The 57,671-nt window shown below is 70.5% G+C and carries 41 protein-coding genes (1 of these 41 running past the window's edge); 24 read left to right on the top strand and 17 right to left on the bottom strand.

What is annotated here, in order from left to right; genetic code table 11:
- Positions 1-850 carry the 3' portion of an ABC transporter ATP-binding protein gene (locus Amac_RS39315; protein ID WP_155359506.1) on the top strand. 371 nt of this gene lie to the left of the window's left edge, so only the last 850 of its 1,221 coding nucleotides appear in the window; the start codon falls outside the window, past its left edge; its stop codon occupies positions 848-850.
- Between the two features lie 393 nt (positions 851-1,243).
- Entirely contained in the window at positions 1,244-1,819 is a 576-nt protein-coding gene (locus Amac_RS39310) for an arsenate reductase/protein-tyrosine-phosphatase family protein (protein ID WP_155359505.1), read from the top strand.
- Positions 1,820-1,904: 85 nt separating this feature from the next.
- Here the strand turns inward: Amac_RS39310 and Amac_RS39305 are convergent, their stop codons facing one another.
- The 7 genes from Amac_RS39305 to Amac_RS39275 form a co-directional block, all read right to left on the bottom strand.
- Positions 1,905-3,290 carry a tyrosine-protein kinase domain-containing protein gene (locus Amac_RS39305; protein WP_155359504.1) on the bottom strand — a complete coding sequence of 462 codons (1,386 nt, stop codon included), beginning with the start codon at positions 3,288-3,290 and terminating at the stop codon, positions 1,905-1,907.
- Positions 3,291-3,294: 4 nt separating this feature from the next.
- Complete coding sequence (locus Amac_RS39300) at positions 3,295-4,308, bottom strand: glycosyltransferase family 4 protein (RefSeq protein ID WP_170322889.1); 1,014 nt, start codon at positions 4,306-4,308, stop codon at positions 3,295-3,297.
- A complete protein-coding gene (locus Amac_RS39295) occupies positions 4,305-5,309 on the bottom strand; it encodes an NAD-dependent epimerase/dehydratase family protein (RefSeq protein WP_155359531.1) in 1,005 nt (334 codons plus the stop codon). Before Amac_RS39295 ends, Amac_RS39300 begins: the two co-directional genes overlap by 4 nt.
- Positions 5,310-5,466: 157 nt before the next feature.
- A complete protein-coding gene (locus Amac_RS39290; protein WP_170322888.1) occupies positions 5,467-6,714 on the bottom strand; it encodes a lipopolysaccharide biosynthesis protein in 1,248 nt (415 codons plus the stop codon).
- Positions 6,715-6,725: 11 nt separating this feature from the next.
- Positions 6,726-8,594 carry an asparagine synthase (glutamine-hydrolyzing) gene (gene asnB / locus Amac_RS39285; protein ID WP_155359501.1) on the bottom strand — a complete coding sequence of 623 codons (1,869 nt, stop codon included), beginning with the start codon at positions 8,592-8,594 and terminating at the stop codon, positions 6,726-6,728.
- Complete coding sequence (locus Amac_RS39280) at positions 8,582-9,709, bottom strand: glycosyltransferase (RefSeq protein WP_170322887.1); 1,128 nt, start codon at positions 9,707-9,709, stop codon at positions 8,582-8,584. The genes asnB and Amac_RS39280 overlap by 13 nt, the downstream gene beginning before the upstream one ends.
- 47 nt (positions 9,710-9,756) lie before the next feature.
- A complete protein-coding gene (locus Amac_RS39275) occupies positions 9,757-10,890 on the bottom strand; it encodes a glycosyltransferase (protein WP_170322886.1) in 1,134 nt (377 codons plus the stop codon).
- 45 nt (positions 10,891-10,935) lie between these two features.
- On the opposite strand from Amac_RS39275, the gene Amac_RS39270 reads away from it, so the two are divergent.
- The 5 genes from Amac_RS39270 to Amac_RS39250 all read left to right on the top strand — a co-directional run bounded on the left by Amac_RS39270 (position 10,936) and on the right by Amac_RS39250 (position 17,524).
- The gene (locus Amac_RS39270; protein WP_155359498.1) at positions 10,936-12,141 is read left to right on the top strand and encodes a hypothetical protein; all 1,206 of its coding nucleotides are present in this window, start codon (positions 10,936-10,938) and stop codon (positions 12,139-12,141) included.
- Entirely contained in the window at positions 12,134-13,288 is a 1,155-nt protein-coding gene (locus Amac_RS39265) for a glycosyltransferase (protein WP_155359497.1), read from the top strand. The genes Amac_RS39270 and Amac_RS39265 overlap by 8 nt, the downstream gene beginning before the upstream one ends.
- Positions 13,289-13,394: 106 nt before the next feature.
- Positions 13,395-14,342, top strand: a complete 948-nt coding sequence (locus tag Amac_RS39260; protein WP_155359496.1) for an NAD-dependent epimerase/dehydratase family protein — start codon at positions 13,395-13,397, stop codon at positions 14,340-14,342.
- A gap of 4 nt (positions 14,343-14,346) precedes the next feature.
- Positions 14,347-15,594, top strand: a complete 1,248-nt coding sequence (locus tag Amac_RS39255; RefSeq protein ID WP_155359495.1) for a nucleotide sugar dehydrogenase — start codon at positions 14,347-14,349, stop codon at positions 15,592-15,594.
- Between the two features lie 241 nt (positions 15,595-15,835).
- Positions 15,836-17,524: an L-type lectin family protein gene (locus tag Amac_RS39250; RefSeq protein ID WP_155359494.1), complete on the top strand. Its 1,689-nt coding sequence runs from the start codon at positions 15,836-15,838 to the stop codon at positions 17,522-17,524.
- A 12-nt stretch (positions 17,525-17,536) separates the two neighbouring features.
- Here the strand turns inward: Amac_RS39250 and Amac_RS39245 are convergent, their stop codons facing one another.
- Both Amac_RS39245 and Amac_RS39240 read right to left on the bottom strand, forming a co-directional pair.
- Positions 17,537-18,295, bottom strand: coding sequence for an SDR family NAD(P)-dependent oxidoreductase (locus Amac_RS39245; protein ID WP_155359493.1), 759 nt, complete (start codon positions 18,293-18,295; stop codon positions 17,537-17,539).
- A 16-nt stretch (positions 18,296-18,311) separates the two neighbouring features.
- On the bottom strand, positions 18,312-18,704 hold the full coding sequence (locus Amac_RS39240) for a carboxymuconolactone decarboxylase family protein (RefSeq protein ID WP_155359492.1): 393 nt from the start codon (positions 18,702-18,704) through the stop codon (positions 18,312-18,314).
- A gap of 257 nt (positions 18,705-18,961) precedes the next feature.
- Here Amac_RS39240 and Amac_RS39235 point away from each other — a divergent pair, with 257 nt between their 5' ends.
- The 5 genes from Amac_RS39235 to Amac_RS39215 all read left to right on the top strand — a co-directional run bounded on the left by Amac_RS39235 (position 18,962) and on the right by Amac_RS39215 (position 26,733).
- Positions 18,962-19,648 (top strand): hypothetical protein, encoded by a 687-nt coding sequence (locus Amac_RS39235; RefSeq protein WP_155359491.1) that lies wholly within the window; start codon positions 18,962-18,964, stop codon positions 19,646-19,648.
- A 47-nt stretch (positions 19,649-19,695) separates the two neighbouring features.
- A complete protein-coding gene (locus Amac_RS39230; protein ID WP_155359490.1) occupies positions 19,696-22,665 on the top strand; it encodes an AAA family ATPase in 2,970 nt (989 codons plus the stop codon).
- Between the two features lie 197 nt (positions 22,666-22,862).
- Positions 22,863-24,683 (top strand): M14 family metallopeptidase, encoded by a 1,821-nt coding sequence (locus Amac_RS39225; RefSeq protein ID WP_155359489.1) that lies wholly within the window; start codon positions 22,863-22,865, stop codon positions 24,681-24,683.
- A 36-nt stretch (positions 24,684-24,719) separates the two neighbouring features.
- A complete protein-coding gene (locus Amac_RS39220; RefSeq protein WP_218041563.1) occupies positions 24,720-25,148 on the top strand; it encodes a hypothetical protein in 429 nt (142 codons plus the stop codon).
- A gap of 67 nt (positions 25,149-25,215) precedes the next feature.
- Positions 25,216-26,733 (top strand): S8 family peptidase, encoded by a 1,518-nt coding sequence (locus Amac_RS39215; protein ID WP_155359488.1) that lies wholly within the window; start codon positions 25,216-25,218, stop codon positions 26,731-26,733.
- A 9-nt stretch (positions 26,734-26,742) separates the two neighbouring features.
- On the opposite strand, the gene Amac_RS39210 is transcribed toward Amac_RS39215, so the two are convergent.
- The gene (locus tag Amac_RS39210) at positions 26,743-29,199 is read right to left on the bottom strand and encodes an ABC transporter permease (protein ID WP_155359487.1); all 2,457 of its coding nucleotides are present in this window, start codon (positions 29,197-29,199) and stop codon (positions 26,743-26,745) included.
- The gene (locus Amac_RS39205; protein ID WP_155359486.1) at positions 29,196-29,939 is read right to left on the bottom strand and encodes an ABC transporter ATP-binding protein; all 744 of its coding nucleotides are present in this window, start codon (positions 29,937-29,939) and stop codon (positions 29,196-29,198) included. Before Amac_RS39205 ends, Amac_RS39210 begins: the two co-directional genes overlap by 4 nt.
- A 133-nt stretch (positions 29,940-30,072) precedes the next feature.
- Between Amac_RS39205 and Amac_RS39200 the strand changes: the two genes are divergently transcribed.
- Positions 30,073-31,320 (top strand): sensor histidine kinase, encoded by a 1,248-nt coding sequence (locus Amac_RS39200; RefSeq protein ID WP_155359485.1) that lies wholly within the window; start codon positions 30,073-30,075, stop codon positions 31,318-31,320.
- Positions 31,311-31,949, top strand: coding sequence for a response regulator transcription factor (locus Amac_RS39195; protein WP_218041562.1), 639 nt, complete (start codon positions 31,311-31,313; stop codon positions 31,947-31,949). The genes Amac_RS39200 and Amac_RS39195 overlap by 10 nt, the downstream gene beginning before the upstream one ends.
- A gap of 312 nt (positions 31,950-32,261) precedes the next feature.
- On the opposite strand, the gene Amac_RS39190 is transcribed toward Amac_RS39195, so the two are convergent.
- Both Amac_RS39190 and Amac_RS57540 read right to left on the bottom strand, forming a co-directional pair.
- Positions 32,262-33,800: an aldehyde dehydrogenase family protein gene (locus Amac_RS39190; RefSeq protein ID WP_246269005.1), complete on the bottom strand. Its 1,539-nt coding sequence runs from the start codon at positions 33,798-33,800 to the stop codon at positions 32,262-32,264.
- Between the two features lie 282 nt (positions 33,801-34,082).
- Entirely contained in the window at positions 34,083-37,070 is a 2,988-nt protein-coding gene (locus tag Amac_RS57540; RefSeq protein WP_281356394.1) for a helix-turn-helix transcriptional regulator, read from the bottom strand.
- Between the two features lie 256 nt (positions 37,071-37,326).
- Between Amac_RS57540 and Amac_RS39180 the strand changes: the two genes are divergently transcribed.
- The 7 genes from Amac_RS39180 (at position 37,327) to Amac_RS39150 (ending at position 48,250) form a co-directional block, all read left to right on the top strand.
- Positions 37,327-38,679: an SWIM zinc finger family protein gene (locus Amac_RS39180; RefSeq protein WP_155359484.1), complete on the top strand. Its 1,353-nt coding sequence runs from the start codon at positions 37,327-37,329 to the stop codon at positions 38,677-38,679.
- A 175-nt stretch (positions 38,680-38,854) separates the two neighbouring features.
- Positions 38,855-40,237, top strand: coding sequence for a DUF5691 domain-containing protein (locus Amac_RS39175; RefSeq protein ID WP_176611961.1), 1,383 nt, complete (start codon positions 38,855-38,857; stop codon positions 40,235-40,237).
- A complete protein-coding gene (locus tag Amac_RS39170) occupies positions 40,234-41,313 on the top strand; it encodes an ATP-binding protein (RefSeq protein ID WP_155359482.1) in 1,080 nt (359 codons plus the stop codon). Before Amac_RS39175 ends, Amac_RS39170 begins: the two co-directional genes overlap by 4 nt.
- Positions 41,303-44,089 carry a DUF5682 family protein gene (locus tag Amac_RS56735; RefSeq protein ID WP_155359527.1) on the top strand — a complete coding sequence of 929 codons (2,787 nt, stop codon included), beginning with the start codon at positions 41,303-41,305 and terminating at the stop codon, positions 44,087-44,089. The genes Amac_RS39170 and Amac_RS56735 overlap by 11 nt, the downstream gene beginning before the upstream one ends.
- Positions 44,089-45,246: a VWA domain-containing protein gene (locus Amac_RS39160; RefSeq protein ID WP_155359481.1), complete on the top strand. Its 1,158-nt coding sequence runs from the start codon at positions 44,089-44,091 to the stop codon at positions 45,244-45,246. The genes Amac_RS56735 and Amac_RS39160 overlap by 1 nt, the downstream gene beginning before the upstream one ends.
- 166 nt (positions 45,247-45,412) lie before the next feature.
- On the top strand, positions 45,413-47,227 hold the full coding sequence (locus Amac_RS56730) for an MFS transporter (RefSeq protein ID WP_246269004.1): 1,815 nt from the start codon (positions 45,413-45,415) through the stop codon (positions 47,225-47,227).
- A gap of 15 nt (positions 47,228-47,242) precedes the next feature.
- Positions 47,243-48,250 carry an enolase C-terminal domain-like protein gene (locus Amac_RS39150; RefSeq protein ID WP_155359480.1) on the top strand — a complete coding sequence of 336 codons (1,008 nt, stop codon included), beginning with the start codon at positions 47,243-47,245 and terminating at the stop codon, positions 48,248-48,250.
- A gap of 3 nt (positions 48,251-48,253) precedes the next feature.
- Here the strand turns inward: Amac_RS39150 and Amac_RS39145 are convergent, their stop codons facing one another.
- Together Amac_RS39145 and Amac_RS39140 are read right to left on the bottom strand one after the other, a co-directional pair.
- On the bottom strand, positions 48,254-49,669 hold the full coding sequence (locus tag Amac_RS39145) for an LCP family protein (protein ID WP_246269003.1): 1,416 nt from the start codon (positions 49,667-49,669) through the stop codon (positions 48,254-48,256).
- Between the two features lie 161 nt (positions 49,670-49,830).
- Complete coding sequence (locus Amac_RS39140) at positions 49,831-51,309, bottom strand: alpha/beta hydrolase family protein (protein ID WP_155359478.1); 1,479 nt, start codon at positions 51,307-51,309, stop codon at positions 49,831-49,833.
- Between the two features lie 146 nt (positions 51,310-51,455).
- Here Amac_RS39140 and Amac_RS39135 point away from each other — a divergent pair, with 146 nt between their 5' ends.
- Positions 51,456-52,547 carry an exonuclease SbcCD subunit D gene (locus Amac_RS39135; RefSeq protein ID WP_155359477.1) on the top strand — a complete coding sequence of 364 codons (1,092 nt, stop codon included), beginning with the start codon at positions 51,456-51,458 and terminating at the stop codon, positions 52,545-52,547.
- The gene (locus Amac_RS57535) at positions 52,548-56,291 is read left to right on the top strand and encodes an AAA family ATPase (protein WP_155359476.1); all 3,744 of its coding nucleotides are present in this window, start codon (positions 52,548-52,550) and stop codon (positions 56,289-56,291) included.
- 200 nt (positions 56,292-56,491) lie between these two features.
- Here the strand turns inward: Amac_RS57535 and Amac_RS39125 are convergent, their stop codons facing one another.
- Positions 56,492-56,674, bottom strand: a complete 183-nt coding sequence (locus Amac_RS39125) for a hypothetical protein (RefSeq protein WP_155359475.1) — start codon at positions 56,672-56,674, stop codon at positions 56,492-56,494.
- A 56-nt stretch (positions 56,675-56,730) separates the two neighbouring features.
- Between Amac_RS39125 and Amac_RS39120 the strand changes: the two genes are divergently transcribed.
- On the top strand, positions 56,731-57,276 hold the full coding sequence (locus tag Amac_RS39120) for a hypothetical protein (RefSeq protein ID WP_155359474.1): 546 nt from the start codon (positions 56,731-56,733) through the stop codon (positions 57,274-57,276).
- Between the two features lie 77 nt (positions 57,277-57,353).
- Here Amac_RS39120 and Amac_RS54025 read toward each other — a convergent pair.
- On the bottom strand, positions 57,354-57,671 hold a 318-nt coding region (locus Amac_RS54025; protein WP_218041561.1), incomplete at its 5' end, for a hypothetical protein.

The raw sequence follows: 57,671 nt of genomic DNA, 5'->3' as shown, positions 1-57,671 counted from the left end.
GGAGCAGTACCTCAAGCGCAAGCCGGCCGCGCTCTCCGGCGGTCAGCGCCAGCGTGTCGCCATGGGCCGCGCCATCGTCCGCGAGCCGCAGGCCTTCCTCATGGACGAGCCGCTCTCCAACCTGGACGCCAAGCTCCGCGTCTCCATGCGGGCCTCGCTCAACCAGCTGCACGAGCGCCTCGGCGTCACCACCGTCTACGTGACCCACGACCAGGTCGAGGCGATGACCCTCGGCGACCGCGTCTGCGTCCTGCGCGACGGCCTGCTCCAGCAGGTCGACACTCCGCAGAACCTGTTCGACAACCCGGTCAACCTGTTCGTCGCCGGGTTCATGGGCTCCCCGTCCATGAACTTCGCCTACGCCGATCTCGTCCGCGACGGGGCCACCGCCGCGGTGGCCTTCGCCGGCTACAAGCTCCCCGTCCCCGACTCCACGTTCGCCGAGAAGCCCGGTCTCGACCGCTACATCGGCAAGCGCATCATCCTCGGCATCCGCCCCTCGGACTTCGAGGACTCGGTCGCCGCCAACGGCGCCTCCACCGGCTGGGTCCGCATCCCGGTCCGCGCGAACGTCACCGAGGAGCTTGGCTCCGAGATCAACGTGCTGTTCACCATCGACGCTCCCCCCGTCGAGCACCGCGACACGGTGGCCGCCGCCAACGACGGCGACGAGGAAGAGGCCACCCTCCCGCTGACCGGCGACAAGTCCCTGTGGACCGCCCGCGTCAACGCCCGCAGCCACGTCCGCCCCGGCCAGAACATCGAACTCGTCGTCGACACTCACAACCTGCACTTCTTCGACGTCGACTCCGGCCTCAGCATCGGCCACGAAGCCAACGTCGGCCGCTAAAGAACGTCCGCCCCCCGCCAGTCCGGCGGGGGGCGGCCACCAACCTGGCTTTACGAAACCCCTCAGAACGAACCCTCGCCGTCTCCCCCCTCCGACGGCGAGGGTTCTGTGTCTATGGCCGCGCCTCCGGCACGGCGGGCTTGGCCGCCTTCAGCCTGTGTCTTCCCTCGTCACTCCGGGCCGCTTCGCGACCCTGCGTTCCTCAGTCCAGACACAGGCGCGGCCAAGCCGCTTGATTGCCCTGGATAGGAGTGATGGCCGGGTTAAGAAGGTGCGGTTGTCCAGACACAGGCGCGGCCAAGCCGGGACATACGACTAAAGGTGCGGCGATTGCCGATCAAGTTTGTGTCAAACCCCGGAAGACAATCTGGCCCTCCTGCCTAACCTCGTCGGATGGGGTTTCGGGTGCTGTTCGTTTGTACGGGGAACATCTGCCGATCGCCGATCGCGGAGTGCCTGACCAGGGCCGCGCTGGCGGCGGTCTCGGGGGTCGAGGTGGGCAGTGCCGGGACGCGCACGGTGGCGGGGGTGCCGATCAGTGCGGGGGCTCGGGAGGTGCTTCGGCGGATGGGCGCGGAGGTGGGGGAGTTCGTGTCCCGGCCGCTGGAATCCGAGATGGTGGTCGAGGCCGATCTGGTGCTGACGGCGACCCGGCGGCATCGGGCCGAGGTGGTGACCCGGGTTCCGGCGTCGGTGGGCCGGGTGTTCACGATCGCGGAGTTCGGCGCCCTGGTCCGGGCCATTCCGGAAGGCCTGGTCGTGCGCTTCCTGGAGGCGGAGGAGCGGGGGAGGGCGCTGCTGGCCGAGGCGACGGCCAGGAGGGGGATGGTCCGAGTGGCGGAACCTGATGTGGTCGATCCGATCGGCCGTTCTGGGCGCGTCTATCGCGCGGTGGGGCGGCGCATCGCCGCCGAGCTCTCCGTGCCGCTGCGCCTGCTGGCCGGCGGCACGGAGAGCGCCAACGATTAATGAGAAAGTCGTGATCTGGACAGCCGCAGCGGTGAATCGCCTGGTCGGCGGCCGTGCGGCTGTCTATGGACGGGTTTCTAATTAATTAGACCCCTACCGGGATCTTGTCGGGTTCGGCTTCCTTGATGGGTTCGTAGCTGTAGTCGTAGCCGTAGTGGTGGATGGTCCTGGACGGTGTGAAGTTGAGGATCGAGCCGATCAGGCGTCCGCTGACCGAGCTGAGCTGGGTGGTGGCGTGCGCGAGGTGGTCGCGCTGGGTCTTGGCGCTGCGGGCCACCAGCAGGACCCCGTCGGCGACGGCGGCCAGGGTGGCCGCGTCGGTGACGGGGAGCAGCGGCGGCGCGTCGATGAGCACCATGTCGTAGGACTTGCGGAGCTGGATGAGCAGCTGCCGCATCTGGTGGGAGCTGAGCAGCTCGCTCGGGTTGGGCGGGATGGGGCCGCTGGGCAGCACCTGGATCTGGTCGTCGCCCCAGGTCTGCAGGGCGTCGGCCAGGGTGGAGGTGCCGATCAGGACGTTGGTGAGCCCGACGGCGCCCTCGATGCCGAGATAGTCGGGCACGCTGGGGCGGCGCAGGTCCGCGTCCACGAGCAGCACCCGCCAGCCGGCCTGGCCCAGCGCGATGGCCAGGTTGACCGAGGTCGAGGACTTGCCCTCGCCCGGCAGGCAGCTGGTGATCACCAACGACCTGGGCTTCTCGTCGATGCCGACGAACTGCAGGTTCGTACGGATCGCCCGGAACGCCTCAGCCCGGATGGAACTGCCTTGATCGCGCACGATCAACGGGTACAGCTTGGCGTCCTTCTCGTAACTGATGACGCCGAGCACCGCCCCGCCGGTGGCCTCCAGCAGGTCCTCCGGGGTCTTCACGGTGGTGTCGAGCCGGTCGTACAGGACGATCGCCGAGCCGGCGGCGAGCAGGCTGAGGAGCACGCCGATGGACAGGTTCACCAGCGGGCGCGGGCTGACCGGCTTCCCGGGCGTGACGGCCTTGTCGATGACCGTGACCTTGATGGTGGACTTGCTGTTCTTGTCCGGCCGCTCGATCTGGTCGATCAGCTTGGTCAGCTGCTCGCCGACCGCGTTGGCCAGCCGCCCGGCCCTGGCCGGATCACCGTCCTCCACGGTCGCCCGCAGCAGCACCGTGTCCGGCACGGCTTCCGCCTTCACGTTCCTGGCCAGCGAATCCGGGTTGAGGCCCTCGGGCCGGGCGACCTCGCTCACCACCCGGCGGCTGGTGATCAGGTTCGCGTACGACTTGACCCGCTGCTGCGACAGCAGGTTGGCCTGGTACGCCCCGGCCGCGCTGGATTCGTCGTCCTCGGCGGCCACGAGCATGGACACCGTCGCGGCATACCGCTCGGGCATCTGCTGGGTCACGAGCATCGCGCCCCCGGCGCCCGTGCCCGCCGCCAGGGCGATGATCCACCAGTTCCGGCGGGCCAGTCGCAGATAGGAGAGGAGTTCCAAGGATTTACCGCCTTGAGGGTTGCAGCGCGGGGCGGGCGGCCGGGTAGGCGTCCACGCCCTGCAGCAGAACGACGAGGACGAGACCCGAGCCGACGGCCAGGGCCAGGGCGAGCAGCGGGGCCAGCGCCAGCACGGCCACCGCGCAGGCCAGGCCGCAGGTCAGCGTGGTCACCGCGGCGAGCACGAGGACCGTCTGCGAGACCGAAAGGCCGAGCCGGCGCAGCCGGTGGGTGACGTGGTCGGTCCCGCCGCACATCACCGAGCGGCCCGCCCGGCGGCGGGAGACCACCACCACGAGGGTGTCCACGGTGGCCACGAAGGTGACCAGCAGCAGTCCCGCCGGAGCCTGCCCGGGCGCGTCGAACACGAGCACGGCGGAGCAGGCGATGGCGAAGCCGATGAACAGCGAGCCGCAATCGCCCATGAAGATCCGCGCCGGGGTCCAGTTGTGGACCAGGAAGCCGGCGCAGGCCCCGGCCAGCGCCAGCGGGATGACGGCCGCCGCGGGCGCGCCGGTGACGAACGCGGCCACGGCCAGCATGCCGCAGGTGGCGACGGCGACCGCGCTCAGCGCGCCGTCCATGTTGTCGAGCAGGTTGTAGGAGTTGGTGACGACCACGATCCAGATCGTGGTCAGCGGGATGTCCAGCCAGGTGCCGGTGACCGGGGCCTGCACCCCGTTGAACACCACGGCCAGCGCGGCGAGCGTCTCCACCAGCAGCCGCGGCAGCGGCCCGAGCGGCCGCAGGTCGTCGATCAGGCCGACCAGGGCGAGCACGGCCGCGCCCAGGATGACGGCCCGTACCGCCGGGTTGCCCGCTTGGAACGCGACCGGCGGCAGCGTGGCGATCAGGATGGCCAGGCCGCCCAGGTATGGGGTGGGACGACGGTGGGCCTTGTGGCCACCGGGCCGGTCGGTCAGCCGCGTCCACAGCGCGAACTTCCGGACCGGAACGGTGGCGGCGGCTCCGATCGCCGCCGCCGACACCACCGTCCCCACACTGACTGCCAGACTCACCGCGCGTCGATCCCTGCTTCGCACTGCCGCCCGCGGGACATCTCGCGCATCGTCTCCGTGATCGTGTCGAGCAGGATGTCGTCCAGGTTGCGCTGCGGGCGCCACCCGGTGAGGGCCCGCAGCCGGGAGCTGTCCGGCACCCGCCGGGCCATGTCCTCGAAGCCCTTCGCGTACGCCTCGTGGTAGGGGATCATCTCCACCCCGGAGGTGCTCCGGGTCAGTTCGATCACCGTCTTGGCCAGTTCGAGGATGGTGACCTCGTCGGAGGATCCGATGTTGAAGGTCTGCCCGACCGCCAGCGGCTCGTCCAGCAGCCGCAGCAGCGCGTCGACGACGTCCAGGACGTGCACGAAGCACCGCGACTGGGTGCCGTCGCCGAACACGGTGAGCGGCCGCCCGCTGAGCGCCTGGCGGACCAGCCGCGGCACGACCATCCCGTAGGCGGGGCTCTGCCGGGGCCCGACCGTGTTGAACAGGCGCGTCACCACGGTCGGCAGACCGCGTTCCCGGTAGTACGCGTTGGCCAGGATCTCGTCCACGGCCTTGGCGGTGCTGTAGGACCAGCGGGAGACGGACGTGCTGCCCAGGATCCGGTCGGCGTCCTCGGCCAGCGGCCCGCCGGAGTTCTTGCCGTAGATCTCGCTGGTGCTGGCCACCAGGATCTTCCTGCGATAACGGTGCGCGGCCCCGATGACGATCTCGGAGCCGCGGATGTTGGTGGTCAGCGACCGCAACGGCTGCTCCACGATCAGCTGCACCCCGACGGCGGCGGCGAGGTGCACGACCACATCGCACTGGTGCACCAGTTCGTCCACCACAAGTTCGTCCAGGACCGAGCCGGTGACGATCCGCAGCGCCGGATGCTGGGCCGAGTGACGCAGGTTCTCGGCGCGACCGGTGGAGAGGTTGTCGAGCACCGTCACCGAATCACCCCGATCCAGCAGGGCATCGGTCAGGTGCGACCCGATGAATCCGCTGCCGCCGGTTACCAGATAGTTCATGCCAATAGCAGCCAAGGTGACTCCTCTGCCGAACACTCGCTCGACGTGTCATATCTGTGCCAGTGAGACGGTAGAGATGCCGGATTGAACACCCGGGGCGCCACGCGCGATCTTGCGGCGCCTTTTGCCGTCATTTTCATCGGCGGCGGCGGATGGTTTAGCCGGAGCGGGCCGGAACAAGGTCGGCGCGCCGGGGGAGCAGTTCCCTGGGGGCGGTCTTGGAGGCCCGGACGAACCAGATGAGTTCGATCACGGCGATCAGCGTGTACGCGGCCGTGGACGCCAGCGCCGCGCCGACGGCGCCCCACTGCGGGATGAGCACGCCGTTGAGCACCAGGTTCACGCCCAGGGCGATGATCGCGATGGCGGTCATGGTCATCGGGCGCGACAGCCGTACCAGGAACTGCTCGACCGGTTTGAGCAGGGCGAGCATGATCGCGCCTGGCGCCAGCGCGAGCATGGGGGCGACGCTCGGCGCGTAGGCCGAGCCGTACACCAGCGGGATGAGGATCGGGGCGGTGGCGGCGAGGACGGCCACGACGGCGGTGCCGGTGAGCAGGTTGAGGCGCAGGGCGCGGGTGGTGGCCTCGCGGGCGCCGTCGCCGTCGGCGTCGGCCTGCCGGGCCAGGCTCAGCTGGCGTACGGCTTCCGCCGGGGCGGCGGCCAGCGAGAGCACGGCCACCGCGACCGTGTAAAGGCCCGCCTCGCGGGCGGAGGCCAGGGCGTTGAGCAGCAGCACGTCCACGGTGAGCAGCAGATAGAAGGCCAGGCGGCCGGGGTGGTAACGCCCGGCCAGGGCCAGCTGGCGCCGGGCCAGCCGCATCCTGCCGCGCAGCGAGCGCAGCTTGAGCGTGGCGGCGAACAGCATGAACGGCGAGGCCGTGGACAGCGCCCAGCAGACGATCACGGCGGTCACCGACGCCTTGCCGAGAGCGATCAGGACCAGCAGCGGCACGCACTGGGTCAGCCCGGTCAGCACCCAGGCCCGGTTGACCAGGCGCTGCCGGGAGCGCAGCAGCATGATGCCGTTGAGGTTGATCGCGGCCACCCCGAACGGCACCGCGAGGAGCGCCAGCGCGAGCAGCGCCGGCGAGGCGAGCGGCAGCACCAGGCTGGCGGCGAACGCGAGGAGGGCGCAGAGCGCGCCGATCGCCAGGCTGAGGAACAGCCCGTTGGCCAGCAGCGCGCGGCGCTTGCCGGCGTCCGGCCAGAAGGCGATCTGGGACTGCTGCAGGGACAGGTGGCCGAGCTGGATGGTGATCCCGGCCGTGGTGGCGACGACCGCGTACACGCCGCGGCTCTCCGGTTCCAGCGCCCGGGCGAGCAGCACCCCGGTCACCGCCGCGAGCCCCAGCCGGAGGACCTGGCTGGCGACGGTGTCCAGGGCCCGGCGCAGGCTGCTCATACGGGTGTTCCTCATACGGGCACGGCGGGCCGGTCGGCGGAACGATGCCAGAGTTCCAGCTGGAGCAGCGTCCAGAGCCGGGTGGCGTGGTCACGTCCCGCCATGTGCTCGGCGAGCATCCGGGACACCAGCTCGGGCTGGAAGATCCCCCGGGAGCCCGCGGTGTGGTCGGTCAGCGTGTCGTGGACGAGCTCGCGCAGCGAGGTGCGCAGCCAGGCGGCCAGCGGCACGCCGAAGCCCTTCTTGGGCTGGGCGAGCGTCTCGGCCGGCAGCCAGGGGGCCACGGCGGTGCGGAGCAGGTGTTTCGTCCTGCCTTTCCTGATCCGGAAGTGGTCGGGCAGCCCGGCCGCCCATTCCATCAGGTGGTGGTCGAGGAAGGGCGAGCGCGCCTCGATGGAGTGGGCCATGGTGCTGATATCCGCCTTCACCAGGAGATCTCCCGGCAGGTAGGTGGAGATGTCGGCGTCCACGGCACGGCCGAGCGTGGTCCCCGCGCGGGAGGCCGCGAACGCCTCGTCCACCAGGGCGGCGCTGTCCAGGTGCGCCAGCGACGCGGCGACCTCGGGCGTGTAGAGCGCGCGCTTGGCCGCGTGGTCGAAGCAGGTCATCAGGCCCGCGTAGCGCCGGGCGGGCGGCTGGCCGAGCGTGCGCAGGGCCCACCCGGCCTGGCGCGGCAGCGTGCCGGGGGAGCCCCGGGAGATCAGCGCGGAACCGGCGGCGGATAGGCCGCGCCCGAGCACGCCGGGCACCCGCATCCGGTCCAGTCGCGCCATCAGCAGGTGGCGCCGGTAACCCGCGAAGCACTCGTCGCCGCCGTCGCCGTTGAGCACCACGGTCACGTGCTCGCTGCTCAGCTGGGCCACCGCCAGGCTCGGGATCGCCGAGGCGTCCGCGAACGGCTCGTCGAAACGCCGGGCCACCTCGGCCACGGACTCGATGGCCGACGGCGTGATGACGTAGTCGCGGTGGTCGGTCCCGTACCGGGCGGCGACCGCCCGCGCGGGGCCGCGCTCGTCGAACCGGGGATCGGTGAAGCCGATCGTGAACGTGCGCACGGGCGCGTTGCTGACCCGGGCCATGGCCGCGACCACCGCCGCCGAGTCGAGCCCGCCGGACAGGAACGCCCCCACCGGGCGTTCCCCCGCCAGGCGCCGCCGCGTCACGTCCAGCAGCAGTTCCCTGAGCCGCTCCGCCTCCCCGGCCTCGTCGCCGACCGGCCGGGGCGAGGCGTCCAGCCGCCAGTAGCGGCGGACGTCCGTACGCCCGGCCTGCCAGCTCAGCACGTGCCCGGGCGGGAGTTTCCTGACCCCGGCCACGATCGAGTGAGGGGCGGGCACGTACCGGTAGGTCAGGTAGTGGTGCAGCGCGGCGAGATCCACCGTGCGCGGCACGTCCATCGCCTTCAGCTCGGAGGCGAAGGTCAGGCTCCCCCGGTGGTCGCGGTAGTAGAGCGGCTTCTTGCCGAGCCGGTCCCTGGCCAGCAGCAGCCGCTGCCGGGTGTCGTCCCACAGCGCGAAGGCGAACATGCCGCGCAGGCGGCGCACGAGGTCGTCGCCGTAGTCCTCGTACAGGTGGGTGATCAGCTCGGAGTCCGAGGAGCTGGCCAGCCGGTGGCCCTTCGCCAGGAGTTCGGCGCGCAGCTCGGGGAAGTTGTACAGCTCGCCGTTGAACACGGCCGTGACGTCGCCGCGCTCGTTGCGCACCGGCTGCGCGCCCCCGGCCACGTCCATGATCGCCAGCCGTCGCATGCCGAGACCGGCGGTCTCGCCGCAGTGGTAGCCGTCCCCGTCGGGCCCCCGGTGCACGAGCGCGTCGCACATGCGCCGGACCAGCTCGTGGTCCGCCCCCGCTGAGGAGATATGTCCCGCTATTCCGCACATAGCCGCTCCAACTGTTCTCCGTACAGGCGGATGTGCTCGGCCACCAGCTGGTCGATGCCGAGCGTGGACCTGGCCCAGTTCCTGGCGGTCTCGCCGAGCCCGGGATGGGCGCCGCCGAGCACCTCGGTGATCGCCTGGGCCAGCGCGTCCGGGGCTTTCGGTGGCACCAGCAACCCGCGCCTGGGCTCGCCGCCGAGCAGTTCCGGCGTGCCGCCGACGGCGGTGGCGATCACCGGCCGCCCGGCCGCCATCGCCTCCATGACCGCGTTGCTCAGCCCTTCAACCAGCGACGGCAGCACCACGGCGTCGGCCCGGGCCAGCAGCGGCCGGACGTCCGGGACCGCGCCGAGGAACCGGGCGTCCACGCCCAGCCGCGCGGCCTCGCGCTCCAGCGCGGCCCGCTCGGGTCCCTCCCCGGCGAGTGCCACCACGCAGCCGGTACGGCTCGCCGCCGCCAGCAGATCCCGATGCCCCTTCTCCGGCCGCAGGTTGGCCACGCACGCGAGCACCGGCCCGCGGGCGTCCAGCGCGAGCGGCGGCGCCGCTTCGAACGCGCTCGCCGGGAGCCCGTTGTAGACCACGGCGAGCTTGCCCAGCGTCAATGATTCGGCGTGCGCCGCCCGGTTGGCCACCGCGTACGCGTTGGCGATCACCAGGTCGGTCAGGCGATTGGCCCCGCGCACGGCGGCCTTCAGCACTCGCCCGCCCGGGGGAGCCACGCTCCGCCGCCCGGACACCACGACCGGCACCCCGGCCAGCCGCCCTGCGGGCACCCCGAGCAGGTAACCCCTCGTCAGGAAGCAGTGCAGCACATCGGGCATCTCGCGGCGCAGCAGCGCCACCAGCCGCCCCAGCGCCCACCCGTTCGCCGCCGCTGTCCACGGGGCCCCGCCTATTCGTCTCAGGCCGAGCCGTACCACCCGGACGCCGCGATCGTGGAGTTCCCGCTCGCGCGGCCCGCCTTCGAACAGCACCAGCACCGTGACGTCGACGCCCTCGTCCCGCAGGCCCGCGGCCAGCAGGACCAGCTGTTTCTCAGTTCCGCCGCGCCCGAGCTGGTCGATGAGCAGGCAGACCCGGCGGACGCGGGCCGGAGCCCTGGTCAAGATCGGCATATCGCGCAGGGTAGTCCAGCGGCTGCGCACCGCCATGAACGCGCGAGCTATCTGCAGGACAGCAGTTGGCCATAGATGCTCAAATGCCGGTCCACGGTCGCCCCGGCGTGCAGGTGCTCCCTGCTCCACGTCTGCGCGGCGGCGGCCAGCGCGGCGGCGCGCGCGGGGTCGCGGAGCAGCCGTTCCAGCGCTAGGGCCAGCGCCTCGGCGTCGCCGGGCGGGACCAGCAGGCCACGGCCGGTCAGCAGTTCGGGGATGCCGCCGACCGCGCTGGCGGCCACCGGCACTCCGGCCGCCATCGCCTCCATCACGGCGATCCCGAGCGGTTCGGACAGTGACGGATGGGCGACCACATCGGCCCGCGCCAGCCACCGCCCCACGTCCGGCCGCGCGCCGAGCAGCCGCAGGTCCAGCCCGAACGTCCGCGCCTGCAGTGAGAGCGCCTCCCGCTCGGGGCCCTCGCCGAGCACGATCACCGTGCAGTCCAGGCCGCGCTGCTTCAGCAGGGCCGCCGCGCCGACCAGGACACTGTGCCCCTTCCACCGGTGCAGGTTCCCGACCGCCAGGATCACCGGCCGCTCGGTGGCGAGCTGGGCCGGGATATGCCGGGCGAAGGCCGCGGTGGACAGCCCGTTGTAGGCGACCCCGATCTTGGCGGCGGGTGTCCTGGTCACCCGGCCGACCTGCCGGGCCAGCTCCTGGCTGACCGCCACCAGGTGGTCGGCGCGCTTGCTGGCCCACCGGTCGAGCACGCGCGTCAGCGCCGGCAGCCGGTGCTGGCCGGGCGCGGTGTGGCGGCCGGCCACCAGCACCCGCACCCGGGCCGGCCGGGCCAGCGCGGCGGCGGCCACGTAGCACGGGAACAGGTGCGCGTGCAGCACGTCCGGGCGGGTCCGCCGCAGGTAGCGCACCATCCGGACGCAGGCCCGCAAGCTGGCGGGCAGCGCGCGCCAGCCGTGCCGCAGGAACGTGCGGAAGCCCAGGTCCACGACCGGGATGCCCGCCTGGCGCAGGTGCGCCTCGCGCGGCCCGCCGCCGAACATCACCAGGACCTCGCTGCGCACCCCCCGGGCCTTCAGTTCCCTGGCCAGCAGCACGACCTGGTGTTCCGCACCACCTGAGCCGAGATGACCGATGAGCTGAACCACCATGTCGGGACGGCGCGGATAGTTACGGAGCATGACCGTGATAGTACTCAGCGTGATCATCGGTGCAAGGAGGTCGGCGTGGAGTTCGTGGTGGTGGGGTTGGTGGCGGTGCTGCTCACCTGGATGGTGTGGGCCTGCTTCCCGAAACACGTGGCGGTGAAAGTGCTGCCGGTCCTGCTGGTGGCGCTCGCCGTCCGGCTGATCGTGCACACCCTGGTGATCAGGGCCGACCTGCTCGGGTACGGCGGCGACAACCTCACCTACGAAGCCTGGGCCACCGACATCGCGCGGTACTGGGATATGTCGGGCTTCCGCTTCGTCACCGCCGCCGAGATGAGCAACCTCCACGCGGTGGCCGTGCCGTGCAACCTGTTCGCCCTGGTCATCACCTTCTGCGGCGGTCCTGCGCCGCTGGCCTGCACGGCCGTGGTGGGTCTGGTGGCCTGCGCGCTGTGCGTGGTGCTCTACCGGGCCGCGCTGCTGGTGGGCGCGGACGAGCGGGCGGCGTTCCGGCTGCTGGCGCTGGCCGCGTACATGCCGTCGTTCCTGTTCCACACCTCGGACACGTTCAAGGATGGCATCAACGCGTTCCTCGTGGTGTCCTCCCTGTATCTGGTCCTGTCCCACCTGCACCGCTTCGACGTGCGCAAGCTGCTGCTGCTGGCGCTGGCGTTGTGGACGCTGTGGCACGTGCGGCCCTACATGGTGTTCATGTGCGCGCTGCCCCTCGCGGTCGGGCTGCTGCGGTCGCGGCGGGCGATGGGGATCGGCCTGGTGGCGGCGGTGGCCGGGCTGCTCATGCTGCAGGGGCCGCCGCTGGACATCATGCGGGAGCAGCTCGATCGCGGCCAGTCCATGCTCGTCCGGCAGGCCAACGCGGGCGGCGGCTCCGGGGTGCTGTTCACCGACGGCGGCGACCCGTGGGCGGCCCTCGGCCCGAAACTGCTCTACACCGTGTTCTCGCCGTTCCCGTGGGCCGACGGCAGCCTGGTCTTCCAGCTCGGCAAGATCGAGACCTTGCTCTGGTACGTGCTGCTCGTGCTGGCCGCCGTCGGGGCCCGGCGGCTGTGGCGGCGAGATCCGCGCCTGCTGCTGATCCTGGCACTCTTCCTGCTTCCGGCGACCCTCGCGTACGCCACGACGATGGCAAACGTGGGCCTAATCCTTCGCCAGCGCATGCCAATCGTCATGGTCACGAGCCTGTTGTCGGCCCTGGCGTGGACCAAACTTCCGGCCGGGCCACAACGGGCCCCCAAGGAGCACGCGGAGGCCGTACATGGGTAAGCGGATCAGGATCATGCGGGTGATCGCGCGGATGAACGTGGGCGGTCCCGCGCTGCAGGCGGTGACGCTGCTCAACCACCTCGACCCGGCCCGGTTCGAGCAGCGCATCTACACCGGCGCGCTGGCCCCGGGCGAGGGCGACTACCTGGACCTGCGCGGGCAGGGCGCGGCGGCGATCCGGGTGCCTGGCCTCGGCCGCTCGATCGGGCCCCGCGACGACCTCCGCGCGCTGGCCCGGCTGGTTCGCGAGATGCGCGCGTTCCGGCCGCACATCGTGCACACCCACACCGCCAAGGCGGGCGCGCTCGGGCGGGTGGCCGCCACGATCGCCCGGGTGCCCGCCCGGGTGCACACCTTCCACGGGCACCTGCTGCACGGCTACTTCACCGGGCCGAAACGGGCCGCGATGATCGCGACCGAGCGCGGCCTGGCCCGGCTCAGCCACCGCCTGGTCGCGGTCGGCGAGCAGGTCCGCGACGACCTGCTCGCGGCCGGCATCGGGCGGCCGGAGAAGTTCACGGTGCTGCCCCCGGGCACCCGCGTGCCGCCGCTGCCGCCGCGCAGGCAGGCCCGCGTCGAGCTCGGGCTGCCGCAGGACGTGCCCGTGGTCGCCTACATCGGCCGGATCACCCAGGTCAAACGCCCCGACCGGTTCCTGGAGGCGGCCCGCCTGATCCGGGGCACGGTGCCGGACGCGCACTTCGCCGTGTGCGGGGACGGCGACCTCGCCGACACGCTGCGCGGCGTGCCGGGGCTGCGCCTGCTCGGCTGGCGGCCCGACCTGGAGACCGTGCACGCGGCCGCCGACCTGGTCCTGCTCACCTCCGACAACGAGGGCACCCCGCTGTCGCTGATCGAGGCCGCGCTGTCCGGCGTGCCGTGCGTGGCCACCCGGGTCGGCAGCGTGCCCGAGGTGGTCGCGGACGGCTCCACCGGGCTGCTCACCGGCTGCGACAGCCGGGAACTGGCGGCGGCGGCGATCCTGCTGCTCACCGACCGGGACCTGGCCGACCGGCTGGGCCGGGCCGCCGCCGCCCGGGCCGAACGCCTCTTCGGCATTCCGCGTTTCGTGGACGACGTGCGCGCGCTTTATGAGGACCTTTATCGGCACAACCCGGTCCTGGCGGATATTTCCGGCGCACGGTGAATGGCAATTTCACCGCCAGGCGACACGGAAATCGCGGTACACGCATTTCCGCGACCCCGGTCCTAAAGTGATCTCGAATATCGATCACATGCCATTGGGGTGGGATATGCGAGTGCTGATCACCGGTGGCGCGGGATTCATCGGGGCGAATCTCTGCGCTTTTCTGACGGGATTTCCCGGCGTACGCGGGGTGGTCGCGCTGGACGATCTGAGCACGGGGAGCGCCGCCAACCTGGAGGGCAGCTCGGCCGAACTCGTCGAGGGCTCGATCCTGGACCGGCCGCTGCTCGACCAGCTGGCCGCCGCCGCCGACACGGTGGTGCACCTGGCCGCCAGGCCGTCCGTGCCCAGATCGCTGGCCGACCCGGTGGCCAGCCACGACGTCAACGCGACCGGGACGATGAACGTGCTGGAGGCGTGCCGCGCGAGCGGCGCGCACCTGATCCTCGCCTCGTCCTCCTCGGTGTACGGCGACACCGAGGTGACGCCCAAGCACGAGGACCTGGCCACCCGCCCGCTCAGCCCGTACGGCGCGAGCAAGCTGGCGGCCGAGGCGTACACGCTGGCCTACGGCTCCTCGTTCGGGCTGCCGGTGCTGCCGCTCCGGTTCTTCAACGTGTACGGCCCGCTGCAGGCCGCCGGGCACGCGTACGCCGCCGTGATCCCCGCCTTCGTGGACGCGGCGCTGCGCGGCGAGCCGGTCACCGTGCACGGCGACGGGGAGCAGACCAGGGACTTCACCTACGTCGGCACGGTCGTGCGGCTGCTGGCCGACGCGGCCCTGCGCCGGGTCACCAGCCCGGCCCCGGTCAACCTGGCCTTCGGCACCCGGATCACGGTCAACCACCTGGTGACCCTGATCGGCGAGATCCTCGGGAAGCCGCCGGCCACCCGGCATGTGCCCGCCAGGCTGGGCGACGTGCGCCACTCGCAGGCCGCCTGCGACCAGCTCACCAGGTTGTTCCCGACCGTCGACCCGGTGCCGCTGGGCGACGGTCTGAAGCACACGGTGGCCTGGTTCGAACGTACGCTGACTACCGCTGGGACGGTGTGAAAATATGCGCAAACTCATGGTCATCGGGCAGGGATACGTCGGCCTGCCGCTAGCCGTGCAGGCCGCCGAGGCGGGCTACGACGTGACCGGCGTGGACGTCGACATCTGCCGGGTCAAGCTCCTCAACGCGGGCGAGTCCTTCGTGGAGGACGTGTCCTCGGCCCGGCTGGAGGCGATCCTGGAAGCCGGGCGCTACCGCGCGGTGCTGGATCCGGCCGAGAGCCCGGACTTCGACGTCTGCGTGATCACGGTGCCGACGCCGCTCAGGGACGGCGCGCCCGACCTCAGCCACATCGTCTCGGCCGGCCGGTCCATCGCGCCGCTGCTGCGGCCGGGCCGTACGGTCGTGCTGGAGTCCACCACCTATCCGGGCACCACCGAGGAGCTCCTGCAGGAGATCCTGGAGGACGGCAGCGGGCTGCGTGCCCCGGAGGACTTCCACCTGGGTTACAGCCCGGAGCGCATCGACCCGGGCAACCCGCACTGGGGGCTCGCCAACACGCCGAAGATCGTGTCGGGCGTGTCGGAGTCCTCGCTGCGGGCGGTGTCGGAGTTCTACGGCTCCGTCGTGGAGCGGGTCGTGCCGGTGTCGGGGACCCGGGTCGCCGAGCTGTCCAAGCTGCTGGAGAACACCTTCAGGCACGTCAACATCGCGCTGGTCAACGAGCTGGCGGTGTTCGCCGCCGAGCTGGGCATCGACGTGTGGGAGTCCATCGACGCGGCGTCCACCAAGCCGTTCGGCTACCTGCGGTTCGTGCCGGGGCCGGGGGTGGGCGGGCACTGCCTGCCGATCGACCCCTCGTACCTGTCGTGGAAGGTGAAGCGGTCGCTGGGGCACAACTTCCGGTTCGTGGAGCTGGCCAACGACGTCAACGAGCACATGCCCGACTATGTGGCGCATCGGGTGATGCTGGGGCTGAACCAGCGGGGGCTGGCGATGCGGGGGAGCCGGGTGCTGCTGCTCGGCATGGCGTACAAGAAGAACACCGGGGACGCGCGGGAGTCGCCCGCGGCGGAGGTGGCCAAGCGGCTGCGGCGGCTGGGCGCGGACGTCGCGGCCGTGGATCCCTACGCGGAGCCGCCGGCCGGGGTGGAGCCGGTCGAGCTGACCGCCGCCGAGCTGCGCAGGGCCGACGCGGTGGTGCTGCTCACCGACCACGACGTGTTCGACTACGCCCTGGTGCAGGAGCACGCGGCCTACGTTTTCGACACTCGCCGCCGTTGCGAGGGGCACAACGTGGAGTTGCTGTAGCCTTCAAGAATTCCCCAAGTGAAGCGGATATAGAGCCATTTGTCCCTATTTGGCTTATGTTTCCTTTGGGTCGGAACTGCCGATACATGTCGTGAACGCCTGGCCTTGCGGTCTGTGCCCGACATCGGCTTTCTGAGGAAATCTCCGTCGATTCGAGGAGTACGCACCGCCGGTCGTGCGGATTGCTCAAAATCGGGGGAAAGCTATGGATATCGGACGCCCGCGTCCGCGGAGAGCGCAGGTGGTCGGCCGCATCGCGGCCGCCACCGTGCTCGCCGGCCTCAGCGTCACAGTCGCGACCTCGTCGGCGTCGGCGGTGCCGCTAAGCTCCGAGTCGTTCGCCGGGGCCAGGATCTCCTCCAGCGGCTGGGTGATCGGCAGCCCCCGGGGCGCCGACAGTCCGTGCGCTACGGCCGCCACCGCCACCGTGGCCGGTTTCCTCCCGGCCTGCCGCGAGGTCGTGGACGGAAGGGCGAAGGCGGACCCCGACGGCGGCGGCGCGTTCCGCCTCACCGGCAACAGCGGCTTCAACGCGGGCTCGCTGCTGCTCGACAAGCCGATCAAGGCCGAACGTGGCGTCAGGTTCGAGTTCGACATGTACCAGTACAAAGGCAAGCCGACCACCGGCAAGTTCGGCGCGGACGGCATCGCCTTCTGGATCGTGGACGGTGCCGAGACCAAGGTCGACGCCGGTGAGGGTCTCGGCTACAAGGGCCTGTCCGGCGCGTTCGTCGGCATCGGCTTCGACGTGTTCGGCAACTTCTCCGGCACCCCCGGCACCCCCGGCACCCCCGGCGGCCCCGGCGGGCCCGGCCTCAAGCCGAACAGCGTCGCCGTCCGCGGTTCCGCCGCGGCTGGCTATGACTACATCTCCGGCAAGTCACTCGATCCGGCCACCCATCCGCTCGCCATCGACGCGGCCACCAGGCGGGCGGACGCCAAGCGCCACGTCACCGTCGACATCAACTCCAGCAACGTCATGAACGTCCGGATCGACTTCAATGACGGCAAAGGTCCGACGCCGGTCGTCACCGACCTCGACCTGGACAAGCTGCCCCGCCAGGAGCCGCTGCCCAAGACCCTGAAAGTCGGCTGGGCCGCCGCGACCGGCAACGCGGCGGCGGTGCACGAGATCGGCGGCTTCTCCGCCCGTACGCTCGACGCCGACCTGAAGCTGACCGTGACCGACAACGGTCCCTGGCAGGGCGGGCGGACCGGGGCGTACCACCTGGACGTCGCCGTGAACCCGAGCCTCGGCTGGTCCGACGACCCGGTCAAGCTGAGCTGGAGCGTCCCGGCGGGCGTCACCCCGACCGCGGCCAGCGGCGACGGCTGGGCCTGCACGATCGCGGGCCGCGTCGTCAGCTGCACCAGCGTGACGCACATCGCGCCCGGCGCGCACTACCCGCCCGTCAGGGTCGACGTGGCGCTCGGCACGTCCGTCTCCGGCAACGCCGTCGCGACCGGCGGCATCGAGGCCGGCCACGACAAGGTGACCAGCACGGTCTCGGTGAAGCCTGCCGCCATCAAGCCGGTCTTGGGCAAGGCGGTCGTGAAGATCTCGTCCCACCCGAACCCGTACGTGGCGGGGGATAAGTTCACCTACACCGCCTCAGCGGCCAATCCCGGCCCCGGCGCGATGAACGACGCCACCATCGCCGTGACGTGGCCGCCAGCGTTCAAGCCGCTGAAGTGGAAGTGCACCGCGACCGGCGGCGCCGTCTGCCCCGCCGCGGACGGTACGGGCGACATCGACACCACGGTCGACCTGCCCGCGGGCGGCGCGCTGACCTATACCCAGGTGAGCACGATGCCGGTGGGCGTCATCACATCGTTCACCGCCTCGGTCGCGGTCGTGGCGCCCGGCAGCGGCTGCACCGCCGACAAACCGTGCGTTGCCGCCGAGACCAACAGGCCCCCGCTCTACTAGAGGAGCGCGCGCTCAGCGGAATCTGCGGCCCAGCCGGGTGGAGATCCTGGCGATCTGGTTCTGCGGGAGCAGCCGCCCCACGCCCACGATCACCTTGTACCGCAGGCTGGGCACGCTGACCACCTTGCCGAGCGCGAGGTCGCGCATCGAGGCCCGGACCACGTCGTCGGCGGCCAGCCAGAGGAAGCCCGGGATGCCGGAGGTGTCCATCCGGGCCCGCTGGTGGAACTCGGTTCGCACGAAGCCGGGGCACAGGGCCATCACCCGCACGCCCGATCCGGCCACCTCGGCCGCGACCGAGCCGCTGAAGTTGACCACCCACGCCTTGGTCGCGCTGTAGGTCCCGCGGGAGAAGAACGCCGCCACCGAGGCGACATTGATCACCCCGCCCCGCCCCTTCTCCCGCATGGCGGGCAGCGCGGCGTAGGTCAGCCGCAGCACCGCCTCGCAGTGCACCTTGAGCATGGTCAGCTCGGCTTCCACCGGGACCTTGAGGAACTCGCCCGGGTGGCCGAACCCGGCGTTGTTGACCAGCAGGTCGACCCCTTGGGCGAGGCGATCCTCGACCGCCGTCAGGCCCGCGTCGGTGGACAGGTCGGCGGGCAGCGTCTCGACCGTGACGCCGTACCGGCGGCGCAGGACCGCGGCGTCGGCGGCGAGGCGGTCCCGGTCGCGGGCGACCAGCACCAGCGAGAAGCCGTCGCCGCCGAGGCGGCGGGTGTAGGCCGCGCCGATTCCCGCGGTGGCGCCGGTGATGAGTGCGGTGGGCATGGCGGCAGCTTAGGGTTCAGTCGAGGGTGCGCGCGATGATCTCTTCGACCTGGTCGTTCAACTTCGCGCCGCGGGTCCAGCCCGCGTAGTGGGTGAGGAAGACGACCATCTCCCGCAGTTCGGCCGCGGTCAGGTCGCCGCCGCGCAGCGCGGCGTCGAGCTGGGTGCCGAGCGCCTCGTCCAGGCCCTGGCCGAGGAGCAGGGCGATCAGCAGCAGGCGCCGGTCCCGCATCGACAGCACGCCGCGCCCCCAAACCTGGGCGAAGAGGTGCTCGACCGTCATGGCGAAAAAGTCGCCGGGCGCGTCGCCGGCGTGCTCCCAGCCGTAGACCCGCTTCATGATCTCCATTCCGCGCGTCCGCGGGTCGCCCAGGTCTTGCCCGACCTCGCCGACCTCGTGTTCCCTCATCTAGACTCCCGGGTTCGTTATCTCCATCCTCAGCCCGATCGCGCGCCAGGGCCAGGCGGAAAAAAGTTTTATACTTCAACCAAACCCGGGTTTCCACATGCTGTGATCATGTAACAAGTCGAGCTAAGATCTGGGCAAGATTTGGTCAAGTTTTCCCAGATGTAACAAGCTCAGCGTGAGATGGATACTGGGAAAACGGGCACTACTACCTCGTAGACCCGCAAAGCGGAGGTATGGCCCAGGTGAAAAGATCGCGGGTGCGTATCGCAGGACTGGCGTCCCTCGCGGCGGGTGCGCTCGTCGCTGGACTCGCCGGATGTGGTGGCTCCCAGTTCACGTATGTCCGTGACAACGAGGGCGAGACCTATTTCAAGGTTCCGGCCTCCTGGTCAAAGGTCGACCACAAACCCATCCAGCAGATCCTCTATGGCGAGGATCCCAATTCCGAGAGCGCCCGCATGCGCGCGCAGTTCGTCTGGACGGCCGCCTTCGACGGCGACGCCAGTCCGGGCGCGCAGCATTTCATCCCCTTCGGCGTCAAGGCCGAGGAACCGTTCGTGTACTCCGTGGTTCAGCCGCTCACCGAGGAGCAGCGGGACACCATGTCGCTGAACGCGCTGCGCAACTGGGTGTGGCCGGTGACCAAGTCGTACCGCGACCAGATCGCGCAGTCGAACCCGGAGTTTCCCCTGCAGAACTTCGAGCTGCTCGACGACGAGGTGCTCGAGCCCGGGGATGGCACCAGCGGCGTGCACGTCCGCTTCAACTACCAGGTCGGGCCGCAAGGTGAGACGCACACCTTCGACCTCACCGGGTATCTGAACGCGGGCAGCACCAAGGTCTCCATCCTGCTCGTCCGCTGCTCGGCGACCTGCTACCGCCAGCGGGCCACCGAACTGGACGGGATCACCCAGTCATTCAAGATCAGGAAGTCGCTCGGGTAAGGAGCCCACCTTGTCCATAGATCAGAAACCCGGGTGGTGACGCTGCCATGAAGTCGGCCACCCGACCGGAATACGAAGGGCTCCGCCCCCCAGGTACGGGCCCTGACGACCGGGACCCGAAGACCCGCAAGAAGATGGCCTTCTGGGACCGCTCGAAGATCATCATTTTCCTGGGCGTGGCGTTCCTGCTGCTGAGCTTCAAGACTTATGGCGAGTACGAGGGCATCATGACCCTCCAGGACGCCCTCTACGAGCAGGCCGCCGCCACCCCGTGGATCCTCTGGCTGATCGGCGTCGACGCGCTCCGCCAGGTGCACTTCCTGATCAGCGAGCGATCCGCCGGATACCACCGCTTCTGGACCAAGGGCGTCTTCGGCGGCTTCGAGCGATGGACTCACCGCACCTTCAGCGACTGGGGCAGGTTCCGGCTGGCCCGGGTGATCAAGTGGGCGTTCTGGATCACGCTCATCGCCTTCGTCCTGGCCGAGCTGCTGCCCAACGACCCGACGCCGATCCAGGCGCTGTTCCAGGCTCCGGCCCTGGTGTGGTCGTGGCTGCCGATGATCATCCAGTACAGCATGATCCTGGTGTTCGTCGTGCTGCAGTTCGTGGTCATCTTCTGGTTCCTGTCCCGGGGCGGGATGGAGACCTACTTCCCCGACGACATCAAGACGCGCTTCTCCGACGTCTGGGGCCAGGACCACGTGGTCGAGCGGGTCAAGGAGAACATCGTCTTCCTGGAGCGGCCCGACGAGATCGAGCAGCGCGGCGGCTACGTGCCCAGCGGTCTGCTGCTGTGGGGTCCGCCCGGGACCGGCAAGACCCTGATGGCCGAGGCGGTCGCGGGGGAGACCGGCAAGCCGTACGTGTTCGTGGATCCGGGCGCGTTCGTGAACATGTTCATGGGCATCGGCATCCTCAAGGTCAAGTCGCTCTTCCGCAAGCTGCGCAAGCTGGCCCTGCGGTACGGCGGCGTGATCGTCTTCTTCGACGAGGCCGACTCGCTCGGGCGCCGCGGCTCGCTGGCCCAGCAGGGCCCGCAGACCGGGCCCGGCATGACCGGCGCGTTCGGGAAGGGCGACTGCAACGGGCACTCCTACCTGTCCGGCGACACGCTCTCCCAGCTGGCGAACGCGTTCGCGCCGCCCGAGGAGCCGAAGTCCCGCCGGAACATGTTCATGATGGGCGGCATGGGCGGCGGCGGCGGTGACATGGGCACCCTGCAGGCCCTGCTCACCGAGCTGTCCGGCCTGAAGAAGCCGCGCGGCATCATCAACCGGCACGTACGGCGCCTGCTCGGCATGCGCCCCAAGCCCCCGCCCAAGTACCGCATCCTCGTCATGATGGCCACCAACATGCCCAACGCGCTGGACGAGGCGCTGCTGCGGCCCGGCCGGATCGACCGCATCTACAAGGTCGGCTACCCCTCGAAGGCGGGCCGGCTCCGCACCTACGAGGGCTACTTCGGCAAGGTCAACCACGAGCTCACCGAAGCGCAGATGGAGAAGCTGGCCACCATCACGCCGTACGGCACCGGCGCGACGATCAAGGACCTGGTCAACGAGTCCCTGATCACCGCCATCCGGGACGGCCGCGAGGTGATCACCTGGCAGGACGTGATCAAGGCCAAGCACCTCAAGAAGCTCGGCCCGCCGGAAGGCGTCGAGTATGTCGAGCGCGAGCGGCACGCCACCGCCGTGCACGAGGCCTGCCACGCGGTCATGGCGGTCCGGGTCCAGCACAACCTGGAGATCGACCTGGCCACGATCGAGAAGGGCTCGTACTACCTGGGCATGGTGTCCCAGATCCCGGTGGAGGACCAGTTCACCGAATGGCGCTCCACCTACGAGGCCGACATCCTGGTCTCGCTCGCCTCGCTGGCGGGGGAGCGGCTGTTCTTCGGCGATGACAACTCCTCCGGCGTCTCCAGCGACCTGGCCAGCGCCACGATGGTGGCCGGTCACATGGAGTCGCACTGGGGCATGGGCGCGGGGATCTCCTCGCTGCCCGCGCTGCAGCAGATGGGGATCATGCCGGGCGCTCCCGACCAGCGCCGCCGGGGTGGGCCCGCGGAGATCGGCTTCCTGGCCGCGCAGCCGGGCAGCAAGGGTGACAGGATCGCGCCCAACGAGCTCGGCATGCGGGTGGAGTTCACGCTGCGGCGGCTGCTGGAGAAGGCCGAGGACCTGCTCCGGGAGAACCGGGAGGAAGTGCTCGCGGTGGCGCACGCGCTCGAGACGTACAAGACGCTCAGCGGCGACGACGTCAAGGCGGTCATGGAGGGCGTGCAGGGCACGGTCGTGAACGGCGCGATCTACAAGGACGTGCAGTTCATCGAGGAGATCGAGGCCTATCACGAGGCGGCGCTGCGGGCGCACCTGGAGCACGGCGTCTCGATGTTGCCGCTGCCGGTGGCGCGGCCGCTGCTCCAGCTGGAGCCGGTGGCCGTCGCGGCCGGCGGCCCCGGTCTGGGCACCCCGCCGCCGAGCTTCGCCACCGCCGAGATCGTGAAGGTCAACGGCAACGGCGGGCCGGTGGCCGAGGTGGCGCAGCCCGAGTTCGTGCCGTGGAACGGCGGCGGGCAGCCTGCGCCTCCGCCGCCGCCACCCGGGTACGCACCGGGGTACGCGCAGCCGTACCAGCCGCCGCCGGCGGAGGAGCCCAAGTCGCGTGGCATGCTGTGGGCGCTGCTCGGGGCCTCGCTGGCGCTGGCGGTGTTCGTGGTCGTGCTGGTCGTGACCTTCGGCAGCGGTGTCGCCACGCCGGATTCGGCCGAGCTGGGCGCCTCGGGCGGGTTCACGGCGGGCACGGCGATCGCCTTCCTGGTCGGGTTCCTGGTGTTCGCTGGTCTGGTGGGCGCCATGGTCGCGGTGCTGCGGGCGCAGCAGGCGACGCGCAAGCGCGCGGAGGAGGCCCGGGATCGGGCCAACGAGCGGGCGCAGCTGCTGGCCGCGGCGATGGAACCCGACGTGGCCATGCGGCTGCTCGGGTACGACGGCAGGGACAAGCCAGTCTGACCCTGTTTCTCTGAAGGCCCGGTCTCTCTTCCGAGGGGGCCGGGCCTTCGTCATTGAAAAATCACAGTATTGGGGGAGAAGTCCAGCGATCTGACTCTATCGCGTAACTATCTTGACTTATGGGCGTGTGACGCACTTGAACGAAAGGTGCCTCCATCTCACGTTGTGGACAAGTCCGCAGATGGAGGTCAAAAAGGGTGAAGCGCGTCTTAACAGGGTTCGTACTGTTCGTTGTGTTCTGCGCCTGGGGATTCACCGGCGCCGGCGCGGCACAGTCGGCGGCGGAGCCGCTGCCCAACCGGCAGTATCTGGTCTCAGGGGCGAGCACGCAGCCCCAGCGCAGCGACATCGCCGCCACCGGCGCGGCCATCGACGAAGTGGCGGCGACCTCGGTCGTGGTGACCGCCACCGCGGCCGAAGTCGCCGCGATCAGGCAACTCGGCTACACCGTCACCGTCCTCGCTCCCAAACTCGGTCCCCAGGTGCCGCAGCCGCTGGACTTCCCGGCGGCCGACAGCGCCTACCACAACTTCGCCGAGCTGACGGCGGTGGTGAACCAGGTGGTCGCCGACCATCCCGGGATCGCCAGGAAGATCAGCTACGGCACGTCGTACCAGGGCCGGGACCTGATGGCCGTCAAGATCAGCGACAATGTGGCCGCCGACGAGAACGAGCCCGAGGTGCTGTTCACCGCGCACCAGCACGCGCGCGAGCACCTGACCGTGGAAATGGCGATCTACCTGCTCAACCTCCTCACCGACAACTACGGCACCGACTCCCGGATCACCGACATCGTGAACGGCCGGGAAATCTGGATCATGCCCGACCTCAACCCCGACGGCGGCGAGTACGACATCGCCACCGGCTCCTACCGCTCCTGGCGGAAGAACCGCCAGCCCAACACCGGCTCCTCGGCCGTCGGCACCGACCTCAACCGCAACTGGGGCTACCAGTGGGGCTGCTGCGGCGGCTCGTCCGGTACGACCTCCAGCGAGACCTACCGCGGCCCTTCGGCCGAATCCGCCCCCGAGGTCAAGGCCGTCGCCGACTTCGTCAGAAGCCGGGTCGTCGGCGGCGTCCAGCAGATCAAGTCCACCGTCGACTGGCACACCTACGGCGAACTGATCCTCTGGCCGTACGGCTACACGACCGCGAACACCGCGCCCGGGCTGACCCAGGACGACCGGGACGCGCACGCGGCGCTCGGCCAGAACATGGCCTCCACCAACGGGTACACCCCGGAGCAGGCCAGCGACCTCTACATCACCGACGGTTCCATCGACGACTGGATGTGGGGCGTCTACAAGATCTTCGCCTACACCATCGAGATGTATCCGGTCAGCTCCAGCCCGGGCTTCTACCCGCCGGACGAGCAGATCGTCCCCCAGACCACCCGCCTGCGCGAGGCCGTGCTGCGGTTCCTCGAATACTCCGACTGCGTCTACCGGATCATCGGCAAGGAGGTCCAGTACTGCAACGCCACCCCGCCGACGGTCGTCTACACCGACACGTTCGAGACCGCCACCGGCTGGACGACCAACCCGCTCGGCACCGACACCGCCACGTTGGGCCAGTGGGAGCGGGCCGATCCTGCGGCCACCACCTCCAGCGGGGCCAAGCAGCTCGGCACCACCGTGAGCGGCTCCTTCGACCTGGTCACCGGCGCTTCGGCGGGAGCCGCCGCGGGCGACTTCGACGTGGACGGCGGGGTGACGTCGATCCGGTCGCCGTCCATCACGCTGCCCGCTTCCGGAACCCTGACCCTGTCGTTCTCGTGGTACCTCGCGCACGGATCCAACTCCTCCACCGCCGACTACCTGCGGGTGCTCGTCAACGGCACCCAGGTGTTCCAGCAGCTCGGGGCGGCCAGCAACCGCAACGGCGCCTGGGCGACCGGGACCGCGAACATCTCCGGCTTCGCCGGGCAGAACGTGCAGATCACGGTGCAGGCCGCGGACGCCTCGACCGCCTCACTGGTCGAGGCCGGGATAGATGACATGAAGATCACACAGCAGTGATAGACGCCGCCACGATGCGGTGAAACTGTGACATGTGTGGCAGCTGACCGGGTGCGTGGGACCGAACGGGAACTCGCCGTACTCCTGCGCACCGGTCCGTTCGAACGGGCGCTCCGGGCCGCCATCGCGGCCCGGGGGCTGTCGCTGGAACGGCTGCACGTGCGCCTCGCGGAGCGCGGGGCGCAGGTCAGCCTGGCGAGCCTGAGCAACTGGCAGCGGGGCAGGTCCCGCCCGGAGCGATCGTCGTCCCTGGCGGCCGTAGGGGAACTGGAGGTGATCCTCGGGCTCCCCGCGCACTCGCTGGTGACCCTGCTGGGCCCGCGCCGCCCACGCGGGCGCTGGCTCGCCGACGACCCCGCCGCCCAGCGCAAGCAGCTACGCGAACTGGTCGAGTCATTGGCCGACCACGAACTGCCGACTGTACTAGCCGTGCTGCGCGCCCTCCGCTCGTCAGATCGAAAATGACATACGACCCAATTCAGCCGGAAATTTCCTGGAAGCTCGTGACTCGCTCCCCAGGAAAGGACCTTCGATGCGCCCCTCACCGCACCGATCCCCCCACGCTGTCTTCCTTTCGCGAGGCGTGGCCGTCGTGCTCGCCGCCGCGCTGGTGGGCGTATCGCTGACGGCTCCCGCGTCCGCCGCCGTCATTGTCGGGGCGGGCTCGCCCGAGTCGATCGCCGGAAGTTACATCGTGGTCCTGAAGGATCCGCGCGAAGGCGACGTCCGGGCGCAGTCGCGTGACCTCGTCGCCGAGAACGGCGGTCAGGTCAAGAACGTCTACCAGCGGGCGCTCAAGGGCTTCTCGCTCCGGGCCTCGGCTGCTCAGGCCAAGCGGCTCGCCGCCGACCCCGACGTGGCCTACGTCGAGCAGGATCGGGTCATCACCCTCGACACCGACCAGCCCAACCCGCCCTCCTGGGGCCTCGACCGCACCGACCAGCGGGCGCTCCCCCTCAACAACCGCTACTCGTACGCGACGACCGCCGCCAACGTCACCGCGTACATCATCGACACCGGCATCCTCACCACCCACCAGGACTTCGGCGGCCGCGCCACCTCCGGCCGCGACCTGGTCGACAACGACGCCAACGCCACCGATTGCAACGGCCACGGCACCCACGTCGCCGGCACCGTGGGCGGCGCGACCTACGGCATCGCCAAGGGCGTCCGGCTGGTCGCCGTCCGCGTCCTCGACTGCAGCGGCCGAGGTTCCACCGCGGGCGTGATCGCCGGGATCGACTGGGTCACCCAGAACGCCGTCAAACCCGCCGTCGCCAACATGAGCCTCGGCGGCTCCGCCAGCCAGGCTCTCGACACCGCCGTCACCAACTCCATCAACTCCGGCGTCGTGTACGGCCTCGCGGCAGGCAACAGCAACGCGAACGCCTGCAACTCCTCCCCGGCCCGCGTCCCCGCCGGCATCACGGTAGGCGCCACCACCCGCACCGACGCCCGCGCCACCTACTCCAACTTCGGCCCCTGCCTGGACATCTTCGCCCCCGGCACCGACATCGTCTCCGCCTGGCACACCTCCGCCACCGCGAAGAACACCATCAGCGGCACCTCCATGGCCACCCCCCACGTCGTAGGCGCCGCCGCCCTCCTCCTCTCCACCACCCCCACCGCCACCCCGCAACAAATCCGCGACACCCTGATCTCCAACGCAACCCCCGACAAGGTCACCTCCCCCGGCACAGGCTCCCCTAACACCCTCCTCCACGCACCAACCGACAGCTCATCCCCATCCCCAACAGCAACTCCGACGGCGACCCCAACACCGACCTCGACCGCGACCCCGACCCCGTCTGTGACCCCAACGGCGACCCCGTCTGTGACTCCGTCCGCGTCACCATCGCCCACCCCATCGCCCCAGCCCTGCTTCCGCGCGGCCAACAGCACCCACGTCTCCGCCGGCCGCGCCACCGTCCGCTTCTTCTTCCTCACCTACGCCAACGGCTCCGGCCAGTACCTCGGCACCACCGGCACCACCACCTCCCTCCGCCAAACCCGCCCGAACTACTGGATCAAGGTCGCCACCTGCAACTGACCTGGCTTCTCAGCCGGGACGGGAGATGGTCCGCCGGGCCGCCGGGACGGCGCAGGCGAGGCTGGTGAGCAGTGCCACCAGCACGCAGCCGGCCGAGGTCGCGAGCAGGGGCGCCCAGGGGACCACGATCGGCACCGCGGACACGAGCGGGCTTAACGCGGCCGTGACCGCGGTGAGGGTGGCGGCGGTGACTCCACCGGCGAGCAGGCCGCCGGCGACACCGACCAGCGTGGCCTCGTGCGCCACGATGAGCAGCACCTGTCGGGGCGTCGCTCCGGCGAGGCGGAGCATGGCCAGTTCCCGCGCCCGTTCTCCGGCGGCCATCAACTGGACGTTGACGATGGAGATGGCGGTGTAGACGACGGCCATGCCGACGATCGCCAGCAGCGCGAGGCGGGAGAGGGTGTCGAACTCGGCGTCCACGGTGGACAGATGTTTTCCGGTGGAGGTCAGCGTTCCGCCCAGCGGCCGTACCGCATCCTCGACGGCGCGCTCGGCGCCGGGGGCGAGGGCCAGGTAGACCGCGTCGGGCAGCGGCACGGAAGAGTGCTCGTGGAGCGTCGTCCACGGCAGCAGCACGGCGGGCAGCCCCAGCCGGTCCCGGAACGTGGCGACCACGCGGGGCAGTACCAAGGCGCCGTCGCCGAGCCACAGTGCCGCCTTCGTCCCCACCCGCCAGCCGTGGGCCTCCGCCAGCGACTGGGACACCGCCACGGTGTCGCCGGTGAGCCCTGCCGCCGAGCCGGCCGTGACGGGCAGGCGCAGCACCCGTGCCGCGGCGGCTCCGTCGACATACCAGGCGGCATGCTGCCGGATCATGCGGTCGTCGCGGTCATAGGCGAACGTCTGCTTGATCCGTACGGCCGCCGTGACGCCGGGCACCCGCTCCGCCGTGGCGGCGGCCGGGTCCGGCAGCGCCGCCGCCCCCGCGGGGATCACTACGGCGGACGCGGTGACGTGGTCGCGGGCACCCAAGGCCTGCGCGGCGGAGAGCGTCGCCGTACCGGCCAGGGACGCCCCGGCGAGCCCCACGGTGGCGAGCACCGGCACGGCGGTGGCCGCGGTCCGCCGAACGGCGGCCAGCGCGCTCTCGCGTGCCAGCACCCTGACCGGGCCACGCCCGGCGACGGTGAGCGTCCGGACCAGGAACGGAACGACAGCCGGGGCCAGCGCCGCGCCCGCGAAGATCAGCAGCAGTACGACGACGAGCAGGTACGCGGCCCCCTCCGGGGTGCGCATGAGCGGAATGATCGGCACGATTCCGGCCAGGCAGGCCAGCCCCGCCAGCCACCGGACCCACGTCATCGCGGGGCGCTCCACCGCGGCCTCCCGGAGCGCCTCGACCGGCCGTACCGCGGCGGCGCGGTGGGCCGCCCGCCAGGCGCCGACGACGGCCACGACCACACCGAGGGTGAATGCCGCGGCCATCGGCCACGGGGTGATCCGGACGGTGAAACCGGGCGGCGCCAGACCGGCGGCGGCCAGCCGGCGAGCGAACGGCTCCGCGATCGCGGCGCCGAGCGCGCAGCCCGCGAGCCCGGCCAGCACGCCGACCCCGAGCGCCTCGCCGAGCACGAGGCGGCGGATCTGCCGCAGCGTGGCCCCGGCGGCGCGCAGCAGCCCGAACTCCCGCCGCCGTTGTGCCACCGTGAAGGTGAACGCGCCGGCGACCACGAACGCGGACACCAGACAGGCCACGGCGGCGGACTCCCCCAGCAGGGTGATGGCGACCAGCAGCAGTCCCGCGTCCGGGTCAGGGTGCGCCGAACGCCGGGACTCACCGGTGAGCACGCGCAGCTCCGGCCGATCGGCCAGCGCCACCCGCGCGCGGGCGGCCAGGGCGTCGGCGTCGGCCGACGGGGTGAACAGGGCCACCGCGGCGATCCGTCCGCGGGCGAGCCGGGCGGCGGTGGCGTCGGCGACGTACAGCGCCTGCGGGGCCGGGGTGGCCAGCACTCCGCTGACCACGAACCGTCGCGGGCCGTCGGCCGTGGCCACCGTGACCGGGTCACCCGGCCGCCGCGCGGTCGGCGCGGGCAGCACGACCTGGCCGTCGGTCCGTGGCGGTCCACCGGCCAGGAACACGCCTGGATGCAGGGCGGCGGCCGACCACGGGTGGGCCTCGGTCGCGCCGTCGAGCCGCGCGTAGGCGGCCATGTCCACGATCATCCGCCCGGCGCCGTCCAGCGCGGCCAGCCGGGCTGGGATGCCAGGTGGCACGTGGCCGCGCTCGCCCGGGGGCAGGACGGCGTTCCCTGGTTCCCCGCGGCCCCCCGCCCGATCGGGCCCGGCGATCACCACGTCCGGCGTGGCGTACCACAATGGCCGGTCGCCGGGCGGGTCGAGCGCGGCGACGAGGGCGGCGCCGGCGGCCGCGCACAGCGCGACGCCGAGCGCGAGGGCCAGGAACGAGCCGGTCAGGCTCGAGCGGCGGGCGGCCAGGCCGGGCCAGATGAGCCGGATCACGGCGCCGTCTCCAGCGCCGTCATCCGCTCCGCGACCGCCTGCGGTGTCGGCCCGGCCAGCTCGCCGACCGGACGGCCGTCCCGCAGGAACACCACCCGGTCGGCGCAGGAGGCGGCCACCGGATCGTGGGTCACCATGACGATGGTCTGGCCGCGCTCGTCCACCAGGGAGCGGAGCAGCGTGAGCACGCCACGCCCGGTGGCGGAGTCCAGGTTGCCGGTGGGCTCGTCGGCGAACAGCACCTGCGGGCGGGTCACCAGCGCGCGGGCGATGGCCACGCGCTGCTGCTGCCCGCCGGACAGCTGCCCGGGACGGTGACCGGCCCGGTCCGTGAGCCCGACCGCGGCCAGCATCGCCGTCGTCTCCGCCCGGCGCGGGCGGCGACCGGCCAGCAGCAGGGGCAGCGCCACGTTGGACTCGGCGTCCAGAAACGGCAGCAGATTGAACGCCTGGAAGACGAACCCGATCCGGTCCCGGCGCAGCAACGTCAGCCGCGTCTCGTCCAGCTCGCCCAGCCTCGTCCCGCCCAGCAGGACCTCACCGGACGTCGGCCGGTCCAGCCCGGCCGCGCACTGGAGCAGCGTGGACTTGCCCGAACCCGAGGGTCCCATCAGCGCGGTGAACGTGCCCGCGGCGAAGTCCACGCTCACCTCGTCCAGCGCGGTGACGGCGGCCAGGCCGGCGCCGTACACCTTGCGCACCGCCCGCAGCCGCACGGCCGCCTCGTCGTCGATTTCCATGCTGCGAGCGTCCCCGTCGCCCGCGGCGATGTCAGTGGCGTGCGGGAGCCCCTGAAGGTAACGCCAGCACTACCCCCGAGGGTCGTCCCTGCGGGAAGGCCATACCGGCCGAGCGGGGCCTACTGTTTCGTCCATGCACACGCGGCGACCGGGGCACGGCTGGCGGGCGATGACCCGCGGCCCGCTGCGATTCCTCGCCTCGTCGTGGCCGTGGCGCTCGCTCGCCTACGTGCTGACCGGCTGGATCGTCGCGACCGTGTGGGTGGCCGCGGTCACGGGACTGATCGCCGTCCCCGCGTTCGGCCTCGGCGTGCTCCTCGCCGGAATCCCGCTCGCCGCGGTCGAGCGGTGGCGGCTGCGGCTCGTGGACACCGCACCCGCGCCGTCCCCCCACCCCCGGCTCGTACGCCCCGGGCTGTGGGGCTGGATCGGCGCCCGTTTCGGGGAGACGGCCACCTGGCGGGAGCTCGGCTACGCGCTGCTGTTCGCGCTCGGGCTGGCCTGGCTGGACGCCGTGGTCGGCCTGCTCTTCTGCTGCGCCCTCTACCTGATCGGCTTTCCCGCGCTGGTCGTGCTCCTGCCGGACTACCAGCCCGATAGGATCTTCGGTCTGGTGGCCGCCGAGCTGCCGCAGGCGTTCGCGCTCACCGCCGTCGGCGTGCTGACCCTGCCCGTCGTCATGTACTTGATCACCGCGTACGCCGCGGGTCGCGCGACGCTCACCCGTACGCTCGTGTCCCACCCGTTCGACGCCGAGGTGATGGAACTGACCCGATCCCGGGCACGGATCATGGACGCCATGGACGCGCAACGCCGCCGCATCGAGCGTGACCTGCATGATGGCGCCCAGCAGCGGCTGACGGGCGTCATCATGACGCTGGGCCTGGCGAAACTCCAGCTCGCTGACGCGCCGCCCGTCGCCCGTGACCTGGTCGGCAAGGCGTACGAGCAGGCCAGGGCCACGCTGGGGGAGCTGCGCGATCTCGTTCACGGCATCCATCCCCAGATCCTCACCGACCGAGGTCTTCCCGCCGCCGTGGCCGAGCTGGCCGAGCACTGCGCCGTGCCGGTCCAGGTCGACATCGACCTGCCGGAGCGGCCACCCGGACCGGTGGAGGCGACCGCGTGGTTCGTCATCGGCGAAGCCCTCACCAACGTGACCCGGCACAGCAACGCCCGGCAGGTCTGGATCGGCGTGTGGCGGCAGGGCCGGCTGCTGGTGCTGGAGGTCCGCGACGACGGCACCGGCGGAGCCGACCCGGCGCGCGGCAGCGGGCTGATGGGCTTGGCCGACCGCGTCTCGGTGCTCAACGGCAGGATCACGCTGACCAGCCCGCCGGGCGGCCCCACGGTGCTGGGCGTGGAGTTGCCGTGCGCGTAGTGCTCGCCGAGGATTCCGCTCTGCTGCGCGAAGGGCTGACCCATATCCTGACCCACTTCGGGCACAGCGTCCGTGCCGTCGCCGACGCGGCTGAACTGCTCGCCGCCGTGGCCCAGGAGACACCCGACGCCGTGATCACCGACATCCGCATGCCGCCGGACTTCCGCGACGAAGGGCTACGCGCCGCCTTGCGGCTGCGCCGCCTTCACCCTGGCCTGCCCGTCCTGATCCTCTCCCAGTACGTCGAGCACACCAACGCCGCCGAACTCGTCGAAACCGGTCCAGGCATCGGCTACCTGCTCAAGGACCGCGTCGGCGACGTCACCGAATTCCTCGCCGCCCTCGATCAGGTGGCCGCCCAGGGCACCGTCATCGACCCCGACGTGGTCCGCCGCCTGCTCACCCGCCGTCGCCTGCGCACTACCCTCGAACGCCTCACCCCCCGGGAACGGGACGTGCTCGCCCTCATGGCGGAGGGCCGCTCCAACACCGCGATCAGCCGCCGCCTCGCCATCTCCGACGCAGCCGTCGCCAAACACGTCAACGGCATCCTCACCAAGCTCGACCTACCTCCAGCCCCCGACGACCACCGCCGCGTCCTAGCCGTCCTCACCTACTTACGAGCCTGAACGACCGAGCGCTCGCGAGGCCTTCTTGGCCCGGTTGATGTTGTTCTCACCTGCTTACGAGCCTGAACGACCGAGCGCTTGCGAGGCCTTCTTGATCCGGTCGATGTTGTCCTCGCCCACTTACGAGCCTGAACGACCGTCCTTTGTGGCCCGGTTATCCACGCGCGAGAGTTTTCACAGGTCGGATCTCTACGGATGCGAAGAACCGATGCGAAAGGCCGCACTCTTGGCGCCGGTGCGGTGAGAAGTGGTGCGGGCGTAGACGGCGCCGGATAACGGCGAGTAACCCGAAATTTCGGTCTTTGGATGGGTTCAGAGGCGGAAGCCGATGTCGGGGGTGATCTCGGCGACGTCCATTTGGGCCTTTTGGAGGTGGCCGGAGTAGTCCCAGTTCATGGCTTGCCAGCGGGTGAACTGGTCGAGGACCCACATGCCGGACTGGCGGCTGCCGTTGCCGGATTTGCCGTTGCCGCCGAAGGGGAGGTGGGCTTCGGCGCCGGAGGTGGAGTTGTTGACGCTGAGCATTCCGGCGGAGACGGCCTCGCGGAAGCGGAACACGGAGGTGGGGTTGGTGGTGTAGATCGAGGAGGACAGGCCGTAGCCGGGTTTGTTGGCGAGGTGGATGGCCTCGTCGAGGGTTTCGAAGGTGGTCACGCCGACGATGGGGCCGAAGGTCTCTTCCAGGAACAGCCGGTCGTCGGGGCGGACGCCGTCGACGACGACGGGGTGGTAGTAGAGGCCGCCTTCGCCGGTGAACTCGCCCCGGGGGCTGGATTCAGTGATCTTGCCGGTGGGGCCGGTGAGCACCTGGTGGTGGGGTTCGACCCAGGTCAGGTACTCCTCGAACCGGTCGGCGAACTTGTGGTCCAGCAGCGGGCCGCAGATCACGTCGCCGGTCGGGTCGCCGATGGACGCGGCCCGCACGGCCGCCGTGTAGCGGGTCACGAAGTCGTCGTGGATGGATTCGTGCACGATGACCGTGCCGAGTGAGGTGCAGCGCTGGCCGGCCGTACCGAATCCGGCGAAGAGCGCGCCCTCGACGGCGAGATCGAGATCCGCGTCCGGCATGATCACCATCGGGTTCTTGCCGCCGAGCTCCAGGCAGGGCGACTGCAGGTGCCGCCCGCACAGCTCGCCGATCTTGCGCCCCACCTCGGAGGACCCGGTGAACCCGACCTTCTGCACCGAACCCTCACCCAGCGCCTGGTCCAGCCCGGCGAAGGTGGCCGCACCGTCCGCGAACACGATGTTGAGCACACCGTCGGGCAGTCCGGCCGCCGCGAACAGCCGGTAGAGGGCGTGCGCGGAAGCGGCCGCGTACTCAGCGGGCTTCCAGACGACCGCGTTCCCGCACAACAGCGCAGGAACCAGATACCAGGATGGCACCGCCACCGGGAAGTTCCCGGCCGTGATGATCGCCGCCACCCCCACCGGAACCCGGAACGTGAACAGGCTCTTGTCCGGCATCTCCGACGGAACCGTCTGCCCGTACAGCCGCCGCCCCTCGCCCAGGAAGAAATCGCAGGTGTCCACGATCTCCCGGACCTCGCCCAGCGCCTCCGCGTACGGCTTGCCGATCTCGTCGGTCACCAGCCGGGCCAGCGTCTCCGCGTTCTCCTCGACCAGCCGCCCGATCGACGCGATCACCCGCCCGCGCACCGGCGCGGGCACCTTCGCCCAGTCCCGCTGCGCTCCGGCCGCGACCCGGCAGGCCGCCGCGAACGTCTCCGCGTCCGCCAGCCCCACCTCAGCCACCACCTGCTCCACCCGAGCCGGATTAACCGACTTGTACGGCGCTGCGGCCTGGCTGTCCTTACCACCGATGACGGAAACGATGTGGCGGGTCATCATTGACCTCCAAAATCCTTCGCGAAGGGCGCTTTGCTCCAGAGTATTTCCGCCGGCCGCGTATTTCCTCAGCCATGTATTCCTCGGACGCATGTCTCCTCATCCAACAGGAGGCTCATCCACTGGGAGACCGGCATTGGGAGAGTCGGTCATCAGCCGACTCAGTCACGGCTCCGCGCGTAGGAGACCAGCGGAGCTCGGCTGGGCAGGTTGTTGCTGGTCGAGCCGCACTTGGTCAGGGGATATCGGCCAGGCGGGTCTGTGGTTGACAGATCACCGGGCGACTCAGTCACCGGGCGGCGCGAGCCCTTCCTGGTGCGCGATCGCGGCGGCCTGGGTTCGTGTGGCCACCCCGAGTTTGGCCAGGATGTTGGACACGTGCACGCTCGCGGTCTTCTGCGAGATGAAAAGCCGCTCGCCGATCTCCCGGTTCGAGTTCCCCGCCGTGACCAGCGCGAGCACCTCACGCTCCCGACTGGTCAGCGAGGCCAGCACATTCACCGGCAGAGCCTCGACCGCACCACCTCGACCGCCCGGTCCGCCCGTTCTACCTGGTACACCCGGTCCACCCTGTCCGCCGGATCCGCCCATTCTGCCGGGTCCGCTCTGTCCGGCCTGGTCGTCGTCGGTCAGCGAAAATCGAGCCCGCCGACCGAGTTGGGCCAGTGCCGCCCCGAGCGGAACCGCCCGCAACCGATCGGCGATCTTCACAGCGGCAGTCCACTCCACCAGGGCGGAAGCCCGGTCACCGGCTTCGAGCAGGGCTTCGGCCAGCCGCCACCGGGACCGCGCCTCTTCGTAGCGGAAGCCGAACGAGAACGCCTCCGCCGTGGTCCGCCAGATCTCCGGCGTGGCCGTGCCGTACACCCGATGCCAGTCGGCTTCGGCGCGCGCCGCCCAGCCCCTGCCCTCCGGGCCGAGCTCCCCACGCGGCCCGGACAGGCCGTTGGCGGCCGCATACCGGGCACGGGCCAGCAGTTCGTCGGCTTGTTCCCGGATGCTCCGCGTCTGCTCGGCGGTGATTCGGTGATCTTTGGCCTGCTCGGCCAGCGCCCACAGCCCGGTCGCGGCCATCCTGATGGATCCGGCGTTGAGTCGCGTGAGCGTGGCCAGCACCGCCTCGACGTGCGTCAGAGCCGTCCCGGGATCCCCGCGCCACAGCGCCTGCTCGGCGGCCAGCCCGCGCGCCATGTAGATCACGAACTCGTCCTGGGGCCAGAACGGCTCCAGCCAGCGCAGCCGCTCGTCGGCGGCGGGCCGCCCCTGGCCGACCTCGACGAACAGCGCGAACGACGACAGGACCGCCTCCGCGATCGTGCCCACCCGGATGCCGAACCCGTTCGCCAGCGTCTCCGCCGTGGCCCAGTCGCCGTCCACATAATGCACGAGATATTGCAGGAAACGCAGGTCGGTGCCGAACACGCTCCAGGTGAGGCCGGTCTCGCGGGCGAGCCTGACCCCCTCCTCCGTGGACTTGGCGGCGGCCTCCAGGTTGCCTCGTTCGTACTGCACGCGGGCGTGGTTGAAGCGGGCGCGCAGGTTGATGGACAGGTTGGGGGAGTTCTGCGCGGCCGCGCCGGACAGCAGCTCCTCGGCCCGCGCCGGTGTGCCGGTGACCTCCTCGAACAGCGCGAGCGAGATCAGCGCGGTGATCTCCGCGTCGGCCGCCCCGGTCCGGCGCGCAACTTCCAGCGCCCGGGTCGCCGTCGCGCGCGCCTCCTCCGGCCGCCCGTTGTCCCACAACGTTCGCGCGTACGTCGCCAGCGCCTTGGCCAGCAGCGGGTTCTCCGGTTCGTCACCAAGGGCCGTGACAGCGGCGTGGGCCGTGTCGACCATCCCAGCGGAGTCGTCCGCGTCGGCCTGGTAGTAGGCCAGCCGCTCGTTGGTCTCCGCGATCAGTTCCGGCGTGCCGACCAGCTGCCGCAGCCGTTTGAGCTGCGCGATCGCCCGGTGGTAGTCGCCGCTGTCGGCCGCCGCGGCGGCGCTTTCCAGGGTCAGCCTGACCCGAGTCGTCCCGGTCAACCGCTCGGCGTCCGGAACGTGCGCCCAGTCCGCGAGCGCGCGATCGAAATGCCGATGCGCCTCGGCGGGCGCGCCCAACTCGATCGCCCGTCGCCCGGCCTCCACCGAAGCCACCACCGCGCCACGCAGATCGTGCGCCGCCGAATAATGATGCGCCAGCTCGGCGGCGGATCCGCCGCGTTCGGTCAGCAGCCCCGCGAACGCCAGATGCAGCCGGGTCCGCTCGCCCGGCAGCAGATCGTCGTAGACGGCCTCCTGCAGCAGCGCGTGCCGGAACTCGTAGCCGATCCGGTGCCCGACGGCCAGCAACCCCCGGGAGACGATCTCCCGCAGCGCCTCCTCCAGCGGCTCGTCCGCCAGCCCCGCCGCCGCCCGGAGCACTTCGTGATCGACCCTCCGGCCCGCCACGGCCGCCACCCTGAGCACCTGCTGCGCCGTGTCCGACAGCCCTTCGACCCGCGCCATCAGCACGTCGGCCAGCGTCCCCGGCAGCCGTTCCGAGCCCGCCGTGGACGCGAACAGCTCCTCGGCGAAGAACGGGTTCCCGCCCGCCCGCCGCACCACCCCGTCGATCGCGTTCGCGTCCCCGTCACCCAGGGCGGCCAGATGCGCCGCCATCGCCTCATCCGCGAGCGGCGGCACCTCCACCCCGGTGACCAGCGGCAACCGCTGCAACTCGGCCAGCACCGGCCGCAACGGATGCCGCCGATGCAGATCATCCGTCCGGTACGTCCCGACCAGGCACACCCGCTCGCGCTGCAACATCCGGGTCAGGAACACCACCAGATCCCGAGTGGAACGATCGGCCCAATGCAGATCCTCCAGCACGAACAGCACCGGCCGCTGCTCCGCCACCTCCGTGAGCAAGCTCAACATCGAACCGAACAACCGCTGCTGCGCCAGCCCGCCCGTCACCACATCGGCCGGAGCCGCATCAGAATCCGGCAGCAGCCGCCGCAAAACCGGCCGCGCCGCCAGCCCTTCCACCACCGGTCCGCCCGCGGCCCCCCGCAACGCGTCGGTAAGCGGCAGGTACGGCAACGCGTCGCCCAACTCAGCACACTGACCCACCAGCACCACGAAATCCCGCCGCCTGGCCAGCTCGACCAGCTCCCGGATCAGCCGAGTCTTCCCAATTCCCGCATCCCCACCAACAAGAGCGACCCCCGCGAGCCCCCCGGCCGCCGCGTCAAGCACCCGCACCAGCCGCCCAAGCTCCTCACCCCGCCCAATCAAACTCCCGGGGCCCACCGATCCACTTTCCGCCTCACGCCCACCCCGTGCGTCCTGCCCCCCACGTGCTTCGCGGCCACGCCGTGTTTCCGCGTCGCCTCGCCCTACCTGGCCGCCTTTTTGACCGCCTGGCATCCCCTGGGCGCTTTGCGCCTCTTGGCCGAGCTGCGTGTTTCGCGGCATCACGGAGTGAGTATTTCACGCGCCTCCGACAGAATGCGGTCCTGAGCTGGGCGACGTTGAATTGTCGGCGGACCCGGATATGGTGCGGCGCGTGATCGAACGGTGGAGTCGGGATCAGGTGCTGGCGCTCGCGCCGGACGCCTCGTCGCAGAAGGCGGCGGCGGGTGTGAGCGCGCCCGCGAAATGGTCGCGTGCCGGAGTGGCGCGCGACGCGTTGTGGGGGGAGTGCAAGGGCAGCGGCGCCAAGCCGTACCGGGCTTGTGTGGATCTGCGGGAGCCCGCGTACCGGTGCAGTTGCCCCAGCCGGAAGTTTCCCTGCAAGCATGCCCTCGGGCTGCTGCTGCTCTGGTCGGCCGACGGGGTGCCCGCCGCCGAGGAGCCGGTCGACTGGGTCGAGGAGTGGCTGGACCAGCGCCGTGAGCGCGCGGCCAAGCAGACGGCCAAGGTCGCGGAGAAGATCGCCGCCATCGCGGCGGACGAGGCCGCGGGCGGCTCCGGGGGGTCCGGTGACGATCGGCGGGCGCGGCAGCGGGAGGAGCGGGTCGACGCCGGTCTGGCCGACCTGGAGCGCTGGCTGGGCGACCAGATCGCGCACGGCATCGCCGGCGCCCGCCAGACCGCGCCGACCGACTGGGCCGACCTGTCCAAACGGCTCGTCGACGCGCAGGTGCCCGGGGTCGCGAGCGTCATGACGGAACTCAGCCGGGTGTTCCGGCATGAGGACTGGCCGGCCCGCCTGCTGTCGGAATACGCGCTGGTCCATCTGCTTGCGGTCGCCCACCGCAGATCCCCCGAGCTGCCCCGCGACCTCCGCGAAACGGTCCGGTCCCGGGTGGGCTTCACCACGCCGAAGGAGAACGTGCTGGCCCAGCCGCCGGTGCGGGACCACTGGCAGGTCATCGGCTCCCGCGACGAGGACCGCGACCGCCTGCTCTCCCGCCGGGTCTGGCTACTCGGCCGCGCCACCGGCCGCGCCGCCCTGGTGCTCTCCTTCGCCCCGGTCGGCCAGCCGCTGGACAGCTCACTGGTCCTCGGCACGACCATCGACGCCAGCCTCTGCTTCTATCCCGGCTCCGCACCCCTGCGCGCCCTGGTCGCCGAACGCCACTCGGCCGCCGCCTCCAGCGCGACGCCTCCCCATGGCGTACGGGCCGGCAAGGTCCCGCAACTGATCGCGGACGTCCTCAGCCGCGATCCGTGGACCGAATCCTGGCCCATCGTCCTCAACGATGTCGTCCCCGCCCAGGCGGACTCCGCCTGGCACCTGGCCGACCACGACCAGAAGGAGGAAAACGCCGTGCCCTTGCTCCCGTCCACCGGCACCCCGTGGCAACTCGCCGCGGTCTCTGGCGGCCATCCGGTAACCGTCGCCACCGAATGGACACCCGACGGCCTGCGCCCCCTCACCACCTGGGACGAACAGGGCAGGGTGGTGATCCTGTGAACGACCAGACGACGAGTCGGGCCGGGTGTCGGCAGTGTCAGGCGGGTTCTTCGAATGGCCGGGCGATGAGTGGTGCTGGGTGCCGCCAGTGTCAGGTGGATTTTTCGAGCGGCCGGGCTATGGGTCGTGCCGCGCGTCGGCCGTATCTGGTGGTGATCGTGTGAATGAGCAGGTGATGAGCCGAGCTGGATGGGAGCAGTTGGTTTCGGCGGCCTTGATGGGGAGCGATCGCGGGGCTGGTGCCACGGCCGTGAGCGTGTTGGAGCAGGCCGCCGTGGAGGTGGTGGCGCGGCGGGCGGGGCAGACGCCGGTGCGGGCGGAGCAGCTGGCCGCGGCTCCGGTGGAGAGCTTGCCGCTGGTGTCGTCCAGGGCCGCCGATCGGCTGGCTCGGATGCTCGCGGGAGAGCATTCCCGCCTGATCGGCGAGTGGCTGGAGCTCGCGGTGGAGCACGGCGTGCGTGTTCCTGCGCGGTTGATTCCGCAACTGCTGGATCTCGGGGCGCGTGACCGATCGGTCCGGGCTCACCTTGGCGTGCTGACGGGGGCTCGGGGTCGATGGCTGGCCGAGCTCAACCCGTCCTGGGCGTACCTGCATCAGGAGTCGTCCGGGGAGGGCCTGCTCGACCACGGCGTCTGGGAGTTCGGCAGCAGCGGCGACCGCCGGGCCTTCCTGCAGCGGCTCCGGGCCGCCTCGCCGGGAGACGCCCGGGAACTCCTGGCCGTCGGCTGGGACAAGGAGTCGCCCGCCGAACGCGCGGTCTTCCTCGGCACCTTCGCGGACGGGCTCAGCCTGGACGACGAGCCGTTCCTGGAAGCCGCGCTCGACGACCGCCGCCGCGAGGTCCGCCGCGCCGCCGCCGACCTGCTGACCCGGCTGCCGGGCTCGCGGCTCGGGCGGCGGATGGCCGAGCGGGCCGCCGGGCTGCTGGTCAGAGCGGGGAACACGCTGACGGTCGAGCTGCCAGAGCGGTGCGACAGCGCCATGGAGCGAGACGGCATCAGAAGCGAACTCCCCGCCGGTCGGAGCGGCGGCCGCAAGAGCTGGTGGCTGCAGCAGCTGATCGCGCACACCCCGCTCGACTTCTGGCCCGGACACTTCGGCCTCAGCGTCGGCGAGATCACCCGCCTGACCATCCCCGACTGGGGACGCGAGGTCGTCATGGGCTGGACCAGGGCGGCCATCCTCCAGCACGACCCCGGCTGGGCCCGCGCCCTCTTCGACCTTGAGCCGCTCACCGACCTGCTGGCCGTGCTGCCCCCCGCGGAGCAGTCCCACCGGGCCGCCGAGCTCGTCCGCGCCAAGAGCGTCAACGGCCAGCTGATCATGATGCTCGGCGGTATCGCCCGGCCATGGAGCGGCCCTCTGGCCGCCGCCGTCCTCGAGCGTGTCGTCGAAGTCGCCGCCAGCCAGCCGTGGAACGCGGGCGAACTGGCCAAACTCGCCGCGGAACGGCTCAACCCCGCCCTGCACGACCAGCTCGGGCACCTCCCCGACGACCTGCACGTTCTCCCGACCACGCTGCGTTTCCGATTCGACCTGACCAAGGAGTTCTCGTGACCACCGTATTGCGCCCCCACGCGGAAGATCAGTACGCGGACGAGCTGGCGATCCTGGCCAAGGCCGACGACCGCCCGCGCCCGCCCGGCTGGAAGCTGTCGCCCTGGGCGGTGACCACATACCTGCTCGGCGACGCCGACTACTCGGGCGGGCCCATCACACCCAAGTACATCGGCCCCCGCCGGATCGTCGAGGTGGCCGTCGCCACCCTGGCCACCGATCGCGCGCTGCTCCTGCTCGGCGTCCCCGGCACGGCCAAGACCTGGCTCTCCGAGCACCTGGCCGCCGCCGTCAGCGGCGACTCCACCCTCCTGGTCCAGGGCACCGCGGGCACCGCCGAGGAGGCCATCCGGTACGGCTGGAACTACGCCCGCCTGCTCGCCGAAGGTCCGTCCCGGGAGGCTCTGACGCCAAGCCCGGTGATGCGGGCGATGGCCGAAGGGCGGCTGGCCCGGGTAGAGGAGCTCACCCGCATGCCGTCCGACGTGCAGGACGCCTTGATCACCGTGCTGTCGGAGAAGACGCTGCCGATTCCGGAGCTGAACGAGGAGGTCCAGGCGGCCAAGGGCTTCAACGTGATCGCCACCGCCAACGACCGCGACCGGGGTGTTAACGAGCTGTCGAGCGCGTTGCGGCGGCGGTTCAACACCGTGGTGCTGCCGACGCCCGCCACCGCCGAGGAGGAGGTCGACATCGTCTCCCGCCGGGTCACCCAGCTCGGCCGGAGCCTGGAGCTGCCCGACACGCCCGCCGGGATGGAGGAGATCCGCCGGGTGGTCACGGTCTTCCGCGAGCTGCGTGCCGGGGTGACCGGCGATGGCCGTACCAAGGTCAAGTCGCCGAGCGGCACGCTGAGCACGGCCGAGGCTATCTCCGTCCTGACCAGCGGAATCGCTCTCGCGGCTCACTTCGGCGACGGCGTCCTGCGGCCCGCCGACGTCGCGGCCGGGATCGTCGGGGCCGTGATCCAGGATCCGGTGTCCGACCAGGTCGTCTGGCAGGAGTACCTGGAGACCGTCGTACGGGAACGGAAGGATTGGCGTGACTTCTACCGGGCCTGCCGCGATGCGAGCTGAGCCGCGCCTGACCGTCCTGGGCGTCCGCCACCACGGCCCGGGCTCGGCCCGCGCGGTCCGCGCCGAACTGGAACGACTGTCCCCCGACATCGTCCTGATCGAGGGCCCGCCCGAAGCCGACGCCCTGGTCTCCCTGGCCGCCGACCCCGAGATGGAGCCCCCGGTCGCCCTGCTGGCCCACGTCCCCGGCGACCCCACCAAAGCGGCGTTCTGGCCTTTCGCCACCTTCTCCCCAGAATGGCAAGCCCTCCAGTACGCCGCCCACGCCGCAATCCCCGCCCGCTTCTGCGACCTCCCCGCAACCAACTCCCTGGCCATCCGCCCCCAACACGACACTCCAGGCGACACTCCCGAAGATCCAAGAGACTCCCCCGAACCCGCCTCCGACGGTGGCGGCCCAGCCGAGGCCCTCGTGCCTGCTTCCGGTGGTGGTGGCTTGAGTGAGGCGATCGTGTCCGTCTCTGGCGGTGGTGGCTCGGCCGAGGCTGTTGTGCCTGCTTCCGGTGGTGGTGGCTCGGGTGAGGCTGCCGTACCCGCCTCCGGCAGTGGTAGTGGTGGCTCGGGTGAGGCCGCTGACCCCGCCTTCGATGGTGGTGGCCCAGGTGAGCTCGCCGCGCCCCTCCTCGACCGTGGTAGCCCGGGCGCGACCAGCCCGGACAGGCCGGTGGAGCGGGATTCGGAGGAAGCTTCTCGGGAGGCTGATGGGTCTGGGTTTCGGGTGGATCCGATTGGGGCGCTGGCCGCGGCGGCCGGTTATGACGATCCGGAGCGTTGGTGGGAGGACGCCGTCGAGCATCGGGGGGATACCCCGTTCGAGGTGATCGCTGAGGCGATGGCGGCTGTTCGGGAGGGTTACACGCCCGACGAGTATGAGGCCCGGCGGGAGGCGTACATGCGCCGGACGATTCGGGCGGCCGTCAAGGAGGGCTTCACGAACATCGTCGTCGTGTGCGGCGCGTGGCATGTGCCGGCCCTGACTCAGGCGACTACGGCTGTTGCCGATGATCGGGTGCTTAGGGGACTGCCCAAGGTCAAGGCGGAGATGACGTGGGTGCCCTGGACCCATGGACGGCTGGCCAGTTGGAGCGGTTACGGCGCGGGCATCACCTCGCCTGGCTGGTATCACCATCTGTTCGACAACCCCGTCCAGCCGATCGAACGGTGGCTGACCAAGGCCGCGCGCGTGCTCCGGGAGGAAGGCCTGCCCGTCTCCTCCGCGCATGTCATCGAATCGGTCCGGCTCGCCAACAGCCTCGCCGTCCTGCGCGGCAGGCCCCTCGCGGGCTTGGCCGAGGTCACCGAAGCGGCCAGGGCCGTCCTCTGCGAGGGCGACGAACTCCCGGTCGAACTGATCCAGCGGCAGCTCGTCGTGGGCGAAAGCCTGGGCCATGTCCCCGACGCCACCCCCATGGTCCCGCTGCAACGGCACCTGCGCGAGGAACAACGGCGCCTGCGCCTCAAGCCGGAGGCCCTCGCCCGCGACTACGATCTGGACCTCCGCAAACCCTTGGACCTGGACCGCAGCAAGCTGCTGCACCGCCTGCGCGTCCTCGGCGTGCCCTGGGGCACCTTACGGGAGACCCGCGGCAAGGGCACCTTCAAGGAGTCGTGGACCCTCGAATGGCATCCCGAATACGACATCACCCTGATCGAAGCCGCGGCCTGCGGCATCACCGTCCCGTCCGCCGCCACGACCAAGATCCGCGAAGTCGCCGCCGGGCCCGCCCATTCCCCCACCCCCGGCTCGCCGGCGGCTGAGGCCCAGGGCGTCGCCCTCGCGGATCTCACCGGCCTGGTCGAGCAGTGCCTGCTCGCCGATCTACCGGACGCGCTCCCGCACGTGCTGAAGGCCATCGGCGACCGGGCGGCGCTCGACCACGACGTCCGGCATCTCATGGCCGCCCTGCCCGCCCTCGTCCGTGCCCAACGCTACGGCGACGTCCGCGGCACCCCCGCCGACGGTCTCGGCTCGATCGTCACCTCCCTGCTGGCCCGCAGCTGCGCCGGCCTGTCTCCTGCCGTATCCGGTTTGGACGACGACACCGCCCGCGAAATGGTCGTGCAAATAGACGCGGTGACCTCAGCGGTCACCCTCCTCGACGACCCCGCCACCACGAACGCGACTTCGCCTGGAGGCGCGACTTCGCCTGGAGGCGCGACTTCGCCTGGAGGCGCGACTTCGCCTGGAGGCGCGACTTCGTCCGGAGACGCAATCTCGTCCGGAGGCGCGACCTCGTCCGGAGGCGCGATCTCGTCCGGGAACATGTCCTCAGATGTGGCGTCGAGAAGTGTGGATTCCTCTGCGGCCTATGCCGTCACATCGCCGAGGGGGAGGTGGTTGGCGGCGTTGCGCGGGGTGGCCGATCGGGCTGATGTGCCGGGCGTGATCGAAGGGCGGATCGTGCGGATCCTGTTCGACGCCGAGGTCATCGATGACGCTGATGACCGGATGTCGAGGGCGATGTCTCTGGGGCATCCGCCGGTTCGGGTCGCGGTCTGGATCGAAGGGTTCCTGTCCGGGGGCGGGCTGATGCTCGTGCACGACGCGCGGTTGCTCGCGATGGTGGACGGGTGGCTGAGCGGGCTCCAGGGGGAGGCGTTCATTGATGTGCTGCCGCTGCTGAGGCGTACCTTCGGGGCCTTCGCGCCGCCGGAACGGCGGGCCATCGGCTCTCGGGTCGCCTCCGGTGCGACGGCGCCGGTAGAGATCACGTATGACGAGAGCCAGGCCGCTGGGGCCGTAAAGACCGTGCTGGCGATTCTGGGGAGGGCTTGATGGACGAGCGGTTACGCCGGTGGCGGCTGGTGCTCGGGAGCGAGGCCGACGGCATGCCGGGCTGTTCCAGCGGGGAGCTGGGTGCGGGAGACGCGGGTATGGACGCGGCCCTGGCCGCGCTTTACGACCAGGGCGGGAGCGACAGTTCGCGCAGTGCCGGGCTGGGATCGTCGGCGCCCAAGGTGACCCGATGGCTCGGCGATATCAGGACATACTTCCCGTCCTCCGTCGTTCAGGTCATGCAGAAGGACGCGATCGAACGGCTCAACCTGAGCCGTCTGCTGCTCGAACCGGAGATGCTGGAAGCCGTCGAAGCCGACGTGCACCTGGTCGGGACGCTGTTGTCGCTCAACCGGGTGATGCCGGAGCAGGCGCGCGAATCGGCGCGGGCGGTGGTCCGGAAGGTAGTCAACGAGCTGGAACGGCAGCTCGTCCAGAAGACCCGGGCGGCGGTGACCGGCGCACTGGACCGGGCCGCGCGCACCCATCGTCCCCGGCGCACCGCCGACATCGACTGGGATCGCACGATCCGCGCCAACCTCAAGAACTATCTTCCCGACCGGAACACCGTCGTGCCCTCCCGGCTGGTCGGATACGCCCGCAAACAGCAGGCCGTGCAGCGCGAAGTCGTGCTGTGCATCGACCAGAGCGGCTCGATGGCCGCCTCCGTCGTCTATTCGAGCGTCTTCGGCGCGGTCCTGGCCTCGATGCGTTCCCTCCGCACCAGCCTCGTCGTCTTCGACACCGCCGTGGTCGACCTCACCGACCAGCTCCACGACCCGGTCGAACTGCTCTTCGGCACCCAGCTCGGCGGCGGAACCGATATCAACCGCGCCATCGCCTACTCCCAGGGCCTGATCACCCGCCCCAACGACTCCATCTTCATCCTGATCAGCGACCTTTACGAAGGCGGCGTCCGGGACGAGATGCTCCGCCGGGTGGCGGCCATGACCGCCGCCGGAGTCCAGGTCATCGTCCTGCTGGCCCTCTCCGACGAAGGCACCCCCGCCTACGACCGCGACAACGCCGCAGCCCTCGCCGCCCTGGGCGTGCCCGCTTTCGCCTGCACCCCCGACGCCTTCCCCGGCCTCATGGCCACCGCCATCGAACGAAGGGACATCGCGGCCTGGGCCGAACGCCACCTCAAGCCCAAATAGAGCCCTCGGAGGGGCGAGATCACTCTGGGCGCTTCCCGCCCGTGGTCTGGGGCGTCTCCCGCTCAAGGTCTGGAGCCACTTCCCCTAAGGTTGGGATGCTCCGGCGGAGGTCCTACGCCCAAGTGCGGATGGCCGGGGGTGTAGGTGGGTTTGTACGGTTCGGGATGTGACTACCGTGACTACCCCTGATCGTCCGCAGATCTTCGACCAGCGATATCGGGCCTTGAGCGTGGGTATGGTCGCGCTCTTCATGCTGGTGGCGTTCGAATATCTCGCGGTGGCGACGGCGATGCCCGCCGTCGCGCGGGAGCTGGAAGGCCACCACTTGTACAGCCTGGCCTTCAGCGGTGGCATCGCGGCCGCGTTGATCGCAACCGTGGCGGGCGGCCGGTGGGGGGATGTACGGGGTCCGGACGCGCCCCTGTGGACGGGGTTGCTGGCCTTCCTGGCGGGCCTGACCCTGGCGGGGGCCGCGCCCACCATGGAAGTCTTCCTGCTCGGGCGATTCCTGCAGGGCTTCGGCGGAGGCATGTTCGACGTCGCGATCTACGTCCTCGTCGGAAGAATCTATCCGGCGGCGACGCACCCTCGGGTGTTCTCGCTGCTGGCCGCCGCATGGGTGCTTCCCTCGGTGGTAGGCCCGGCGATCACCGGGTTCGTGACCGAACATTTCAGCTGGCGGTGGGTATTCCTGGCCGTTCCGGTCCTGGCAGCCCCGGCGGTGTTCGCCCTCTGGCGGGGTCTCGCCGGGCACGGAAGAGCAACGCAGCACGAGAACCCCGAGGAAGCCACCGTGCGCGAAACCGGGTGGGAAAGCACGCGCGAAACCGGCCGGGAAAGCCTCCACGAAACCGGCCAAGAAGGTCGGCCAGAGGTCGGGCGGCGACGCCTGGACGGATCCGTTGTGCAAGGTGCGGGGGAAGTAGAGCGGGAAGGTGGGCCGGAGGTCGGGCGGCGACGCCTGGACGAATTCGACGGGCAAGGTGCGCGGGAAGTAGAGCGGGAAGGCGGGCCGGAGGCCGGGCGGCGACGCCTGGACGAATCCGTCGGGCAAAGTGCGCGGGAAGTCGGGCGGCGACGTCTGGTGGAATCCGTCGGGCAGGGTGCGGGGGACGTAGAGCAGGAAGGTGGGCCGGAGGTCGGGCGGCGACGTCTGGACGAATCCGTCGGGCAAGGTGCGCGGGAAGCCGTCGGGCAAGGTGTTCGGGAAGGCGAACTGGAGGCTGTCGGGCTGGGCGGGTCGGCAGCCGCCAGCACGGCTGATGGGGGATTTCGGCTTCGGCTGGCGATGGGGGTGCTGGCGGCGATCGGTGCGGGATTGCTGCAATACGGCAGTGGTGGCAGCAACGTTGTGCTGATCGTCGCGGGGCTGGTGGTGCTGGCGGTCTCGTTGCCGAGGCTGCTTCCCCGGGGGACGATGCGCGGGGCCCGAGGGCTTCCGGCTGTTGTGGCGTTGCGCGGTATCGCCACTGGTGCCTTTCTCGCCGCTGAGGTCCTGATTCCGCTGGTGCTGTTCGAGGAGCGCGGCCTTTCACCCGATCAGGGCGGTATCGCCCTCACTGGGGGCGCGCTGTTCTGGTCGCTCGGTTCGTGGATTCAGGGGCGCAAGCCGTACCGGCGGAATCGTCTTCTTGCGCTCGGGTGCGCGCTCATCGCGGTCGGAGTCGCGGTGACGGCGCCGATCGTCGTGCCTGAAGTGCCAGTATGGGTGGCTTTCGTGGGCTGGTCGGTGGCTGGATTCGGAATCGGCGTGGTTTATCCGACCTTGTCGGTGCTCGTTCTGGAATTGTCGGAGCCGGGGGAGCAGGGGAAGAACAGTGCGTCGCTCGCTGTCGGGGAGTCCGTGCTGACCGTTGTCGCAATCGCCGTCACTGGCGCCATTTTCACCGTGTCCGCCGCCTACGCATTGTGCTTCGTGCTGCTCGCGGCAATGGCCGGGGCAGGTGTGCTCCTCGCCGGACGTGTCACCATGGAGGTCTGAGCAAGGGGGAGTCACGTGCCGCGTGTCCGCGAGATCGAGGTGTTCCGGCTGGTCCTGCCCTATGGGCGGCGTCCGGAGAGCATCCTCGTCAAGTTGACCGACTATGGCGGCATGGCCGGGTGGGGCGAGGTCGTGCAGCCCGCCCTGGACACCTGGGAGGATCTTGAGGAATCCCTGGGTGAAGCCCTTATCGGGGTGGATTGGGAGCATCCTAATGAGCTCGGGGGCATTCCAGGCGGTTCGGCCGCCGATATGGCGTGCTGGGATCTGTGGACCCGGCTCATCGGCGTCCCGCTCGCCCACGCGCTGGGCGGTAGCCGTACGTCGCTAGCGGCGACCGTGCGGGTGAGCGCCGACGGGTCACTGGAGGGCACGGTCAGCCGCGTCAACCGCTACGTTGGGGGCGGATACGGACATGTCACGCTAAATGTCCACCCGGGGTGGGATGTGGAGCCGGTTCGGGCGGTTCGCGCGGCATACCCGGCGCTGGCCATCGCCGTGGACGGGTGCGGGGCTTACACCGAGATCGCGCAGTTGGAGGCACTGGACTCCTACGGCCTGGCCGGGATCGAACGCCCCTGCACCGACCTGCTCACCAGCGCCGAGCTGCAGGACCGGGTGACGGCCCCGGTCGCGGTGGAGGTCGCCTCGCTCCAGGAACTGGACCGGGCGATCACCGTGCACGCGGGCCGGGCGCTGCTCCTGCGGCCCTCGCTGTTCGGCTCCCTCGCCGCGGTACGGCGAGCACACGACTACGCGGTCGCCGCCGGCTGGGACATCACCTGCGCGGACGGCCGGGGCGCCGGTCTGGCCAGGGCGGCCACGGTGGCGGTCGCCAGCCTGCCCGGCTGCACCCTGCCCAGCGACGTCACCGAACCCCCGCGAAGCGCCCAGATCGTCACCCCGCCGGTGGGCGCCTCCGGCGGCGTCGTCGCGGTCCCGCTCACCCAGCCCGGCCTCGGCCACACCATCGACGAAGACCAGGTCAGACGGCTGGCCAAGGAGTCCTTCCGCACCCACTGACGGTCACATCCCGTCACATCCCGCTTTGAGCTGATCCGGCGACGGCACAACAGCCGGGGGCACAGCAGCTGGGGGCGCAACGGTCGGGGGAGCGGCAGTCGGGGCCGCGACCGCTTCGACCGGGTTCGCGGACCGGGTTTGAACAGATTTGGGCCGTTTCTGATCCTCCAGTGCCTGCGCGGTGACACGCCGGATCAGGTCCCAGTCCGGATACCCCGTGTGGATCAACGGCGGCACGAACTGCACGCTCGTCACCTTCGCGTGCTTCACCTTCGCCGCCAGCGGCACCAGGTGCTCCAGCATGCCCCGCGGCACATCGGTCTGGATCATGTCCTGGGTGGCCGCCGCGATCTGGTTGAACCTGGCCAGCACGCTCGCCGGATCGGCCTGGGTCAGCAGCGCGTTGAACACGCAACGCTGCCGCCGCATCCGGGTGAAGTCATCGCTGAACGTGCGCGATCGCGCGAACCACAGCGCCTCCGCGCCGCCGAGCCGCCGGGTGCCCGCCCGGACCAGGCCCTCGTTGTACCGCCCGAACACGACATCCCGATCCACCGTGAGGACCAGCCCGCCCAGCGCATCGACAATCCGGGCGAATCCCCAGATGTTCACCATCGCGTACCAGTCGATCTTCAATCCGAGCGTGTAGCCGACGGTCTCCTTCAGCGTCTGGGCGCCCATGCCCTGCCGCCCGCCGAACAGCTCCGGATGCTCGTCCGCGTACTCCCAGACCGAGAAGAGCAGGTCCTCCCGCGAACCTCCCACCCCCACCGGAAGGCGGAACCCGTCCGGGAAACGGGCATTCATCGGACTGCCGGGCGGAAAACGAACATCCTCCAGGTTCCTCGGCAGGCTGAACACGACCGTGTCGCCGGTGCGCACGTCCACGCTCGCCACGTTCACGCTGTCGGTCCGCATCCCGATCCGGTTCTCGTCGGCGTCGCCGCCGACCAGCAGCACGTTCACCCGATCCCGACCCGACCAGGGATCCCCGATCGGCTCGCCGGAGCCGCCGAACATCCGCTCGAGCGCACGCTGCGAGACTGTCACATACTGCGCCGTGATCACGAACGGCGCCGCCATCACGATCGCCAGGACTCCCGCGACGGTCCCGGTGAGGATCTGCCCCTTCCTCGGCAACCGCCACGGCCGCAGCACGATGAACGAGTGCACGATCAGGACGAACCAGCCCAGCGCGGCCGCCCACGCCAGCACGCTGATCGCCGTCAGCCAGCGCAGCGCGCGACCCGCCAGCCCGGCATCCGCCGTCTTCACGATGGCGAAACCCGTCAGCACGATGCCCAGATAGGTCCCCAGCAGGGCCAATCCGGTACGTGTCCACCCGGCCCGCAGGTGGGCCGCGCCGGGCAGAACGGCCGAGAGCGCGAGCCACCCGATCACCCCCGCTGGCTTCTTCACGTCCACCCCGACTGGAATATCGATCTACCGATGCGTCACTGACAGTGCCGCTGCGATTACATTGAACCGCCCCCGCGGCCGTCATGCCGTCGCCTTTGGCGATGTATGGCAACTTCATCGGCAGGTTCGGCCAACCGATGCCCACATAACGGGGCAATTCCCTACCAGGGGAATGCGAACAGACCGTAGTAAGCGGCCGTAACCAGCAGCAGCCCCGTGCCGCCCAGCACGCCGGTCAGCGTGGCCTTCTGCCACCGGGACGGCTGCCAGCCATCCCGCAGCCCGACGATCAGCGCCCCGACCGCGCCCGCCTCCTGCGCCAGGATCAACACCGCAAGCACCCGCACCACCAGCCACCCGGCCTGTACGGCAGGCCAGGCCCCCGCCTGGTTCACCGAGAACAGCACGATCAGCATGATGAACGCCAGCACGGCGGCCAGCAGCCCGAGCCCCGTCCAGGCCATCCGCCTGAGCCTGCGCCTGAGCGCCGGCCACAGCTGCATGTTGGTCTGATGCCGCAGGTCACGACCGCGCAGCCGGACCATCATCTCGGTCACCGGCGCGGCCACGTAACCGACCGCGGCCAGGGTGAGGGTGAGGCCGAGGAAGGTGCTCCCGCCATACCAGGGCGCGGCCGGCACGTCGCTGGCCTGGAAGCGCTGGATCGGCGTGGCTCCCGCCATCTTCAGCTGCGGCAGCGCCGGCAGGCTCTGGATCCAGTTCGCCAGCGTGGGCAGGTAGTCGGGCACGAACCGGCCGCCGTTGATCCGCATGGCGTGATCGGCCCCGGCCAGGAAGCGGATGGTGTAGTTGCTGGTCGGGAGGGAGTTGATCAGCGTCTCGGTGCTCTGCACGAACGGGATGGAGGGGTCCATCGTGCCGTACAGCGCGAGCGTGGGCTGGGTGATGCGGCTGAGCGCGGGGACGCTGTCGTAGCGGAGGAAGTCGAAGCCGACGCCGCCCATCGCGCGGGTGAGCAGGTCGCGCACGCCGTTCGGCGCGTGCAGGCGCTCCAGCTGCTCGTTCAGCGCGAACGCGACCTGGCGCATCGGCGAGACGTTGGGCGAGGAGACGAGCACGGTATAGGCCACATCGTGGCTGTTGGCCGCGGCGATCGGCACCACCCAGCCGCCTTCGCTGACGCCCCACAGGCCGGTCTTGGCCGGATTCACGTCGGAACGGGCGCGCAGCACGTCGATCATGTGCAGGGCATCCTCGGCGAGGAGCGCGAAGTCCCGGTTCCGGAAGGAGTACCCGACCGTCCGCTTGTCATAAGAAAGGGTGACAATTCCGGATTTGGCTAGCCATTCGGCTTGGCTCGTGAACTCGTCGCCGGAGCCTGAGCCGGAGCCCTGCACGAAGACCATCGCCGGGTGCTTGCCGGGCGTCGTGGGAACGCGGATGGTGGCCTTCAGCTCCTCGCCCCGCACCGGGACGGTGATCCGCTGAACCTGGATCGGCGTGCCGGTGCTCACCGGCCGGCGTTCGGACGCGGGCTGCTCGGGCAGCTCCTCGAAGGCGGGCGCTTTCACCAGCGGCGGCGGATCGAATGCCGGCGGAGGCAGCAGGTAACCCAAAATCGCGAGCGCGGCTACCAGCACGCCCGCCACGACACTCAGGGTGCCCCGGCCAATCGCCATCAGGCCGCTCCCCGCGGGACCATCAACATTCCGAGTCGTGCCCTCCTCCTTACTGTGCCCACGGATCACAAGGTTAAGACATTACGTGTTGCTGCCGACGTGGCAGGGGCCACATTTGTCGGAGGGACCTGTTAGCTTCCTGCGACATGCGCCTGCTGCATACGTCGGACTGGCACCTGGGCCGGTCGTTCCACCGCGAGAGCCTGTTGCGCGCGCAAGAGGCCTTTGTGGACCATCTCGTGGCCACGGTTCGGGAGGAGCGCGTGGACGTGGTGCTCATCTCGGGAGATGTCTATGATCGGGCCCTTCCTCCGGTCGACGCCGTGGCGCTCTGCGGTGAGGCGCTGGCGCGGCTGCGTGCCCTCGATGTGCATACCGTGGTGATCAGCGGGAACCATGACTCTCCGGTGCGGCTGGGGTTCGGGGCCGATCTGATGGATCGGGTCCATTTGCGTACCGATCCGGGGCGGTCCTGGCTTCCAGTCGTCATCAACAATGTTGGATTTTTCGGCATTCCGTACTTGGAGCCGGAGTTGGTGAAGGGTCCGTGGCAGCTGGCCGAGCGGACCCACACGGCCGCGATCACCCATGCCATGGACCGGATCCGCGCCGATCCGCGCGAGCGCAAGGTGGTGCTGGCGCACGCGTTCGTGGTCGGCGGCGCGGCCAGCGACAGCGAGCGCGACATCACCGTCGGCGGGGTGGCCCACGTGCCGCTGACCGCGTTCGAAGGCGTCGACTATGTCGCCCTCGGCCACCTGCACGGCCGCCAGCGCATGAGCGACACCGTCCGCTACTCGGGTTCCCCCCTCGCCTACTCCTTCTCCGAGGCCGACCACGTCAAAGGCTCCTGGCTGATCGACCTCGACGCCGCCACCTCCACCTTCGTCCCCGCCCCCGTCCCCCGCCCGCTCCGCCGGATCCGCGGCCACCTGTCCGACCTCCTCGCCCTGGACCCAAGCGACCACTGGATCCAGGCCACCCTCACCGATCCGGTACGGCCAAAGGCCGCGATGGAGCAACTGCGCGCCCGATTCCCCCATACGGTGGACCTGCATTTCGCCCCCGAAGGGGGAATCGAGCCGATCGCCCGCAGCGCCCGGATATCCGGCCGCCCGGAGATCGAGGTGGCCCTCGACTTCGTCCGCGAGGTCAGGGGCGAGCCCGCCGACGCCGACGAGCGACGGCTGCTGGAAGACGCGATCACGGCCTACCGGATCAAGGAGACGACGGCGTAGATGAGGCTGCACCGGCTGCGGATCTCAGCCTTCGGGTCCTTCCCCGGCGTCGAGGAGGTCGATTTCGACACCCTCGGCGCGGCGGGCCTGTTCCTCATCCACGGCCCCACCGGCGCGGGCAAGACCACCGTCCTCGACGCGGTCTGCTGCGCCCTTTACGGTGTGGTGCCCGGTCTGCGCAACAGCGCCCGCACGCTCCGCTGCGACCACGCCCCGCCCAATCGCGGGCCCGAGGTCCTGCTGGAGGCGACGATCCGCGGGCGGCGCCTGCGGATCCGGCGTTCGCCCGCCTGGTTGCGTCCCAAACTCCGTGGTCAGGGCATGGTCACCGAGAACGCCAAGGTCATCGTCGAAGAGTTCAAGGACGACTGGGTCGGCCTCACCACCCGTATCGACGAGGCCGGAGACCTCATCGGCGGCCTGCTCGGCATGAACCTCGACCAGTTCGCCCAGGTGGCCATGCTGCCTCAGGGGGAATTCGCCCGCTTCCTCCGCGCCGACGGCGACGACCGCCGCAAACTCCTGGAACGCCTCTTCTCGGTCCGGCTCTTCACCGGGGTGGAGAAATGGCTCGCCGACCACCGCCGCGAAACCGGCCGCGCGGAGGAATCCCTCCGCGCCCAGGTGCACGCCGCCGTCAACCAGATGCGCGGCGCGGCCGGCTCCGCCCTTCTGGCCGAAACCGCCCTCGACCCCGACTCCGACCCGCTGGGGTGGAGCGCCGCCCTCCTCGCTGCCGCCGATTCCGCCGCCCGCGACTCCGCCCAGGCCTGTACGGCGAGCGAAGCCACGCTCGAGTCCGCGCGTGCCCGCCACGACCAGGCCCGCGCCCTCGCCGAACGGCGCCACCGCCATGCCGACGCCGTGTTGCGGCGCGACGAACTCGAATCCACCGCTGAGGAACGCGCCGACCTGGAAACCCTCCTCGCCGAGGCCGCCGCCGCGGATCGCGTCCTGCCCTTGATCCTCCAGCACGATCACCGCACGGCGCTGGCGCGGGCCGCCATCGCGCAGGCGGAAGCCGTACAAGTGGGCGATGTCGGCCCAGAGGAACTAGCTGTCCTCGAACAGGATTATCGAGATGAAATCGCACGCCTGAATCAGCTTGAACCTGAGGAAGCTCGCCTGGCTCTCCTTCGTACCGCCCGAACGGAGGCGGCCAGCGAGCTCCTCTCCCTGGAGAAGACCGAACACGAGATCAACGACCGCCTGGCCGTCCTCCCCGACGACCTTCAAGAGGCCGAACTCCGCCGCACCGCCTCCCATCACGCCGCGACCACCCTCCCGCTCGCCGAATCGGCCCACGAAGCAGCCGAATCGACCCTCAACAAGGTTCGCCACCGCGATTCGCTGGCCCGATCTCTAACCCAGGCGCAGGCGAACCAACGCGCCCTCCTGCTCGCCCTCGAACAGGCGGCCCCCCACCTATTCCACGATCCGGATCAGGTGCCTTCCTCGGAATCGACGTTGGCTCAGTGGGAGCGGCGTTGCCGGGAGGAGGCTGCCCGGCTTCAGGAGCTGAGTGCTGAGGAAGCCCGGTTGGGTGTGGTTCGGGATGAGTTGAGGAGTCTGCGGAGCGAGGGCGAGCGTTTCGGGCGGGCTGAGGCCGAGGTGGGTGCGCGGCTGGCGGAGCTGCCTGGGGAGTTCGCCGCGGCCACGGCCGAGCTCGGCGAACTACGGTCCCGGGTGGCGGAGATTCCCGCTGTCGAGGCTCGGTGCCTGGCGGCCCGTGGGCGGTTCGACGCGGCGCTCCGGCGGGAGGAACTGGCGGACGAACTGGCCGAGGCGGAGGAGGTCCGGCGGGCGGCGACCGATGAGGCGCAGGTGATGCTGGACCGGTTGCTGGCCGTCCGGCAGGCGCGGATCGACGGGATGGCGGCGGAACTCGCGGCGAGTCTGGTCGCGGGGGAGGCCTGCGTGGTCTGCGGGTCCGAGGCGCACCCGGCGCCCGCCGAGTCCTTCGCGGACGCCCCGGGCGCGGAAGACGAGGAGGCGGCGCAGGCCGATTCGGATGGCGCGCAGAGCGCGCGGGAGGCCGCGGAATCCCGGGTGGCCACGGTCGCCTCGCGGCTGGAGTCGGCGGCAGATCAGGCCGACGGGCTGCCGGTGGGAGACGCGGAGGCGGCCTGGACGGCCGAGGAAGACGTGCTCTCGGGACTGCGGGCGCTGGCGGCGACGGAAGAGGACCTGGCCGCGCGAGTCGAGACGTTGCGCGGCGAACTGGAATCGGCCCGCGAGCGAGCGGAGGAGGTCAGGCGCGCGCTGGCGGAACTCCGCGCCGAGGAGGCCGCGCTTCTGGGCGAACAGGACCGAATCGTGGCGCGGCTCGACGAGGCCAGAGGCGACGACGCCTCCGTGGCCGAGCGGAGGACCCGGATCGCCGGTGAAGCCGACCTGATCTCAGCGGCTGCCGACGCCGTCGCGGGTGCCGCCAACGCCCAAGCCGCTTACGACGCCGTCCGCGACACCGTGGACCTCACCGAAGAAGCCGCAGTCCAGGCCCGTACAGACGCGGGACTCGAACTCGCGCGGGTCCGCATGACCGCCGCACGCGAACCGGCGGACGCGCGGGAGGTCTCCCAGTTGACCGCCGAACTGGCCGACCTGGAGAACCGGGCCCGCCAGAACGCGATCGACCTGGCATCGGCTCGCACCAGGGCAGAACAGATCGCGGCCGACGAGAATCGGCTGGCCGAGATCATCAAAACAGCCTGCGGCGATGACCCCACCCTGGCCGCCCGGATGGCCAGGCTCGCCATCGAGGCCGACCGGCTTCGCGCCGCGTCCGCCGCCCTGCGCTCCGCCGCCTCAGCCGAAGCCGAACGCGAGACCGCCCACGAGGCAGCAGTCCGCGCCGCGCTCGACGCCGGTTTCCGCGGCATCGAAGACGCCCGAGCCGCCGTACGGACCGGGGCGGAACGGACGATCATGACCGACCGCCTCAACGCGCTCCGCGACGAGCACGCCGCCATCACCGCACTCCTGTCCGACCCGGAACTCCTCGCCGCCGCCGCGGAACCACCCCCCGACCTGGCTCGACTGACCGAAGAACGCGAGCAGGCCGAACACGAACACGAAGACCGCACCTCCACCCGCGACCAGGCCCGCCACCGCCACGACCACCTCACCGCGCTCTCCGCCGACCTGGCCACCGCCGTGAAACGCCGCGTCCCCGCCGAAGCGGCCCACCTCCTGGCCCGCCGGATGGCCGAACTCGCCAACGGCACCTCCACCGACAACCAGTGGGACATGGCCCTGTCCGCCTACGTGCTCGGCGAACGCCTCCGCCAGGTCGTCGACGCCGCCAACGACCGCCTCACCCACATGTCCGGCGGACGCTACCTCCTGCAGTACGACAAACGCCGAAGCGCCGCCTCCCGGACCCGCTCCGGCGGCGGCTTGGGCCTCCGCGTCCTCGACGCCTGGACCGGCATCGACCGCGACCCCGCCACCCTCTCCGGCGGCGAAAGCTTCATCACCTCCCTCGCTTTGGCCCTCGGCCTCGCCGACGTCGTCACCGCCGAGGCCGGCGGCACCGACATAGGCACCCTTTTCGTCGACGAAGGCTTCGGCACCCTGGACGAGGAAACCCTCGACGACGTCATCGACATCCTCGACTCCCTCCGCCAAGGCGGCCGAGCCGTCGGCGTCATCAGCCACGTCCCCGAACTCCGCACCCGAATCCCCACCCAACTCCACGTCAGGAAATCCCGCACCGGCTCAACGCTGACCACCCACGCCTGAACACGAGTACGCCGATTACCAGTCTCAAGTGACGTGACAGACGGGCGGGTCGTACCCAGATAGCCGACAACCTCGCTGAGCCGGGAACGCTGGTGAGTTTGTCCGGGGTTTCGCCTGACCATCGGGTACGGCCTGCTGCTCGCGCTCACCTCGATAACGAATCACCGCGTGATGTCCTCTGGGCAGGGCTGAAGGAGCTCTCAGATCGTGAGACCGAGAGCGATCAACGGGTTGTGAAAGTCGTCGCGGGCCCAGCGGGTTCCGTCGGCGATGTTGGTGAAGGTGAGCAGGCGCAACGCGCCGATCACGTAGCTGCGCACAATCGCGGAGATCGATGGAGCTGTGGCGGTCCGGATCTTGCACCGGTCTTCGCCGAAGGTCACGTCTCGGGCTGTCGCAATGTCACGCGACGCCCCTGGCGGCCCGCGGGAGAACGGAGGTGATGATCCTTGTTCTCGATCGATCGCTCGCCGCGGATGAACTCGGCGGGTCGGCGGGGACCGGCCCGGTGAGCGGTCAAGGTGGTGACCCCCAGGACCGCGACGGCCGGCACCGGCTTGCAGTTCAGGTCGTCGGCCTTCGGTTTGATCAGGTGGACCTGTGTGACGTGCGGGAAGGGTGTCCCGGGGTGGGGGCGGGCACGGTCTGGATGATGGTGCGGATCTCGGTGCGGCCGTGGCCGTCGGTGATCTGCTCGATGGGGACCTCGCTCCAGGGCAGGGCGTTGAGCTGGTCGAACAGACCTCTGCTGATTTGCGGCGGGGAAGGCGTGGAACGCCTCGCGGGGGTGCGGGTAGCGGGCGTGCTTGCGCCGGCGATGCGTGATGTCGGCGGAAACGACCGTGTTCTGTTCGGGCCTGGCGGATGGCTCATCGCATGGCGGCGGGCAGGTAGATCTTTTCACGGGTCGCGTGACCTGCGGTTTTGTCGCGGATCAAGGCCGGGTTTTGAGTTCCTAACGGAAGTCAAGCCGATCAAGCTTTGAAGGATCAGGGTAGGCGGGGTCGACGCCGGGACTGGGTGTCACGGCGTTGCGCGTCGGTTGGGGGTGGTGAGGGCCGGTCAGGCCGTCGTGTGGCGGGTAGCCTTGCTGCTGGACGGGCCGGCTGCCGGAGCGTCGTGTGGCGACTCCTGACCGCGTCGGCTCGTCCCCTGTTTCGTGCCCTGTTTCGTGCCCTGTTTCGTGTCCTGGTTGGTGCCCTGTTTCAGCCGTGTGCTGGCGCGTTTGGGCCGGTTCTTGGCGCGGTCGGCGTCGCTGACCGCGTATCGCTCGGCGCAGATCGCCTTGGCCTCCTCCACGGTGAGGGGGCGGCCGTCGAGATCGCGGAGTTGGTAGGGGGTGCGGCTGCGCCAGCAGGCGGCCAGCCGGGTGACCAGGAC

Origin of the sequence: Acrocarpospora macrocephala (genome assembly GCF_009687865.1) — a bacterium.
Lineage (GTDB): Bacteria > Actinomycetota > Actinomycetes > Streptosporangiales > Streptosporangiaceae > Acrocarpospora > Acrocarpospora macrocephala.
The sequence above is the reverse complement of the archived record's forward strand: the minus strand, read 5'-3'. Positions and strand labels throughout refer to the sequence as shown.

Excerpts from the sequence above, each read along its gene's own strand:
- Amac_RS39275 (WP_170322886.1), bottom strand. The coding sequence starts at position 10,890 with ATGCTCCGTAACTATCCGCGCCGTCCCGACATGGTGGTTCAGCTCATC.
- Amac_RS39290 (WP_170322888.1), bottom strand. The coding sequence starts at position 6,714 with ATGAGCAGCCTGCGCCGGGCCCTGGACACCGTCGCCAGCCAGGTCCTC.
- Amac_RS39215 (WP_155359488.1), top strand. The coding sequence starts at position 25,216 with ATGCGCCCCTCACCGCACCGATCCCCCCACGCTGTCTTCCTTTCGCGA.
- Amac_RS39280 (WP_170322887.1), bottom strand. The coding sequence starts at position 9,709 with ATGCCGATCTTGACCAGGGCTCCGGCCCGCGTCCGCCGGGTCTGCCTG.
- Amac_RS39260 (WP_155359496.1), top strand. The coding sequence starts at position 13,395 with ATGCGAGTGCTGATCACCGGTGGCGCGGGATTCATCGGGGCGAATCTC.
- Amac_RS39310 (WP_155359505.1), top strand. The coding sequence starts at position 1,244 with ATGGGGTTTCGGGTGCTGTTCGTTTGTACGGGGAACATCTGCCGATCG.
- Amac_RS39160 (WP_155359481.1), top strand. The coding sequence starts at position 44,089 with ATGGACGAGCGGTTACGCCGGTGGCGGCTGGTGCTCGGGAGCGAGGCC.
- asnB (WP_155359501.1), bottom strand. The coding sequence starts at position 8,594 with ATGTGCGGAATAGCGGGACATATCTCCTCAGCGGGGGCGGACCACGAG.
- Amac_RS39140 (WP_155359478.1), bottom strand. The coding sequence starts at position 51,309 with ATGGCGATTGGCCGGGGCACCCTGAGTGTCGTGGCGGGCGTGCTGGTA.
- Amac_RS39205 (WP_155359486.1), bottom strand. The coding sequence starts at position 29,939 with ATGGAAATCGACGACGAGGCGGCCGTGCGGCTGCGGGCGGTGCGCAAG.
- Amac_RS39240 (WP_155359492.1), bottom strand. The coding sequence starts at position 18,704 with ATGAGGGAACACGAGGTCGGCGAGGTCGGGCAAGACCTGGGCGACCCG.
- Amac_RS39135 (WP_155359477.1), top strand. The coding sequence starts at position 51,456 with ATGCGCCTGCTGCATACGTCGGACTGGCACCTGGGCCGGTCGTTCCAC.
- Amac_RS39255 (WP_155359495.1), top strand. The coding sequence starts at position 14,347 with ATGCGCAAACTCATGGTCATCGGGCAGGGATACGTCGGCCTGCCGCTA.
- Amac_RS39265 (WP_155359497.1), top strand. The coding sequence starts at position 12,134 with ATGGGTAAGCGGATCAGGATCATGCGGGTGATCGCGCGGATGAACGTG.
- Amac_RS57535 (WP_155359476.1), top strand. The coding sequence starts at position 52,548 with ATGAGGCTGCACCGGCTGCGGATCTCAGCCTTCGGGTCCTTCCCCGGC.
- Amac_RS39200 (WP_155359485.1), top strand. The coding sequence starts at position 30,073 with ATGCACACGCGGCGACCGGGGCACGGCTGGCGGGCGATGACCCGCGGC.
- Amac_RS39190 (WP_246269005.1), bottom strand. The coding sequence starts at position 33,800 with ATGATGACCCGCCACATCGTTTCCGTCATCGGTGGTAAGGACAGCCAG.
- Amac_RS39230 (WP_155359490.1), top strand. The coding sequence starts at position 19,696 with ATGAAGTCGGCCACCCGACCGGAATACGAAGGGCTCCGCCCCCCAGGT.
- Amac_RS39175 (WP_176611961.1), top strand. The coding sequence starts at position 38,855 with ATGAGCCGAGCTGGATGGGAGCAGTTGGTTTCGGCGGCCTTGATGGGG.
- Amac_RS39295 (WP_155359531.1), bottom strand. The coding sequence starts at position 5,309 with ATGAACTATCTGGTAACCGGCGGCAGCGGATTCATCGGGTCGCACCTG.
- Amac_RS56735 (WP_155359527.1), top strand. The coding sequence starts at position 41,303 with ATGCGAGCTGAGCCGCGCCTGACCGTCCTGGGCGTCCGCCACCACGGC.
- Amac_RS39245 (WP_155359493.1), bottom strand. The coding sequence starts at position 18,295 with ATGCCCACCGCACTCATCACCGGCGCCACCGCGGGAATCGGCGCGGCC.